Raw genomic sequence first — 57,245 nt, 5'->3', positions numbered from 1 at the left:
GTAGATCGGCAGCAGCGGCATGCCGACGACGTTCTTGTTCGTACGTCCGGGGCCCGCGAACTGCGTGTGCTTGTGGTAGAAGACCAGGATCAGATGCCCCACCAGCAGGCCCATCATGATGCCCGGCAGCAGCAGGATGTGGATCGAGTAGAAGCGGGGCACGAAGTCGGCGCCCGGGAACTCTCCGCCGAACAGGAAGAACGACAGGTAGGTGCCGACGACGGGCATCGACAGGACCGCGCCCTCCATGAACCGCACACCCGTACCGGAGAGCAGGTCGTCCGGGAGCGAGTAGCCGGTGAAGCCGGTGAACATGCCGAGCACCAGCAGCAGGAAGCCGAAGAGCCAGTTGATCTCGCGCGGCTTGCGGAACGCGCCCGTGAAGAAGACGCGCATCATGTGCACCAGCATGCCGGAGATGAAGACCAGCGCCGCCCAGTGGTGGATCTGCCGGATCAGCAGACCGCCGCGGACGTCGAAGCTGATGTCCAGCGTCGAGGAGTACGCCTCGGACATCCGGATGCCCTGCATCGGGACGTACGAGCCCTCGTACACGACCTCGTTCATGCTCGGGTGGAAGAACAGCGTCAGATACACACCCGTGAGGATGATGATGATGAAGCTGTAGAGGCAGATCTCACCCAGCATGAAGGACCAGTGGTCCGGGAAGATCTTGCGCATGTTGGCCTTGGCCAGGGAGTAGATCCCGAGCCGGCCGTCCGCCCAGTCGGCTACCCGCTCGCCGGCGGGTGCTTTCTTCGATTCCGGTGTGTTACTCATCCGCGCTCCCAGAAGGAAGGACCGACGGGCTCGTCGAAGTCGCCGAGCGCCTCGAGGTTGCCCTCCGCGTTCACGCCGATCCGCAGCTGCGGAAGGGGGTGGCCAGCAGGGCCGAAGATGACCTTGGCGCCGTCGGAGAGGTCGAAGGTGGACTGGTGGCACGGGCAGAGCACGTGGTGCGTCTGCTGCTCGTACAGGCTGACGGGGCAGCCGACATGGGTGCAGATCTTGGAGAAGGCCACGATGCCCTCGTGCGACCAGTCGAGCTCCTGCTTGTCCTTGATGTCCTTAGGCTGGAGCCGGACGATCATCAGGGCCGCCTTGGCGATCTCCTTCTGGAACTCGTGGCTGTCCTCCTCCAGGCCCTCGGGCATGGCGAAGGTCAGTGAGCCCACGGCGATGTCCTCGGGACGCAGCGGCTCGAGCGTGTTCATGTTGATGAGCTCGAGGCCCTTGCGCCACATCGTGGTGCGCAGCTTCTTCTCGGGCAGCGGGCCCAGGTCGCGCAGCAGCACCAGACCGGAGAGCGGCACCAGGGCCAGCGCGCCGAACATGGTGTTGCGGACCAGCTTGCGCCGGCCGAAGCCGGACTCCGCGGCGCCGTCCGCGAAGTCCGCCAGGACCTTGGCCCTGACCTCGGGCTCGGCGGCGATGGGGTGGCGCTCGTCGGCGATCTCCTGGTCGGACATGAGCGTCCGCGCCCAGTGGACCGCGCCCGCGCCGATGGCGAAGAGCGCGATGCCGAGCGTCGTGCCCAGCGCGAAGTTCAGCGCGCTGACATGGCCGAACGGCCAGATGTAGACGATCTCGTCGACCTTGATGGTCACGAAGGCCGCGATGAACGCGACCGTGGCCAGCATCGACAGGGTGAACAGGAAGGCGACCGTGCGCTCGGACCGCTTGGCGGCCCGCTCGTCGATGTCCTGGACGCGCGGCTTGTGGGCCGGCAGTCCCGGGTCCTTGAAGGGGTCGTCTTCGCGCGCCACCGCGCCGTGCGCGCCGTCCTGCTCTGCGGGCAGGTTCTTCTCTTCTGGAATCTCTTGGCTACTCATGACTTCTTGGCCTTAGCGGTGTGGGCCGCGACCCAGATGGCAACTGCGATCAACGCGCCCAGACCGGCGATCCAGCCGAACAGACCCTCGCTGACGGGGCCGAGGCCACCGAGCTTGAGGCCGCCGGGGCTCTCGGAGTCCCCGCTGTTCACGGTCTCGAGGTACGCGATGATGTCCTTCTTCTCCTGCTCCGGCAGCGTCGTGTCCGGGAAGGAGGGCATGTTCTGCGGGCCGGTCTGCATGGCCTCGTAGATGTGCTTCGGCGACACTCCCATAAGGTTCGGGGCGTACTTGCCGTTCGTCAGCGCGCCACCCTCTCCCGTGAAGTTGTGGCACTGGGCGCAGTTGGTGCGGAACAGGTCGCCACCACGGGCGATGTCCGCGCCCTCCGGGCTGACCTGCTTCTCGGTCGGCGTGATCGGACCGGCGCCGAGGGAGGCGACATACGCAGCAAGCTGGTCGATCTCGGCCTGCGTGTAGATGACCTTCTTCGCCGGCACCTGGGCGCCGGGCTGCTGGGCCGGCATCCGGCCGGTGCCGACCTGGAAGTCGACCGCGGCGGAGCCGACGCCGACCAGGCTCGGGCCGTCAGAGGTGCCCTGACCGCCGGTTCCGTGGCAGCTGGCGCAGCCGACGGTGTACAGCTTCTTGCCCTCCTCGATGGCGAGGGACTGGGCGGTTTCATCGGCCTGCGCCTTGTCCGCGGGCGCGAACGCGGCGTACAGCCCCCCAGTGGCCGCCAGCGCGAGGAGTAGGACGACGACCGCCGCCAGCGGATGGCGTCGTCGTGCGGAGAGCTTTTTCACGGATTACCCCGGTGTCAGGATCTTCAGCGTCGATGCTTCTGGACTGTGTCTGCTTCAGGCACTCAGTGCCTGCGCCGTTACTTGATCATGTAGATCGTGGCGAAGAGGCCGATCCAGACGACATCGACGAAGTGCCAGTAGTAGGACACGACGATGGCGGCGGTTGCCTGCTCGTGGGTGAATCTCCTGGCCGCGTACGTCCTGCCCAGGACCAGCAGGAAGGCGATGAGTCCGCCCGTCACATGCAGGCCGTGGAAGCCGGTGGTCAGGTAGAACACCGAGCCGTACGGGTTGGACGAGAGCGAGAGGCCCTCGTGCTTGACCAGTTCGGTGTACTCGAAGACCTGGCCGCCGATGAAGACCGCACCCATCACGAAGGTGATCACGAACCAGGCCCTGAGCTTCTTCACATCACCTCGCTCGGCGGCGAAGACGCCGAGCTGGCAGGTGAGGGAGGAGAGCACCAGGATCGTGGTGTTCGTCGCGGAGAACGGGAAGTTCAGGAGTTCCGCCTGAGACTTCCAGAACTCGGCGCCCGTCACCGATCGCAGGGTGAAATACATCGCGAAGAGGGCCGCGAAGAACATCAGCTCGGAACTCAGCCAGATGATGGTTCCGACGCTGGTGAGGTTCGGCCGATTGACCGACGGGTGCGCGTGCCCGGTTTCTACTGTCGTTGCTGTCGCCACGACCGACATTATGTCGGTCGCTTATCCCGCCCTCACCCCGGGGGGTGCCGTTCGGTGTGTCAGTGGCACTTGTCCAGCCCGAACGGCCCATCGAGGTGGTCGGCGAACAGCTGTTGACTGGGAGTCGGACGGAGTAGCATCCGCCGCATCGGTTCCTGATCCAACGACGCGGAGGAACAATGCAGCAGACCGCCACCGTGCTGGTCTACAGCGACGACGCCAACACCCGCGAGCAGGTGCGGCTGGCCGCAGGCCGCAGGCCGGCAGCCGACGTTCCGCCGGTGGAGTTCATCGAGTGCGCCACTCTGCCTGCGGTGCTGAAGCAGCTGGAGCAGGGCGGCGTCGACGTGTGCGTGCTGGACGGCGAGACCGTGCCGGCGGGCGGCATGGGCGTCTGCCGGCAGATCAAGGACGAGATCTTCAACTGCCCGCCCGTGCTGCTGCTGATCGGCCGCCCGCAGGACGCCTGGCTGGCCACCTGGAGCCGTGCGGAGGCCGCGGTGACGCTGCCGGTGGACCCGGTGGAGTTCGCGGACTCCCTGGCCGCTCTGCTGCGCGGCAGGTTGTCCGTGGAGGCCTGAGCACCCGCCCGAGCCCCGCCCTGAGTTCTCAGACCTGGGGCCGCAGCCTTGCCACGTCGGCAGGGTTGGTGACGTCCCCGGTCTGGGCGACTATCGCGCTGCCCTTGCGCCACTTGTCCCAGGACACGTTCCAGTCGCCGAAGCCGTTGCCGAACGGGTCCATGTCCGCGCCGGCGCTGTTGATGACGCTGACGACATCGCCCTCGCGGACGGTCTGGAAGAACCACGCAGCGTTGCCGGTCGACATCCCCGTGCAGCCGTGGCTGACGTTGGCGGACCCCTGCGAGCCGACCGACCAGGGCGCGGCGTGGACGTACTCACCGCTCCAGGTGACCCGCGTCGCGTAGTACACGGGCAGGTCGTACGAGTCGGCGCTGCCCTCCGCTATGCCGATGCTGGTGCCGCGCATCCGTACGAAGTACTCCTTGCCGAGCACGACCTTGATTCCGTTGCGGGTGGAGAAGCCGGGCTTGCCCGTGGTCACCGGAATGGTGTTGATCACTTCTCCGTTGCGCTTGACCGTCATGGAGTGCGCGGCCGCGTCGGTGATGGCTTCTATGCGGTCGCCGATGGAGATCTTCAGCCCCTTCGAGGCGCCGCCGTAGAGCTTGTTGGAGACCTTGACGCCCTGCAGGTTGCTGGTGGCGTTGACGGTCGCTCCGGCGGGCCAGTACTCCTTGGGGCGGAAGTGCAGCTTCTTGTCGTCGACCCAGTGCCATCCGCCCTCCACCGCGGGCTGGGACGAGATCTTCAGCGCGCGTTCGACGACGACTCTGGCCTCTTTGGCCTTGACCGGCATGCTGAGCTCGGCGGTGATGGGCTGGCCGACGCCGTACTTGCCCGCCTGCGGGCCGAACTTCACCGTCAGCAGCCTCTTGGCCGGGGCGGTCTCGAACTTCATCGTGCGGGAGCCCGGGGAGCCGTCCTCGTCCTCCGTGGAGACCTTGACGGTGTACTTGGCGCCGGCGGACAGCGGCGCGGTGGAGCGCCAGCGGCTGCCGTCGGCGGCGAGTTCGCCGGCCAGGAAGTGGCCGGAGTCGTCGGTGACCGTCACATCGGTTATCCGGCCGCCGTCGCCCTTGGCGACGACCTCAAGAGGCTTGTCCGGGTCCACCTTGGAGGTGTTCTTGGCGGTGTTCTTGGACGTGTTGAAGGAGACCTGCTCCGCGGCGTCGAAGGGCTTCGCGGAGAGCGGATGGCCGCTGGGACCGCCGCACGCGGTCGCGACCGCCCCGAGTGAGACGACCAGGATGGTGCAGCTGAGAACGGTGCGAAAGCGCGGCGTCTGGTTCATAAGCACACGTTATGAAGATCAGTCAGCAGCGGCGCGCTGAGTGCGTGCAAACGGACGGGCCCGGATCCCCCTCAGGAGTGAAGGGGATCCGGGCCCGGCTCGTGGCGTCTTGACGCCGCTTGACGCGGTGTTACTGGTTCTGGCTCTCACCGCGGTAGTACTCGAACACCCAGCCGAACAGGCCGACCAGGATCACCGGCAGCGAGAAGAAGAGCAGCCACCAGCCGATCGCGACCGAGAGGAAGGCGAGCGCACCGCCGATGCCGAGCGAGAGCGGCTGCCAGCTGTGCGGGGAGAAGAACCCCACCTCGCCGGCCTCGTCCGAGACATCGGCCTCCTTGTTGTCCTGGGCCATGGCGTCCACTCGCCGGGCCGTGAAGGCCAGGTAGTAGCCGATCATGATGGCCAGGCCGAAGGCCAGGAAGAGCGCGGTGGTACCGGCAGGCTCCTTCGACCACACGCCGTACAGGATCGCCACGGCGAGGATGAAGACGCTGAGCCAGAGGAACATCTTGCCCTGGATCCTCACTTGCCGGCCTCCTTGCCACCGGTGAGAGCCTGGCCTGCGCCGTGGCTCTCGAGCTGATCGAGGGCCGCGATCTCAGGGTGGTGCAGATCGAAGGCCGGGGATTCGGAACGGATCCGCGGAAGGGTGAGGAAGTTGTGCCGCGGCGGCGGGCAGGGCGTCGCCCATTCGAGCGAACGGCCGTAGCCCCACGGGTCGTCGACCTCGACCTTCTTGCCGTACTTGGCGGTCTTCCAGACGTTGTAGAAGAACGGCAGGACCGACAGACCGAGCACGAACGAGCTGATCGTGGAGATGGTGTTCAGCGCGGTGAAGCCGTCGGCCGCGAGGTAGTCCGCGTACCGGCGCGGCATGCCCTCGGCGCCCAGCCAGTGCTGCACCAGGAACGTGCCGTGGAAGCCGATGAACAGCGTCCAGAACGTCATCTTGCCGAGCCGCTCGTCCAGCATCTTGCCGGTCATCTTCGGCCACCAGAAGTGGAATCCGGCGAACATCGCGAAGACCACGGTGCCGAAGACGACGTAGTGGAAGTGCGCGACGACGAAGTACGAGTCGGAGACGTGGAAGTCCATCGGCGGCGAGGCCAGGATGACGCCGGTCAGACCACCGAAGGTGAACGTGACCAGGAAGCCGATCGTCCAGAGCATCGGTGTCTCGAAGGACAGCGATCCCTTCCACATGGTGCCGATCCAGTTGAAGAACTTCACACCGGTCGGTACCGCGATCAGGAAGGTCATGAAGGAGAAGAACGGTAGGAGCACGCCGCCTGTGACGTACATGTGGTGCGCCCACACCGTCACGGACAGACCGGCGATCGCGATCGTCGCACCCACCAGACCGATGTAACCGAACATCGGTTTGCGGGAGAAGACCGGGATGATCTCCGAGACGATGCCGAAGAACGGCAAGGCGATGATGTACACCTCTGGATGGCCGAAGAACCAGAAGAGGTGCTGCCACAGCAGCGCGCCGCCGTTGGACGAGTCGAAGATGTGGGCGCCGAACTTGCGGTCCGCCTCCAGCGCGAAGAGCGCGGCGGCCAGCACCGGGAAGGCCAGCAGCACCAGCACACCGGTGAGCAGGACGTTCCAGACGAAGATCGGCATCCGGAACATCGTCATGCCGGGCGCGCGCATGCAGATGATCGTGGTGATGAAGTTGACCGAGCCGAGGATCGTGCCGAAGCCGGAGAAGGCCAGACCCATGATCCACATGTCGGCGCCGATACCCGGCGAACGGACCGCGTCCGAGAGCGGGGAGTAGGCGAACCAGCCGAAGTCGGCCGCACCCTGCGGGGTGATAAAGCCGGCCACCGCGATCAGCGAGCCGAAGAGGTACAGCCAGTACGCGAACATGTTCAGCCGCGGGAACGCCACGTCGGGCGCGCCGATCTGCAGCGGCATGATCCAGTTCGCGAATCCGGCGAACAGCGGCGTCGCGAACATCAGCAGCATGATCGTGCCGTGCATCGTGAACGCCTGGTTGAACTGCTCGTTCGACATGATCTGCGTGCCCGGCCTGGCCAGCTCGGCGCGCATGAAGAGCGCCATGACTCCGCCGATGCAGAAGAACACGAACGACGTGACCAGGTAGAGCGTGCCGATGGTCTTGTGGTCGGTGGTGGTCAGCCACTTCACCACCACATTGCCGGGCTGCTTGCGCCGTACCGGCAGCTCGTTCTCGTACGAGTCGTCAGCTGCTGCGGCGGCACCCTGGGGTTCGTTGAGGATGCTCACAGTTGGTTCTTCTCCGCATTCCTGGCCGGGTCCGTCTGCTCAATGCCCGACGGGATGTAGCCGGTCTGCCCCTTCTCCGCCAGCTCCTTCAGGTGCTGCTGGTAGCGCTCCGGGGAGACCACCTTGACGTTGAAGAGCATCCGGGAGTGGTCGACACCGCAGAGCTCGGCGCACTTGCCCATGAAGGTGCCCTCCTGGCTCGGAGTCACCTCGAAGACGTTGGTGTGCCCGGGGATGACGTCCTGCTTGAACAGGAACGGGACCACCCAGAAGGAGTGGATGACGTCACGAGAGGTCAGGATGAACCGGACCTTCTCGCCCTTGGGCAGCCACAGGGTCGGGCCCGGGTTACCGGTCTGGGGGTTCCGGGTGCCGGGGACACCGGCGTCGTAGACGCCTCCCGCGCCGTCCAGGAAGTCCTCGCGGTACTTGTCCGGGACGGCCTCCAGTTCCTTGGCGGTCTTGGCGTTGCCCTGCACGCCTTCCACCGGCTCGACGTAGTTGAAGCCCCAGCTCCACTGGTAGCCGACCACGTTGATGGTGTGGACGGGCTTGGAGAGAGCGAGGAGCTTCGACTCGTCGCGCGCGGTGAAGTAGAAGAGCACCGACACGATGATGAGCGGGACCACGGTGTACAGGGCCTCAATGGGCATGTTGTACCGGGTCTGCGGAGGTACCTCCACCTTGGTGCGGCTGCGCCGGTGGAAGATGATGCTCCAGACGATCAGACCCCACACCAGCACGCCCGTGGCGAGCGCTGCCGCCCACGAGCCCTGCCAGAGGGAGAGGATCCGAGGGGCCTCTTCCGTTACCGGGGTGGGCATTCCGAGGCGGGGGAAGTCCTTGTATGTGCAACCAGAGGCGGTCGCCAGGACCACGCCCGCGGTCAGCACCTGGAGCAGCTTCCGCCGCATCGGGCGCCGCGACGAGCGGTCGGAGCCGTTGGGACTCACGTAGCGCCTTCCCGAGAGTCTCGGCCCGCGCGCGGATGCGGCCGTCTCGCTGGTCGGTCGCCGGCCCTGACGCGGGCAGGGGTTTGGATGTTTATGCGGACCAAACCCTACTGGACGCTATTTGGGGTCGCGCGGGGAGGGTGCCCAACGCGCCGTCCGACACCCCGAAGGGGTGGAGCGGCCCGGAGTCCCGGCCTCGGGAGGGCATCTGACGCTCCCTCCACGCACGGTGCCGGGCGGCGGAGTTAGCGTGGCCACGTGCCCTATTTCGACGTCGCGTCCTCCGCCCCGCTCCACCCGGTCGCCCGCCAGGCCCTGCAGGCCTCACTGGACGAAGGGTGGGCCGATCCCGCCCGGCTCTACCGCGAGGGGCGGCGCGCGAGGCTGCTGTTGGACGCGGCGCGGGAGGCCGCGGCGGAGGCTGTCGGGTGCCGTCCGGACGAGCTGGTGTTCACTCCTTCGGGGACACGGGCGATCCATCTGGGGATCTCGGGCGCGCTCGCGGGCCGTCGGCGTGTCGGTCGGCATGTGGTCGTGTCCGCGGTCGAGCACTCCTCCGTACTGCACGGAGTGGACGCGGACGGGCCGGACGTCACCCAGGTGCCGGTGGACCGGGCGGGTTCCGTGACTGCTGCCGCGTACGCCACGGCGCTGCGACCGGACACGGCGCTGGCCGCGCTGCAGTCGGCCAACCACGAGGTGGGCACCGAGCAGCCGGTGGCCGAGGTCGCCGACGCGTGCCGGGCGGCTGGTGTGCCGCTGCTGGTGGACGCGGCGCAGTCGCTGGCCTGGGGACCGGTGACGGGCGACTGGTCGCTGCTCGCCGCGAGCGCGCACAAATGGGGCGGGCCTTCGGGCGTCGGGCTGCTGGCGGTGCGCAAGGGGGTCCGGTTCGCGCCCCAAGGGCCCGCCGACGAGCGGGAGTCGGGCCGGTCGGCCGGGTTCGAGAACATCCCGGCGATCGTGGCCGCGGCGGCGTCGCTGCGGGCGGTACGGGCCGAGGCGGCGGACGAGGCGGGACGCCTTCGGGCGCTGGTCGACCGGATCCGGGCGCGGGTGCCGGAGCTCGTCCCGGACGTCGAGGTGGTGGGCGATCCGGTTCACCGGCTCCCCCATCTCGTCACGTTCTCCTGTCTCTATGTCGACGGAGAGACTCTGCTGCACGAGCTGGACCGGGCGGGGTTCTCCGTGTCGTCGGGCTCGTCCTGCACGAGCAGCACGCTGACACCGAGCCATGTGCTGCGGGCGATGGGGGTGCTGAGTGAGGGGAATGTGCGGGTTTCTTTGCCGCTGGGCACGTCCGGTGAGGATGTGGACCGGTTCCTGGAGGTGCTGCCGGGCGTGGTGGCCTCGGTACGGGAGCGGCTCGGCGCGCCGGTGTCCTCGCCGGGTACGGGGCTGACCTCGTCGCTCGTGGTGGACACGCTGGGCAAGCGGTGCCCGATCCCGGTGATCGAACTGGCGAAGGTGATCGGGGACGTCCCGGTGGGCGGCACGGTGACGGTGCTGTCGGACGACGAGGCGGCGCGGCTGGACATCCCGGTGTGGTGCGAGATGCGAGGGCAGGAGTACGTCGGGGAGCGGGCGGCGGAGCGGGGCTCCGCGTACGTGGTGCGGCGCCTGAGCTGAAGGTTCCGTTGCCGGCGAGGCCCCCTTGGAGCCCCGCCGGCGACGGCGGCACGGCTATGTCAGGTACTCGCGGACCTCAGCGCCCGCGTCGTGGCCGTACGCCTTGGTGAAGCGGTCCATGAAGTGCGCACGCCGCAGTGTGTACTCCTGGGTGCCGAGCGTCTCGATCACCAGAGTCGCCACCATGCAGCCGACCTGCGCCGCGCGCTCCAGGCTCACGCCCCAGGACAGGGCCGACAGGAAGCCCGCGCGGAACGCGTCGCCGACGCCGGTCGGGTCGACCTTGGCCTCCTCCTCCGGGCAGCCGACCTCGATCGCGTCCTGGCCGGCCACCTCGATGCGCACCCCGCGGGAGCCGAGCGTCGTGACCCGGTGGCCGACCCTGCCGAGGATCTCCTCGTCGCTCCAGCCGGTCTTGGACTCGATGAGCCCCTTCTCGTACTCGTTGGAGAAGAGGTAGGTCGCTCCGTCGAGGAGCGTGCGGATGTCGTCGCCGCTCATCCGCGCGATCTGCTGCGAGAAGTCCGCGGCGAACGGGATGGAGCGGGTCCGGCACTCCTCGGTGTGGCGGAGCATCGCCTCGGGGTCGTCCGCGCCGATCAGCACGAGGTCGAGTCCGCCGACCCGGTCCGCGACGGACTTGAGCTCGATCTGGCGGGCCTCGCTCATCGCGCCGGTGTAGAACGAGCCGATCTGGTTGTGGTCGGCGTCGGTGGTGCACACGAAGCGAGCCGTGTGCAGGACCTCGGAGATGCGGACGGAGTCCGTGTCCACGCCGTGCCGGTCGAGCCAGGCACGGTATTCGTCGAAGTCGGACCCGGCCGCGCCGACGAGGATCGGCTTGGAGCCGAGCTGGCCCATTCCGAAGCAGATGTTGGCGCCGACACCGCCCCGGCGTACATCGAGGTTGTCGACCAGGAAGGAAAGGGAGACCGTGTGCAGCTGTTCCGCGACCAGCTGATCGGCGAAGCGGCCGGGGAAGGTCATGAGATGGTCGGTTGCGATGGAGCCGGTGACTGCGATTCGCACGGCTATGCGCTCCTGAGGCGGGGTGGCGTTGACAGTTCACGCTACCGGGTCGAGCCACCCAGGTTGAAGTGCGGAAACTACCCGATAGTAGGTCTTTTTCGCGGACCCTCCAGGTGCGTACGGTGCGGTTATGACGAAGCCCATCGCCCCCCGCGAGTCGCGCGAGTCCGAGATTTCTCTGGCCCAGCTGCGTGGTTACTGCGCAAGGATGGCTCCGCACTGGGTCGTGCCGGCAGTCGCCGTGCCCGCGCCCGTGCCTCCGTCCCGTATCCATGGTGTCGTCGTGCCCGCCTCTTCCGCGCGACTGCTGGACAACATGTCCGAATACGGCGACTGAGAAAGTACGGCGACCCGCATCTGAGGCTTCCAAGGGCGCATACGGGAACCATGCGCGCCCCTGCTCCGTCCCATCCGTGTCCCCGTACCACGCGCGTACGGCGGGGACACGAGACAAGGGAGCGATGCGGTGAGCAGCACGGAGAACACGCACGACAGCGCACGCCGCCGGCGTTCCCCGCTCGCCGTCGCCTCGGTGGCGGCGGCGGTGCTGATCGCGGGCGGCGGGGGCGCGTACTTCGCGACGGCCGGATCCGGCGGCGACAGTGCGGATGCCAAGCGCGGTGCGCAGGCCGGTGGCAAGAACCCGCCGCCGCTCGCCCTCGACGGAGCAAGCGGCCGGGACGGCGCGGGAGGCATCGCGCCGGGCGAGCCCGACCCCACCGGCGGGACCGTCTACAAGGCCGCGGGCAAGCTGCCGGACGGCCCGGACAAGGCTGCCGTGCACCGTGCCGAGGGCGCGGTCACCGAGGCCGAGGTGACCCGGCTTGCGAAGGCGCTCGGACTCGCCGGCACGCCGCGGCTCGCCGGGCCGGCCTGGAAGATCGGCACGGAGAAGGACGGCGGCGGTCCGATGCTGCAGGTCAACAAGGACGCGCCCGGCACCTGGACGTACGCACGGTTCACTCCTTCGCCGAGTGGCGACAACTGCGTGAAGGTCGACGTCTGCCCGTCCGGCGGCGGAACGGACTCGGGCTCGGGCACCGGCGCGGCCAAGGACCTGCCGGCCGGCGGCCCCGCGGTGAGCGAGGAGGCGGCGAAGAAGGCCGCGGCTCCGGTGCTGAAGGCTCTCGGCCAGAGCGACGCCGAACTCGACGCCCGTCAGCTGATGGGCGCGGTGCGGGTGGTGAACGCGGATCCGGTGATCGGCGGGCTGCCGACATACGGCTGGTCGACCGGGATCCAGGTCGGCGCGGACGGTCAAGTGGTCGGCGGCAGCGGTCAGTTGAAGGTGCCCGAGAAGGGCGACGAGTATCCGGTGCTCTCCGCCGACGAGGCGCTGAAGCAGCTGAACAAGGACGCGAAGGGCAGCGGCCCGATCGGGATCGGCGGCTGCGCCACTCCGGTCCCGGCGGAGGGCGAGATCAAGCCGCAGGACGAGCCGAAGCCGGACGCACTGTGCGAGCCGGAGCGCAAGCCGGCCGGGCCTCAGCAGATGACGATCGGCAAGGCGGTGTTCGGACTGGCCGCGCAGTACGTGGACGGGCGGCAGGCGCTCGTACCGTCGTGGCTGTTCGAGGTGGCGCCCAAGAGCGGCGACCAGACGTTCACGATCGCCCAGACGGCGGTGGCCCCCAAATTCCTGAAGGCGCCCACGCCGCCGCAGAAGGACGTCAAGCCGACCGAGCCCCCGCAGGATCCGGTGGCGCCGTCCGACCGGCGGGTCCTGTCGTACAACGTGGACGGGCGCACACTGTCCGTGACGTTCTGGGGCGGGGTGTGCAGCGACTACGCGGCGACGGCGAGCGAGGCCGGCGGTCAGGTGAAGGTCAGGATCACCGAGACCAACCCGGACCCGGAGCGGGTCTGCATCGCCATCGCCAAGGAGCTGACGGAGCAGGTCACGCTGGACAAGCCGCTGGGCGACCGGAAGGTCGTGGACGCGGCGACGGGCCAGGCCGTGCCGCTGAAGGCGGCGAAGAAGTAGCCCGGCAGAAGCAGCTCAGCGAGTAGTTCGGCGCATGCCGAAGGCGGCGGTCCCGGTCTCGTCCGGGCCGCCGCCTTCGTATGTGGCACAGCCGTGCCGGCGCAGCCTTAGCTGAAGGAGTCGCCGCAGGCGCAGGAACCCGATGCATTCGGGTTGTCGATCGTGAAGCCCTGCTTCTCGATCGTGTCCACGAAGTCGATCGAGGCGCCGCCCAGGTACGGAGCGCTCATCCGGTCGGTGACGACCTTCACTCCGCCGAAGTCCTTGACGACATCGCCGTCGAGCGAGCGCTCGTCGAAGAAGAGCTGGTAACGCAGGCCGGAGCAGCCGCCGGGCTGAACGGCGACGCGCAGCGCCAGGTCGTCCCGGCCTTCCTGGTCCAGCAGGGCCTTGACCTTGCCAGCGGCGGCGTCGGACAGGAGGATGCCGTCGCTCACGGTGGTGGTCTCGTCCGATACGGACATCTGCTTCTCTCCCGGGTTGTACGGAGACTGCTTGCCGACAGTGCAACCGGCATGGCCGCGGATTCATTCCGGACCGAGGGCTTTTCTTGCTCTTTCATGCTCGCACACCGGCCCGGCGGGGGACACCGCCGTGTGGACAGGGGGTGCGTCACATCGACGTTATGGCCATCGTCAAAGTGACGTGAAGCAGTTATGATAGATAGCGTCAAATAGACGAGAAGGTCTTCGCGACCTGTCTTCCGACGACCTGTCTGCTGAGAAGAAAGGGTGCGTGACGTGACCACCGCCCAAGCCCGTACGGAGCTCGACGTCCAGCCGACGCCGCTCGCCCTGCTGCTGCTCGGCCGCGAGGCCGACCCCAGGAGTGAGCGCGGCGTCGAGTGCCCCGGCGACCTGCCGTCCCCGTCCGACCCGGACCTGGTGGAGCGCGCCCGTGCGGCGAAGGAGAAGCTCGGCGACAAGGTCTTCGTCCTGGGCCACCACTACCAGCGTGACGAGGTCATCCAGTTCGCGGACGTCACCGGTGACTCCTTCAAGCTGGCCAAGGACGCCGCGGCGCGCCCGGAGGCCGAGTACATCGTCTTCTGCGGCGTGCACTTCATGGCCGAGTCCGCGGACATCCTCACCTCCGACGACCAGAAGGTCGTGCTGCCGGACCTGGCCGCCGGGTGCTCGATGGCCGACATGGCTACGGCCGAACAGGTCGCGGAGTGCTGGGACGTGCTGACCGAGGCCGGCATAGCCGAGCAGGTGGTGCCCGTCTCGTACATGAACTCCTCGGCGGACATCAAGGCGTTCACCGGCAAGCACGGCGGCACGATCTGCACCTCGTCCAACGCCAAGCGCGCGCTGGACTGGGCCTTCGAGCAGGGCGAGAAGGTGCTGTTCCTGCCGGACCAGCACCTCGGACGGAACACCGCCGTACGGGAGATGGGCCTCTCCCTCGACGACTGCGTGCTGTACAACCCGCACAAGCCGAACGGCGGACTGACGGTCGAGGAGCTGCGCGCGGCGAAGATGATCCTGTGGCGCGGGCACTGCTCGGTGCACGGTCGTTTCTCGCTGGACTCGGTCAACGACGTACGCGAGCGGATTCCGGGCGTGAACGTCCTCGTCCACCCGGAGTGCAAGCACGAGGTCGTGGCGGCGGCGGACTACGTCGGCTCGACGGAGTACATCATCAAGACGCTCGAGGCGGCTCCGGCCGGTTCCAAGTGGGCGATCGGCACGGAGCTCAACCTGGTCCGCCGGGTCGCGAACGCGCACCCCGACAAGGAGGTCGTCTTCCTCGACAAGACGGTCTGCTTCTGCTCGACGATGAACCGGATCGACCTGCCGCACCTGGTGTGGGCGCTGGAGTCGCTGGCCGAGGGGAATCTGGTCAACCGGATCCAGGTCGACAAGGAGACGGAGAGCTTCGCGAAGCTGGCGCTGGAGCGGATGCTGGCGCTGCCGTAGCGCCCGGCACCCGGCGCCTACGGGGTGATCCGGTCGGCCAGTTCGGCCGGGTGGCTCAGCGCGAGGAGGTGTCCGCCGGGCACCTCCTCGACGGCGATGCCGAGCCGTTCCTCGGCGTTGCGGCGCTGGAAGTCGAGCGGGAAGAACCGGTCGTCGCGGCCCTGCAGGAAGCGGGTCGGCACGTCCGGCCACGCGGTCAGCGGCCACGGCTGGGTGAACACCGCCTCCGACGGTCCGGCTTCGCCCTGCTCCATGGCGGCGACGGTGACCTCCTGCGGTACGTCGTGGAAGAAGTCGACGAGCACGTCGAACTCGGCGTCCGGGTCGCGGCCCTGCTCCACCGCGAACGCCGCGCGCGCGTCGGCCTGGCCGGTGTTGGCCCACCAGTCGCCGGCGGTCTCGCCCGGCTTCGGGACCATGGCGTTGACCAGGATGAGCTGGTCGACCGGGAGGCGGTCGCAGACGAGCGGTGCGATGAATCCGGCGAGGGACTGGGCGACGAGCACGAGTTCGTCCGCGGGCCCGGGAGCGTCGCCGATCGCTCGTACGACAGTGTCCGTGTACTCGGCGAGACCGGCGGATTCGTCCTGCGGCAGGTCGACGGTGATGCCGTCGTGACCGCGCCGGTGCAACTCGGGCAGGACGAGATGCCAGTACCAGGCGCGGCCGTCGGCTCCGGGGATGAGTACGTACGTCGCCATGCGGCGCTCCTTACGCTCGGGAGCCCATCGTCGCGCGTGGATACGCTGGGCCGCATGCCCGCACTGTCACTTTCACCGCTCCGGTTCACGCCTGCAGAGACCGCGGAAGTGGTCGATCTGTACGCGAGCAACCCGGAGTACGCGCGTGCCGCGGGCGAACACGACCCGGAGAGCATCCTGGCGGAACTGCGGGAGGAGGCGGCCACCGACGGCTGCGAGGTGCTGCTCGCGCGCGACGAGGAGTCCGGCGGCCGGGTCAGCGCCCTGCTCTGCCTGCTGGACCGCCACCCGAAGGACGGACTCCCATGGATCGGCCTGCTGCTGGTCCACGGGGGCCTGCGCCGCAGGGGCATCGGCCGCGAACTGGTGGACGTTGTGGAGCGCCGCTTCCGCGCGGAGGGGCGGGAGGGGATCCGGCTCGCGGTCCTGGAGAACCACGCGCCGGCCCTGGCGTTCTGGACGTCTCTGGGCTGGCACGAAATCGACCGCCGCCGGGACGTGCAGCACGATCGCCCGTGCATCGTGCTGCACAAGCCCTTGGCGTGAGCGGGCTCGCCCGCCGAAGCAGAACCCGCCCGGCGCGGGCCCCTCTCGGGGACCGTGCCGGGCGGGCAGGCGTCGCTGTGCGCCTCGTTACGCGTTCGCCGGGGCAGGCTCCTGCGACTCGGCGGGCTGCGAGGGCTTGGAGTCCCCCGACTTGGCGTCCCGCTTCGCCGCCCGCTTCTTCGCGCGGCGCTCCTTGCGGAGTTCCACCATCGCGTAGAGCGTCGGCACCAGCAGCAGTGTCAGCAGCGTCGAGCTGATCAGGCCGCCGATCACCACCACCGCCAGCGGCTTGGCGATGAAGCCGCCCTCGCCCGTGATGCCCAGGGCCATCGGGAGCAGAGCGAAGATCGTCGCCAGGGCCGTCATCAGGATCGGGCGCAGCCGGTGGCGGCCGCCCTCGACGACCGCTTCGACCACGCCCAGGCCCTGAGCCCGGTACTGGTTGATCAGGTCGATCAGCACGATCGCGTTGGTGACCACGATGCCGATCAGCATCAGCATGCCGATCATCGCCGGGACACCCAGCGGCGTGCCGGTGGCCACCAGCAGACCGATCGCGCCCGTCGCCGCGAACGGGATGGAGACGAGCAGGATCAGCGGCTGGATCAGCGACTTGAAGGTGGCGACCAGCAGCATGAAGACGATGGCGATCGCCGCCAGCATCGCCAGGCCCAGCGCCGCGAACGCCTCGTCCTGGTCCTCCGAGACCCCGCCGATCGACGCGGTCGCGCCCTCCGGCAGGTCCAGCGTCTTGAGCTTGCTCTGGAGCGCGGAGCTGACCGCGCCGGTGTTGTCGCCGGTCGGCTTCGCCGAGATCGTCGCGGCCCGCGAGCCGTCGATCCGGGTCATCGACACCGGGCCCGGCACCAGCTGCACGTCCGCGATCTCGCTGAGCTTGACCCCGCCGAGGTTCAGACTGCGCAGTTCCGCAAGCGTCCTGGCCTGCTTCGCCGGCGTGATCACGACATCGCGCTCGGTGTCGTCGAGGATCGCCTTGGCCGTCGGGGTGCCGCGCACCGCCTGGCCGACGGCGAGGCCCAGCGTCGTCTCGTTGAAGCCGGCGTCCGCGGCCTTCGCGTTCGCCTTCACCGAGATGCGCGGGATGCTCTGCGCCAGGTCGCTCTGGACGTCGGTGACGTCGTCGAGCTTGGCGACCTCGGTCCGTACCGCCTCGGACGCCTTCTGCAGCGTGTCCGCGTCCGCGGCCTTGACCACGACGCTCAGATCCTGGTTGCCGAAGCCGTCGCCCGCCGCGATCGTCGTGTCGCCGATGCCGTCGAGCTTGGCGAGCTCCGCGTCGATGCGGTCACGGGTCTTCTCGTACGACGCGGCGTCCTTCAGCGTCATCTGGTACGACGCCTGGTTGGCCCCGGTGCCACCGCCGAACGCGGCCATGAAGCCGGAAGAACCGACGGTGACCTGGTAGTTCTTGATCTCGTCGAGGCCGCCGAGTACCTTCTCGACCTTCTTCGACGCGGCGTCGGCCGCCTCCAGGCTGGTGCCCGGCGGCAGCTCCTGCTTGATGGACATGACCTCCTGCTCGCCCTGGTCGAAGAAGTTGGTCTTCAGCAGTCCGGCCATGCCGAACGTGCCGAAGAGCACGACGAACGCGAGGACGACGCTGGTGATGCGGCGACGGGTGGCGAACCGCAGGACCGGGACGTACAGCCGCTGAAGCCGGCTGCGCGCCTCCTTCTCCTCCGCGATCCGGCGGGCCTCGTCCGGGTCCATGCCCCGTACGGCCTTCGGCGCGCGCAGGAACCAGAACGACAGGACGGGGACGACCGTCAGGGAGACCAGCAGCGAGGCCAGCAGGGCCGCGGTGATCGTCAGGCTGAACGAGCCGAACAGCTCGCCGACCATGCCGCCGACGAGCCCGATCGGCAGGAAGACCGCGACCGTGGTCAGCGTCGACGAGGTGACCGCGCCGGCCACCTCCTTCACGGCGGTGATGATCGCGCTCTGCCGCTCCTCGCCGTAGCCGAGGTGCCGCTTGATGTTCTCCAGGACCACGATCGAGTCGTCGACGACCCGGCCGATCGCGATGGTCAGCGCGCCGAGCGTGAGCATGTTGAGCGACAGGTCGCGGGTCCACAGCACGATCAGCGCGAGGACGACGGACAGCGGGATGGAGACCGCGGTGACCAGCGTGGAGCGGAGCGAGGCCAGGAAGACCAGGATCACGATGACCGCGAAAACCAGGCCGAGCGCGCCTTCGGTGGTCAGGCCGGAGATCGACTTGGAGACGGCCGGGCCCTGGTCGGAGACGACGGTGAGCTCGGCGCCGGCGCCGAGGTCCTTGCGCAGCTCGGGCAGCTTGTCCTCGACCGCGTTGGAGATGGCGACGGCGCTGCCGTCGTTGTCCATGGTGACCATGACGGCGAGGCTCGGCCTGCCGTTGGTACGGGTCAGCGAGACCGGGGTCGACTCGGTCTGCTTGACCGTGGCGATGTCACCGAGGCGTACGGGCTTGCCCTTCGCCGGCGGCGCCGCGGTGATCCGCAGCTCCTCGATCTGCTTCAGCGTGGTGAAGCCGCCGCCCACCTGGACCGTACGGCTCTTGCCCGCCTCGCTGAAGGAACCGGCCGGCAGCGTCGCGCCGCCCGCCTTCAGCGCCTCGCCGAGCGCCATGGTGTTCAGGCCCGCCGCGGCGAGCTTGCTGTCGTCGGGCGTGACGGACACCTGGAGGTCGCGCACACCGTCGACGGTGACCTGGCCGACGCCGTCGATGTCCTCGATCGCCGGGACGACGGTGCGGTCCAGCTGGTCGGCCAGCGCCTGCTGGTCCTTGTCGGAGGTGACGGCGAGCACGACGGTCGGGATGTCGTCGGTCGAACCGGCGACGACCTGCGGGTCGACATCGTCGGGCAGCTGCGTACGGGCCCGGTTCACGGCCTGCTGGACGTCGGCGACGAGCTGCTTGGTGCCGTCCCCGTACTCGAAGCTGGCCATGATCACGGCGTTGCCCTCGCTCGCCGTGGAGGTGATGCCCTTGATGCCGTCGACGGCCTTGAGGGTGGACTCGAGCGGTTCGACGACCTGCTTCTCGACCACATCGGGGGACGCGCCCTGGTACGGGGCGAGCACCGACACCATGGGCAGTTCGATGGAGGGCAGCAGCTGCTGCTTGAGCTGCGGTATGGCGATCGCTCCGAAGGCGATCGCGATGATCGACATCAGACCGACAAGGGCCCTTTGTGACAGGCTGAATCTGGACAGCCAGGACATGGGGTCTCTCTTCTGTGGCGTGCGAGGCGGGAAGTACGCAGAGCGGAACAAGCGGGCATGGTCGGAAGCCCACTCATACGATCAGGCATTCGAGAGGGCCCGACCGTCGACCCCAGGTCCAGTTCCTTATCTCGCGCATACCGCAGCTGGAGTAGGCGCAGACCCCGTCTCACTCCACCCTTGGACGTACCAGGCCCGATTCGTAGGCAATGACCACCAATTGAGCCCGGTCGCGGGCGCCCAGTTTCGCCATCGCGCGGTTCACATGGGTTTTGACGGTGAGCGGGCTGACGACCAGACGCTCGGCGATCTCGTCGTTGGAGTGGCCGCCGGCGACCAGGACGAGGACCTCGCGTTCGCGGCTGGTCAGCGCGGTGAGCCGCTCGGAGTACGCCTCCGACTCCGGGTCGTCCTCCGAAGTGCCGCCCTGCGCGAGGAACTTGGCGATCAGGCCCTTGGTCGCGACCGGCGAGAGCAGCGCCTCGCCCGCGGCGGCGATACGGATGGCATTGAGCAGTTCTTCCGGTTCCGCGCCCTTGCCGAGGAAGCCGGAGGCGCCGGCCCGCAGCGACTGCACGACGTACTCGTCCACCTCGAAGGTGGTGAGCATGACCACGCGTACGTTCACCAGCTCGGGATCAGCGCTGATCATGCGGGTCGCGGCGAGACCGTCCGTGCCGGGCATGCGGATGTCCATCAGGACCACATCGGCCTTCTCGGAGCGGGCGAGAGCGACCGCCTCCGCGCCGTCCGCCGCCTCGCCGACGACCTGCATGTCGGGTTCGGAGTCCACCAGCACCCGGAACGCGCTGCGCAGCAGCGTCTGGTCGTCGGCGAGCAGCACCCTGATCGTCATCTGTCCTCCCCCGCACCGGCCTTGAGGGGAAGTATCGCCTGGACGCGGAAGCCGCCGCCGTAGCGGGGCCGCGCGCTGAGCGTGCCACCGAGCGCGGTGACCCTCTCGCGCATGCCGAGCAGGCCGTGCCCGCCGCCGTCCTTCGGGCCGTCCGGCTCGGTGCCGTTGTCCAGCACGGTGACCTCCAGCGTGCGGCCGACCGTGATCACGCTGACCTCGGCCTTCGCGTCCGGGCCCGCATGCTTCTGCACATTGGTCAGCGCCTCCTGGATGATCCGGTACGCGGCGAGGTCGACGGCCGCGGGCAGCCGTACGCCGTCGTCGGCGCGGGCCACCTCGACCGGCAGGCCCGCCTGCCGGAAGGTGGTGACCAGCTCGTCGAGCACGGCGAGGCCGGGAGCCGGTTCGGTCGGGGCCTCCGGGTCGCCGGACTGGCGCAGCAGTCCGACCGTGGCGCGCAGTTCGTTGAGCGCGGAGCGGCTGGCCTCGCGCACATGGGCGAGGGCCTCCTTGGCCTGGTCCGGCCGTTTGTCCATGACATGGGCGGCGACTCCGGCCTGCACATTGACCAGCGCGATGTGGTGGGCCACCACATCGTGCAGATCGCGCGCGATCCGCAGCCGCTCCTCGGCAACCCGGCGGCGGGCCTCCTCGTCGCGGGTCTGCTCGGCGCGCTCGGCCCGTTCCCGTATGGCGTCCACGAAGGCGCGACGGCTCCGTACGGCATCGCCTGCGGCACCGGCAAGACCGGCCCAGGCGAAGATGCCGAGATTCTCCTGGGTGTACCAGGGGTTCGAGCCGAAGGCCATCGCGGCGGCGGTCAGCACCGCCATGGTGAGCAGGCCGACCCGCCAGGTGGTGGGGCGGTCGGTCCGCGAGGCGACCGTGTAGAGCGCGATCACGGCGCTCATCGCCACCGGCGCGGGCTGGGGGCTGACAACCAGCTCGATGACGGAGAGCGCGGTGGTGAACACCAGCACGCCCATCGGCCTGCGGCGGCGGAACACCAGGGCCGCCGAGACCAGGACCATCAGCAGGATGCTGCGCAGCTCCGGCGTGCGGCCGCCGAAGTCGGGTCCGTGCCGGCCGTTCGGGTCGGCGAAGGAGCCGATGACCATGCAGATCAGCGCGCCCACCGCCAGGGCGCCGTCGAACGCCAGCGGATGCGCGCGCAGCCAGCTCTGGGTGCGGGCGAACCCGGTGGCGAGTGAGGTCACGTCAGGCAACGTTACGGCGTGTCCCGGCGGCCGCGTACCTCCGCGACCGCAGCGGAAGACAGCAGAATGCCCCGCTCCGGATCGAACCGGAGCGGGGCACAGGTGCTGTTGGAGTGGGAATGTCAGCCCGGGATGAGGCCGTCGTCGCGGAGCAGTGCTCGTACGTCCTCAAGGGTCGCGTCGGGGGCCGGCAGGATCAGCTCGGACGGCTCCAGGGCGTCGTCCGGCAGGGGCTCGCCAAGCTCGCGCACCTTCTCCAGGAGCGCGTGGAAGGTCGTGCGGAAACCCGGCCCGTCCCCGTTCTCCATCTCGGCGAGCAGTTCGTCGTCGAGCTTGTTGAGCTCGGTGAGGTGGCTGTCCGCCACTTCCACCTGGCCCTCCCCCATGATCCGTACGATCATGACGAGTCCCTACTGCTAGGCCCTGCTGCTGGTCACTGCTTGTCGAACTTCGGTGTGCTCTGCTGCGGGGCGGCCTCCTGCTTGCCGTTGCCACCCTCGATGGCCTGCTGCGACGAGCTCGAGCCGCCCGCCAGCTCGGCCTTCATGCGCTGGAGCTCCAGCTCTACATCCGTACCACCGGAGATGCGGTCCAGCTCGGCGGCGATGTCGTCCTTCGCCATCCCGGACTGGTCGTCCAGGGCGCCGGAGGCGAGCAGCTCGTCGATCGCGCCCGCCCTGGCCTGCAGCTGCGCGGTCTTGTCCTCGGCCCGCTGGATCGCCAGACCGACGTCACCCATCTCCTCCGAGATGCCGGAGAAGGCCTCGCCGATCCGGGTCTGCGCCTGGGCCGCGGTGTAGGTGGCCTTGATCGTCTCCTTCTTGGTGCGGAAGGCATCGACCTTGGCCTGCAGGCGCTGGGCGGCAAGCGTGAGCTTCTCCTCCTCGCCCTGCAGGGTCTGGTGCTGCGACTCCAGGTCGGTGACCTGCTGCTGGAGCGAGGCACGGCGGGACAGCGCCTCGCGCGCCAGGTCCTCACGGCCGAGCGCCAGCGCCTTGCGGCCCTGGTCCTCCAGCTTGGTCGACTGTCCCTGCAGCTGGTTCAGCTGCAGTTCGAGGCGCTTGCGGGAGGTCGCAACGTCGGCAACTCCGCGGCGCACCTTCTGCAGCAGCTCGAGCTGCTTCTGGTACGAGTAATCGAGGGTCTCGCGCGGATCCTCGGCCCTGTCGAGGGCCTTGTTTGCCTTCGCGCGGAAGATCATCCCCATACGCTTCATGACACCGCTCATGGGCTTCGCGCGCCCCCTTCTGACGGACTCAGCTTCAGCACTCCAACAGAACCCACAGTACGGGCCCTGCATCCATTACCGCACTGTTCGAGCGCGGATGCGCTCATCCCCAAGGACGACTGCTTTCGGCTCCGATCCGGCGGAAGGAGTAGGTGACCGTCAGGGGAACCTGGGGCGACGTCCGCTCTGTCCGGCTTGGGGCCGGCTTCTGTCACCTAGGGACGCACGGTGTTGCGGGATCGTTCCCCCGGAGGGTGGGGCAGCAGCCCCGCACCACGTACCCTTGGGTTTTGTGTTCCGTAGCCGTGCCAATGAAGAGAAGGTCCGCACCGACAAGGTGACGATCGACCTCTCCAAGCAGACCCGCGACCCAGAGGCCCCGAAGGGCCGCCCCACGCCGAAGCGCAGTGAGGCCCAGACGCAGCGCCGCCGTGCCTCCTCGGGAGCGCCGGCGGACCGCAAGGAGGCCGCCAAGCGCCAGCGGGAGGCCCGGCGGACCGATCTCGCCAAGCAGCGTGAGGCGCTCGCCAGTGGCGACGAGCGGTATCTGCCTGCCCGTGACAAGGGACCGGTGCGCCGGTTCGTCCGTGACTTCGTGGACTCGCGCTTCTGCGTCGCGGAGTTCTTCCTGCCGCTCGCCGTGGTGATCCTGGTCATGAGCATGGTCCGGGTCGGCCAGCTGCAGAACATCGCGCTGCTGATCTGGCTCGGCGTGATCGTCATGATCATCGTGGACTCGATCGGTCTGGTGATCCGCATGCGGAAGCAGCTCAACGAGCGCTTCCCGAACGAGCCCCGGCGCGGCGCGGTCGCGTACGGCCTGATGCGTACGCTCCAGCTGCGCCGACTGCGTCTGCCCAAGCCGCAGGTCAAGCGCGGAGAGCGGCCCTGAGCACGACCGGTTTCGAAGGTGGTGCGGCCGCCTGGCTGAAAGGCCTCGGCGGGCTGCGCAACACCGTCCGGCAGGAACTAGTCGCACGCCAGCTCGACGAGCAGATAGCCGCCCGGTTCCCGGTCGGCCGACGGCTGCGGATCCTGGACGTCGGAATGGGCCAGGGCACGCAGGCGCTGCGGCTGGCGCGGGCCGGCCACTCGGTGACGGGACTCGAGTCCGACCCGGAGATGGTGCGTGCGGCGCGGCAGTCGCTGACGACCGAGCCGGAGGGCATCCGGGAGCGGTTCAAGCTGATCGAGGGCGACGGCCGCGACACCGGGGTGCACTTCCTTCCGGGCTCGTTCGACGTGGTGCTCTGCCACGGTGTGCTGATGTACGTAGAGGATCCCGACGCCGTGCTCGCGGGTCTCGCCCGGATGCTGGCTCCGGGCGGGCTGCTCTCGCTGCTGGTGCGCAACGGCGACGCGCTGGCCATGCGGCCGGGTCTCGCCGGTGACTGGTCCGATGCGCTGGAAGCCTTCACTTCGGACTCGTACACCAACCGCCTCGGGCTGCCGGGCCGCGCGGATCGCCTCGAAGCCCTGACGGCGACGCTGGCGGGAATCGCGGCACCACTGCATGCCTGGTACGGAGTGCGGGTGTTCACCGACGGCGTGCCGAACGACGCCGAGCTGCCGGCCGACGACGAGCTGGAGCGGCTGCTGGCCGCCGAGGACCGGGCGGGACGTACGGAGCCGTACCGGCGGGTGGCGGCGCTGCTGCACCTGTGTGGCGTGCGGGGCTGAACCGGCCTACGTGCGCTGACCGGTTGACTTCGCGTCAGCAGGTGTCAGGAACGTCGGCCCGGTCAGGTACCGCGGGCATTTCTGCGTCCTCACTCAAGTGACCATCGCAGAAGCCACGGAAAGTCCTGCCCGGAAGCAAGCCGAAAAGCCCGCCGAGAAGGCGGTCGAGAAGCCGGTCGTCAAACTGCCCGCCCGTGAGACCTGGCGGGCGCTTTACACGCACTTCCGCCCGCACCGCTGGGCCGTCGCGCTCGGCGCCGGGCTGACCCTGATCGGCACGGTCACCGGCCTGGCCCAGCCGCTCGCCGCCAAGACGCTGGTCGACCGGCTCGGCGACGACGAATCGATCACCGGTGTGCTGGTGCTGCTCACCGCACTGGTGGTGCTGGGCACGGCGATCGAGGCGGTCGGCGCGTACATCCTGGAACGCACCGCCGAGTCCGTGGTGCTGGCCGCCCGCCGCACGCTGATCGGGCGGCTGCTCCGGCTGCGGCTGCCGGAGGTCGAGCGGACCCAGCCCGGCGATCTGATGTCCCGGGTCACCTCGGACACGACGCTGCTGCGGGCGGTGACCACGCAGTCGATCGTCTCGGCGGCGACCGGCGGCCTCGCCTTCATCGCCACGATCGTGATGATGGGCCTGATGGACCCGGTACTGCTCGGCGTCACGCTCGGGGTGATCGTGCTGATCGGCGGCTGTGTCGGGCTGCTCATGCCGAAGATCGCGCAGGCGACCCAGCGTTCGCAGGAGGCCGTCGGCGAGATATCCACCGTGCTGGAGCGGGCCTTCGGGGCGTTCCGCACGCTCAAGGCCTCAGGCGCGGAGGAGCGCGAGACGGCGGTCGTGGCGAAGGCGGCGCGTGAGGCGTGGCGGCACGGCCTGCGGTCGGCGAAGTGGCAGTCCGCGGCCTGGTCTTCGGTGGGTCTCGCGGTGCAGGTGTCGTTCCTGGCGGTGCTCGGCATCGGCGGCGCGCGAGTGGCGTCCGGCGCGATCTCCATCTCGACGCTGGTCGCCTTTCTGCTCTTTCTCTTCTATCTGATCGACCCGGTCTCGAGGCTGGTCGAGGCCGCCTCGCAGTACCAGGTCGGTTCGGCGGCGATCGCGCGGATCGTGGAGGCGGAGCGGCTGGAGACGGAGGACCTGGACGGTCCGGCACCGGCCGTGGGTCCGGGCGGTGCCGCGTCGGTCGTCTTCGAGGACGTCACCTTCCGCTACCGGGACGATCTTCCGTACGTCCATCACGGCGTCACCTTCGAGGTCCCCGGGGCCGGGATGACCGCCTTCGTGGGCCCTTCGGGGGCCGGCAAGACGACCGTCTTCGGCCTGATCGAGCGGTTCTACGAGGCGGGCGGCGGGCGGATCACCGTCGACGGCAGGGACGTACGCGACTGGCCGCTGGCCGAACTGCGGGCCGCCATCGGCTATGTCGAGCAGGACGCGCCCGTACTGGCCGGAACGCTGCGCGAGAACCTTGTCTTCGCCGCGCCGGACGCGACCGAGGAGCAGATCCGGGACGTGCTCGTACGCTCGCGCCTCGACGCGCTCGTGGACCGGCTGCCGGACGGCCTGGAGACGGTGGTCGGGCACCGCGGCTCCAAGCTGTCGGGCGGTGAGCGGCAGCGCGTGGCGATCGCGCGTGCGCTGCTGCGCCGGCCACGGCTGCTCCTCCTCGACGAGGCGACCTCGCAGCTGGACGCCGTCAATGAGATGGCGCTGCGCGATGTGGTCGCGGAGGTGTCCCGGGAGGTGACGGTCCTGGTGGTGGCGCACCGGCTGTCGACGGTGACGCTGGCGGACCGGATCGTGGTGATGGACGCGGGCCGGGTGCGGGCGGTGGGCACGCACGCCGAACTGGTGGCGGGAGACCGGTTGTACGGGGAGCTGGCGGCGACTCAGTTCCTGGCGTCGGCACCTTCAGCCGCCTGATCGGCGACCGCCGGGCCCGGGGCCTGGGGCTCGGGGCGGCGCGGCGACGGCATCGGCTTCGGCTTCGCGAGCCGGCCGTCGGGAGTGGCGTGGGGTGCGTGCGGGGCGGTGACCCGGCGACGGCAGAGGTGACGCTCGGTGAGATCCGGAGATGGAGAGCGTGGGGGCGCGCGGGCCCCCACGCCCTAAGTCACTCCGCCGCCGCGTTGAGGCTCATCGGGCCGTAGATCTTGGTCGTGTCCTCCGAGAGGGTTACCTGCTCCACCCCGCCCTCCAGGAGTTCCTTCCAGTACTCACCGATCCAGGACTCGGCGTCGCCCTGCGTGGTGAACTCCTCCGGCTGCACGGCCGGCTGGACCTCCGTCCCGTCGGACTTCTCGAACCGCCACGTCCATGCCATGTCCGCCTCCCAGGGCCCACCAGTGATCTCTTTCCTGCCCGCAGCGTAGCCGGGCGCGCACGGGCCGCGGCGACGCGGGAGGATCAGTGGCGTGGAACTCACTCTGCTCGGCACCGGCGCGCCCGCCGGACTCCCCCGGCCCGACTGCCCGTGCGCCGTGTGCGCCGTCGCACGCGGTGCGCAGGCGCGTGCCGCCACCGCACTGCTGGTGGACGGCGCCCTGCTGCTCGATCTCACGCCCGGCGCCGCTCTCGCCGCCGCACGGGCCGGGCAGTCGCTCGCCGGCGTACGGCAGGTGCTGCTGACGCATCCGCACAACGGGCCCGCCGTGGATCTGCCCGCCGGGCTGCCGGCTGCCGGACGGGTGCCGGACGGGCGGGAGTTGACGCTGATCAGCGGCCACCGGGTGCGGGCCGTGCCGATGGACCATCCGGGTACGGGGTACGAGGTGACCTCGCCGGAGGGTGAGCGGCTGCTGTATCTCCCGCCGGCGGGCGCGCCCGCCGGTCTTGCGGAGGGTCTGGCGGCGTACGACATGGTGGTCGCCGATGTCGTCGGGCGGCCGGACGCCGTCGCGCGGCTGCGGGCGTCCGGCGCGGTCGGCGCGACCACGGACGTGGTCGCCGTCCATATCGACCACGATGTGCCCGGCGGCGGGCCCGAGCTGGCCCGGCGGCTCGCGGCGGCGGGTGCGCGGGTGGTGCCGGACGGGACGACGCTGATCGTCGGCGAGTACCACGCCGTGCCGGACGTCCCGCGCCGCACGCTGGTCACCGGCGGCGCCCGGTCCGGGAAGTCGCTGGAGGCCGAGCGCCGGCTGGAGACCTTCCCCGAGGTGCTGTACGTCGCCACCGGCGGACTGCGCGACGGCGACTCCGAGTGGGCGGCCCGTGTCGCTGCGCACCGGGAGCGCCGGCCCGGCTCATGGCGGACCGTCGAGACCTGCGATCTCGTGCCGCTGCTCGCCGACGAGGGGCCGCCGCTGCTGATCGACTGCCTCTCCCTGTGGCTCACCGACGCCATGGACAGGGTCGGGGCGTGGGACGACGCGCAGTGGGCGGCGGACGGCGAGCGCGCGCTGCACGGGCGGGTCGCCGAACTGGTCGCGGCCGTACGGGAAACACGGCGCACCGTCGTCGCGGTGACCAATGAGGTGGGATCCGGCGTGGTGCCGGCGACCGCGTCGGGCCGGCGTTTCCGCGACGAATTGGGCCGCCTGAACGCCGCCTTCGCCGCCGAGTGCGAGCAGCTGCTGCTCGTCGTCGCGGGCCAGGCGATGGTGCTCCGCAGCTGACGGGTGCCGCCGTTGCCGTACACACGTGCAGGTACTGTCTCGCGCATGAGCAGGCTGAATCTCGACGACTTCTCCGATCTGATCGAGCGCCCCGACAGCGGCATCCGGCGCGACGCCGAGGACCGCAGGGAGCGGCTGATCGTGCCGGCCGGCGCGCTCGGGCGTCTCGACGAACTGGGCGACTGGCTCTCCGCCGCGCAGGCTTCCGTACCGGTCAGGGCCATCGGTCAGCCGCGCGTCGTCCTGTTCGCCGGCGATCATGGAGTGGCCGAACTCGGCGTCTCCGGCCGGGAGTCGGGCTCCGCGCACGAACTGGTGCGGGCGACGCTGGAGGGTGCGACCCCGCTCGCCGTGCTGGCGCGCACGATGGGCGTGCCGGTGCGGATCGTCGACGCCGGTCTCGACAGCGACCCGGAGCTGCTGCCCGACGAGGTCGTACGCCGCCGGGTGCGGCGCGGCAGCGGACGGATCGACGTCGAGGACGCGCTGACGATCGAGGAGGCCGAGCAGGCCGTACGCCTCGGGATGGCGATCGCGGACGAGGAGGCGGACTCCGGAACCGATCTGGTGGTGCTCGGCGATCTGAGCGTCGGCGGCACCACGCCCGCCGCCACACTGATCGCCGCGCTGTGCGGCACGGACGCCTCGGTGGTCACCGGCCGCGGTGGCGCAGGCATCGACGATCTGGCCTGGATGCGCAAGTGCGCGGCGATCCGGGACGCGTTGCGGCGCGCACGGCCGGTGCTCGGCGACCAGCTGGAGATGCTGGCCGCGGTCGGCGGCGCGGATCTGGCGGCGACGACCGGGTTCCTGCTGCAGAGCGCGGTGCGGCGGATGCCGGTGATCCTCGACGGAGTGGTCTCGGCGGCTTGTGCGCTGGTCGGGCAGCGTGCTGCGTTCCGCGCGCCGGACTGGTGGATCGCGGGCCAGGTGAGCGGCGAGCCGGCGCAGTCGAAGGCGCTCGACCGGATGGCACTCAACCCGCTGCTGGACCATGGCGTCACTGTGGGGGAAGGAACCGGGGCATTGCTCGCACTCCCCCTCGTACAGGCGGCGGCCGCGCTCGCGGCCGAACTGCCGGAACGTACAGAGCCGGTGGATCCCGCGGAGCCGGTGGACGCGGTGGACCCGGTGGTGCCGGTGGAGAGCGACACGGACTGACGCGTGGGCACGGCCGCCACTGACCGGGCGGCTGTGCCCTCGCCCGCCATGACACGCGATGCCCCATATCATCGCGTTTCATGGGAGAGGTCCGTTTGTCCAGCGAAGAGGCGAGCCGAGGCACGACAGGCCCCAGCCCCCGCAACGTACGCTCACGGCGCAGTGCGGCGTTCGCCGTCTGGTATCTGCGGGCGGTCACGTTCATCAACTTCCTGAGCGCCGTATGGGTCTCGCTCGGCCAGGACCTGCGCCGGCACAACGTCGACGACTACTTCACTCCCTATCTGCTGACCGCGGGCTTCGCCTCCGGCGTCTTCACGCTCTTCCTGGCCGTCACCATGCGCCGCCGCAAGCGGGCGGCCTGGATCCTCAACTCCGTACTGGCCTGGCTGTTTCTGCTGCTCTTCGCGCTCGCGATCGCCGTCGCCCCGGGCATCCGCGCGCATGCGCAGAACTGGGTCTCGCTGGCCCTCACCGCCGCCTTCGCGCTCGCGCTGGTCCTCGGGCGAGAGGAGTTCTACGCGAAGGGCGACCGCGCCAACCCCCGGCTCGCCGCGGCGGTCGCGGTCGGCGGACTGCTGGTCACCTCGCTGCTGGCGGCGATACTCGTCACGGTCACCAACACCTCGTCCGGCCACGCCACTTTCCTGGAGCGCTGGCGGTACGGCCTGATGCGGCTGGTCTCGCTCGCCGCGGACGACTCGCGTTTCCCCGGCATCGCCACGCCCGGCTGGGTCGACGTCACCATCAACGTGCTGTCCACACTGCTGCTGCTCGCCGTGCTGTACGCGGCCTTCCGCTCCCGCCGCGCCGTCGACCCCCTCACCGAGGACGACGACGAGCGGCTGCGCGTACTGCTCCAGCGCCACGGCGACCGCGACTCGCTCGGCTACTTCGCGCTGCGCCGCGAGAAGAGCGTCGTCTGGTCGCCGACCGGCAAGGCCGCCGTCGCCTACCGGGTGGTCGGCGGCGTGTCACTGGCGTCCGGCGACCCGCTCGGCGATCCCGAGGCATGGCCCGGCGCGATCGGCCCCTGGCTCGCGCAGGCACGTGAACACGGCTGGATTCCGGCGGTGATGGGAGCGAGCGAGGAGGCCGGCACGATCTACGCCCGGCACGGCCTGGACGCGCTGGAACTCGGCGACGAGGCGATTGTCGAGACCGACCGGTTCACGCTGGACGGCCGCGCGATGCGCACGGTGCGCCAGGCGTACAACCGCGTCAAGCGTGCCGGTTACCAGGTGCGGATCCGCCGGCACGAGGAGATCCCGGCCGGCGAGATGGACGTGCTGCTCGGCCGCGCCGACGACTGGCGCGACGGAGCCACCGAGCGCGGCTTCTCGATGGCGCTCGGGCGGCTCGGCGATCCCGGCGACGGCCGCTGCGTGATGCTCGAATGCCGGGACGGCGACGGCCGGTTGCGCGCGGTGCTCAGCTTTGTGCCGTGGGGCCCGAAGGGGCTCTCGCTCGATCTGATGCGACGTGACCGGGATTCCGAGAACGGCCTGATGGAGTTCATGGTCATCGAACTCCTCCAGCGCGCAAGGGAGATCGGTATCACGCAGGTGTCCCTGAACTTCGCGATGTTCAGGTCGGTCTTCGAACGCGGCTCGAAGCTCGGCGCGGGACCGGTGCTGAGGCTGTGGCGCTCACTGCTCAGTTTCTTCTCCCGCTGGTGGCAGATCGAGTCGCTGTACCGCGCCAACGCCAAGTACCGGCCCGTCTGGGAGCCCCGTTTCCTGCTCTTCGAGAAGAGCGCCGACCTGCTGCGCATCGGAATCGCGGCAGGCCGCGCCGAGGGCTTTCTGGAGGCGCCCGGGCTGCCCGGCTGGATGCACCGCAGACATCTGGAGACCAGGCGTTGAACACGGTGAGCGCGTTCGCGCACCGCGAGTGGGGGCCGCTGTACGCGACCGTGCGGAAGGCGCTCGTCACCGAGAAGTGGCGGGCCGTTCCGATGACGCTCGGGGCCGTCTGCCTCACGGCGCTCTTCCAGCTGGTGCAGAACCAGTCCTGGGGCATCGGCCCGGTCCGCACCATCGGCTTCGTCCAGGCCGAGGACCCGCTGTGGGTGGCGCTGCTGCGCACGCCGTTGTCGCTGTTCGTGCCGGCGCTGGATCTGCCGGTGTGGGGTGCGCTGGCGCAGGTGCTGCTGGTGTTCGGCATCGCGGAGATCTGCCTGGGCCGCTGGCGGACGCTGGTGATCGCGTATGTCTCCACGCTGGCCGGGACGACCTACGCGCGGATCGGCATCGCGGTCGGGCCCGAGGGCTTCTTGGGGCTGCCCGCGTCGGACGCCGAGGTCGTCGACACCGGTCCGTCGGCGGCGGTCGTCGGCCTCGCGGTCTTCGTCTGCTGGTGCTACCGGGCCTGGTTCACGGCGGCGCTGGTGATCGTGGCGATGATCGTCGAGGTGATGGTCCAGGACAACCTGGCGGGCAAGGAGCATCTGGCGGCCATCGCCGCGGTGCTGGTGGTGTGTGCGCTCTCGTCGCTGCTGCTGCGGCGCGGGCGTCAGCGCTCGACCGCGGGCGGCGGCCGGTCGGGCGCGCCGCCGATGAGGTCCTGAAACTTGTGTCGCAGCCCGCCCCAGCGGCGGTCGTGGCGGTAGGAGCGCAGCCGGGATTTCGCACGGGCCTTGGGCCGTTTGCGGTAGAAGCGCTTGGACCAGAACGAGCCGGGCCGGGCCAGCCGGACGGCCCCGAAGATCGCCACGAACGGGATCAGCACGCTGAGCAGCGCCATCCGCGCTTTGCCCTTGAACAGCGTGATCAGCACCAGCAGGAAGTTGATCGCCACGGTCGTGACCAGCGTGACGCGGTTCTGCTGCTCGTCCGGTGACTGGTCGTTGACGCCGAGCGGCGAGAACCCGCCGAGCACCAGCAGCGCCAGGGCCGCGGCAAGCACCACCACCTCGACGCTCTGTCTGCCCTGCTCGGTCCAGTAGACGTCGTCGAGATGGAGGATCAGCGCGAACTCGTCGAGCACGAGGCCCGCGCCCATCCCGAAGATGATCGCGCAGAAGGCCGCGGCCACGCCGTGCCGGGCGCTGCCGACCGCGCCGAATCCGCCGATGACGGTGAGGATCACGCCCGGCACCACGTGGTGGATGTGCATGCCGCCGGGAGTGACGTTCTTGAACGGCCCCCGGCCTGCCCTGATCAGCCGGACGATCGTGCGGGTGATCAGGAAGGTGAGGATGAAGGAGGTCAGCGCGAGCAGCATCGGGAGCTTTCCGGGCTCGATGACGTTGCGGTTGAACCAGTCGAACATGCCCACCTGCTCCCGATTTGTACGTGATGCGCAATTTACCGGCAGAAGGGCCGGGCTACCCTTCGCCGGTGATCCCTCTGGCCGGTATACGTTTCGCCTTCGGCACCCTGACCGTGCTGCCCGTCCGCGTCACCCGCTGGGACCGGGACGCGGCGCGCGCCGGAATGCTGAGCGCGCCGCTCGCCGGGCTGGTCGTGGGCCTGTGCGCGGCTGCGGCCGGCGGCCTGCTGACGCTCCTCGGCTCCGGTCCGCTGCTTGCCGCGACGGCCACGGTCGCCGTCCCGGCGGTCCTCACCCGAGGCCTCCATCTGGACGGCCTCGCCGACACGGCGGACGGCCTCGGGAGCGGCAAACCGGCCGAGGACGCGCTCCGGATCATGAAGCAGTCGGACATCGGCCCATTCGGGGTCATCACGCTGCTGTTCGTCCTGCTGGCGCAGATCGCGGCCGTGTACGAGCTGTACGGCGAGGGCTGGGCGTACGGCGCGCTCGCCGCGACGGCCTCAGCCCTCACCGCCCGTCTCGCCCTCACCCTGGCCGCCCGCCCGGGCATCCCGGCGGCCCGCCCCGAGGGCCTGGGCGCGGCGGTGGCGGAGGTCGTTCCCGTACGGGCCGGACTGGCGGCTGCGGCACTGGTCACGGCGGGATGCGCGGGTGCGGGCGCCCTGCTGGACGGGTTCGGCCCGCTGCGTTACGGCTTGGGCGTACTGGCCGGACTCGGCGCGGCGCACCTGTTGTTGAGGCACTGCGTGCGCCGCTTCGGCGGAGTGACGGGCGACGTGTTCGGCGCGCTTGCGGAGACGGCGGCGACGGCAGCGCTGCTCGTGCTGACGCTGGGTTAGCAGTCCTGTCAGCAGTCCTCGCGCCAGACGCCCAGGTCCCACTTCTTCAGCATCGAGCTCAGCCGGAGCCGGTTCGCCTCGGGGCAGAACTCGTCCGTCTTCAGCTCGTACTCGACGTGGAACACCGCCTTCCCGGCCCGGACGAACGGCGTGAGGCGGTCGCACTCGTCGTGCTCCGCGCACTGTTCGTTGACCGCGAAGTCGAAGTCCGGCACCAGCTGCGGAATCTGGTCGAGGTCGTTCTTGAGGCCCACCGCCATGCCGCGGTCGTGGGCGAGGCGGGCGATCAGCCGGTTGTAGCGGAGCTGGTCGGCGGCGGTGAGGGGGAAGCCGGAGGGGTTGGCGTACGCGTCCATGTTGTCGGGCTCAACCGCGTCGAAGCCCTTGTCGCGGCACATGTCCATGCGCTTCGCCATCAGCGGTTCGAGGACGTCGGTACGGCGGATGTCGAGCCAGCGCTCGCCCTCCCAGCCGTTGCCGCGGCCGAGTACGGACTTCGGGAACTTCGCGGCGTCCGGGCGGAAGTCCTCCCACGCGCCGGTGGAGAGATAGCAGATCACCTTGACGCCCCGGCGGTGCAGATCGGTGACCGCGGACTTCGGGTGGTTGAAACCGTCGATGTCGTACACCGGCACATCGACGGTCGGGTCCAGCTTTCCGGTGAGCTGCCACTGCCAGTCCAGGCCGGGCTTCGGCTGCCACCGCGCGGCGGCCGGCTTCCCGGCGGGCGTCTTCTCCGCGGGCGCCTGCTCCGCGGGCGTCTCCGACTCCTGCTCCTGCTGCTCCCGCTCATCCGGCTCGTCCCCTGCCGCCGTGCAGCCGGCCAGGACGAGTACGAGCAGCGTGAGCAGCACGGGTAGGCGTTTCACCGGGCGGTCTCCAGTTCGCATGGCAGCGGTGATCCATTCGACCATGCCGACCCCGGTGAAACACACGCCACGCAGGAGTGAACTGCCGCCGCCGTGAGCGCGCCATGTGACCGCGCGTAGGCTCTTGCCCGGCGTGGGATGTCGACCCATCCCCTCTACGGCCCCGGAACTCAACGGAAGCGAGATTTCACCACCGTGACTGCTCTCACTCTCAGCACTTCAGGCGCTACGACGCTGCGCGCCGACGTCCTCGTCGTCGGCGTGGCGAAGGGCGCCAAGGGCCCGGTGGTGGCGCCGGGCGCCGAGGCCGTGGACAAGGCGTTCGGCGGAAAGCTCGCCTCCGTGCTCGACACTCTCGGGGCCACCGGCGCCGAGGGCGAGGTGACCAAGCTCCCCGCCCCGTCCGGCATCAAGACCCCGGTCGTCCTCGCGGTCGGCCTCGGTGCCGTCCCGGAGAAGGACGAGGCCTACCCGGCCGAGACGCTGCGCCGCGCTGCCGGCACCGCCGCCCGCGCGCTGAACGGCACGAAGAAGGCCGCCTTCGCGCTGCCCATCGAGGCCTCCGAGGACGCCGAGGCGATCGCCGAGGGCGCGTTGCTCGGCGCGTACGCCTTCACCGCGTACCAGGGCACGCAGGGCAACGACAAGGACGTCAAGAGCGGCAACGGCCCGAAGCTGCCGCTCGCCGAGGTCGCCCTGCTCGGTGCGAAGCCGCGCGACAAGGCGCACAAGGCCGCGGCCGAGCGCGCCATCGCGCTGACCGAGGAGATCAACCGCGCCCGCGACCTGGTCAACACCCCGCCGAACGACCTCTACCCCGAGTCGTTCGCCGCGGTCGCCACCGCCGCCGGCAAGGAGCACGGCATCAAGGTGCAGGTGTTCGACGAGAAGGCGCTCGACAAGGGCGGCTTCGGCGGCATCCTCGGTGTCGGGAAGGGCTCGGCGCACGGCCCGCGTCTGGTGAAGCTCTCCTACACCCACTCCAAGGCTGCGAAGACGCTCGCGCTGGTCGGCAAGGGCATCACCTACGACTCGGGCGGCATCTCGCTCAAGCCGGCCGGCCACAACGAGACGATGAAGTGCGACATGAGCGGCGCCGCCGCGGTCTTCGCCGCCGTCGTCACGGCCGCCCGCCTCGGCCTCGCGGTCAATGTCACCGGCTGGCTCGCGCTCGCCGAGAACATGCCGTCGGGCACGGCCACCCGCCCCGGCGACGTGCTGCGCATGTACAGCGGCAAGACGGTCGAGGTGCTCAACACCGACGCCGAGGGCCGGCTGGTGCTGGCCGACGCGCTGTGGAAGGCCTCCGAGGAGAAGCCGGACGCGATCGTCGACGTGGCGACGCTGACCGGCGCGATGGTGCTCGCGCTCGGCAACCGCACCTTCGGGATCATGTCCAACGACGACGCCTTCCGTACCTCCATCCACGAGGTCGCCGAGGAGGTCGGCGAGCAGTCCTGGCCGATGCCGCTCCCCGCCGAGCTGCGCAAGGGCATGGACTCGCCGACCGCCGACATCGCCAACATGGGTGAGCGGATGGGCGGCGGGCTGGTCGCCGGTCTGTTCCTGAAGGAGTTCGTGGGCGAGGGCATCACCTGGGCGCACCTGGACATCGCGGGTCCGGCGTTCCACGAGGGCGCGCCGTTCGGCTACACGCCCAAGGGCGGCACCGGCTCGTCGGTGCGCACGCTGGTGAAGCTGGCGGAGCGGGTCGCCGACGGCGACCTGGGCTGAGGACGGCTCAGTACAGCTGACGTGAGCTGACGCCCAGCTGACGCACAGTGCCGGGGCACTGGGGTCCGGGTGGGCGGGTCGGAGGGTGAGCTACCCGACCCGCCCCCGGGTCCCGCCGTGCGGCAACAAGTGCGAAGATGGGTTCTCGGCAGGACAGGGCCCCCACCACAGGGCCGAAAAAACAGCGGCCGAACACCAGCCGACCGGCCGGCCGTCCCCCGGGAAGGGGACCCGGCGACCGGCGCACATGCATGGAGGACGTGACGTGGCGAACGACGCCAGCACCGTTTTCGACCTAGTGATCCTCGGCGGCGGTAGCGGCGGTTACGCTGCGGCGCTGCGTGGGGCTCAGCTGGGCCTGGACGTCGCCCTGATCGAGAAGGGCAAGGTCGGCGGTACCTGCCTGCACAACGGATGCATCCCCACCAAGGCTCTGCTGCACGCCGGCGAGATCGCCGACCAGGCTCGCGAAGCGGGCCAGTTCGGCGTCCTGGCGAGCTTCCAGGGCATCGACATCGCGGCCGTGCACAAGTACAAGGACGACGTGATCTCGGGCCTGTACAAGGGTCTGCAGGGTCTCATCGCCTCGCGCAAGGTCACCTACATCGAGGGTGAGGGCCGACTGTCCTCCCCCACCTCCGTCGACGTCAACGGCCAGCGTGTGCAGGGCCGCCACGTCCTCCTCGCGACCGGCTCCGTGCCGAAGTCGCTGCCGGGCCTGGAGATCGACGGCAACCGCATCATCTCCTCGGACCACGCGCTGAAGCTGGACCGCGTCCCGCAGTCCGCGATCGTGCTGGGCGGCGGCGTCATCGGCGTCGAGTTCGCCTCGGCGTGGAAGTCCTTCGGCACCGAGGTCACCGTCATCGAGGGCCTCAAGCACCTGGTCCCGGTCGAGGACGAGAACAGCTCGAAGCTTCTTGAGCGCGCCTTCCGCAAGCGCGGCATCAAGTTCAACCTGGGCACCTTCTTCGAGAAGGCCGAGTACACCCAGGACGGCGTCCGCGTGACCCTCGCGGACGGCAAGACCTTCGACGCCGAGGTACTGCTCGTCGCCGTCGGCCGCGGCCCGGTCTCCGCCGGTCTCGGCTACGACGAGCAGGGCGTCGCGATGGACCGCGGCTATGTCCTCGTCGACGAGTACATGCGGACGAATGTGCCCACGATCTCGGCGGTCGGCGACCTGGTCCCGACCCTCCAGCTCGCGCACGTCGGCTTCGCCGAGGGCATCCTGGTGGCAGAGCGGCTGGCCGGTCTGAAGACCGTTCCGATCGACTACGACGGTGTGCCCCGGGTGACGTACTGCCACCCCGAGGTCGCCTCCGTCGGCATCACCGAGGAAAAGGCCAAGGAGATCTACGGTGCGGACAAGGTCGTCGCGCTGAAGTACAGCCTCGCGGGCAACGGCAAGAGCAAGATCCTCAAGACCGGCGGCGAGATCAAGCTCGTCCAGGTCAAGGACGGTGCTGTGGTCGGCGTCCACATGGTCGGTGACCGTATGGGCGAGCAGGTCGGCGAGGCGCAGCTGATCTACAACTGGGAGGCTCTGCCGGCCGAGGTCGCGCAGCTCATTCACGCGCACCCGACCCAGTCCGAGGCCCTCGGCGAGGCCCACCTGGCTCTCGCCGGCAAGCCGCTGCACGCCCACGACTAACTCTCCCTCGGGCGCGACGACACTTCCGCACTTCCCCTCGCTTGGCGCTCCGCGCAAGCTGGGGAGACCCCATCGTAAGGAGCAACTGAAACCATGTCGGTTTCCGTAACCCTTCCGGCGCTCGGCGAGAGCGTCACCGAGGGCACTGTCACCCGCTGGCTGAAAGCCGAGGGCGAGCGCGTCGAGGCCGACGAGCCGCTGCTCGAGGTGTCGACCGACAAGGTCGACACCGAGATCCCCGCCCCGGCCGCCGGCATCCTGGCGTCCATCAAGGTCGCCGAGGACGAGACCGTCGAGGTCGGCGCCGAGCTCGCCATCATCGACGACGGCTCGGGCGCCGCGGCTGCCGCTCCGGCTCCGGCCGCTGCCGAGGCCCCCGCCGCGGCTCCGGCTCCCGCAGCCGCGCCCGCCGCTCCCGCCCCGGTCGCCGAGGCTCCGGCCCCGGCTGCCGCGCCCGCTCCGGCTGCTGCCCCCGCGGGCGGCGCCACCGGCACGGACGTCGTTCTCCCGGCGCTCGGCGAGAGCGTCACCGAGGGCACCGTCACCCGCTGGCTCAAGCAGGTCGGCGAGTCCGTCGAGGCCGACGAGCCGCTGCTCGAGGTCTCCACGGACAAGGTCGACACCGAGATCCCCGCTCCCGCCTCCGGCGTGCTGCTGGAGATCGTGGTCGCCGAGGACGAGACCGCCGAGGTCGGCGCGAAGCTGGCCGTGATCGGTGCCGCGGGTGCCGCTCCGGCCGCCGCGCCCGCTCCGGCGGCCCCGGCCCCCGTCGCGGCTCCCGCACCGGTGGCTCCCGCGGCCCCGGCCGCGCCTGCCGCTCCGGCTGCTCCGGCGCCCGCACCGGTTGCGGCTCCCGCACCGGTCGCCGCTCCGGCTCCGACTCCGGCTCCTGTCACCCCGGCTCCTGCGGCTCCGGCCGCTCCCGCCGCCGAGGCGAGCGACGCGTACGTGACCCCCCTGGTCCGTAAGCTCGCCGCCGAGAACGGCGTGGACCTGGCCGCGGTCAAGGGCACCGGCGTCGGCGGCCGTATCCGCAAGCAGGACGTCATCGCCGCCGCGGAGGCCGCCAGGGCCGCCGCGGCCGCTCCGGCTCCTGCCGCCGCCGCTCCTGCCGCCGCGTCGAAGGCCCCCGCCCTGGAGGTCTCCCCGCTGCGTGGCCAGACGGTCAAGATGACCCGCATGCGCAAGGTCATCGGCGACAACATGATGAAGGCGCTGCACTCGCAGGCGCAGCTGTCCTCGGTCGTCGAGGTCGACATCACCCGCCTGATGAAGCTGCGCAACCTGGCGAAGGATTCCTTCGCCGCCCGCGAGGGCGTCAAGCTCTCCCCGATGCCGTTCTTCGTGAAGGCGGCGGCCCAGGCGCTGAAGGCCCACCCGGTCATCAACGCCCGGATCAACGAGGACGAAGGCACCATCACGTACTTCGACTCGGAGAACATCGGCATCGCCGTGGACTCCGAGAAGGGTCTGATGACGCCGGTCATCAAGGGCGCGGGCGACCTGAACATCGCCGGCATCTCGAAGGCCACGGCCGACCTGGCGAGCAAGGTCCGGGCCAGCAAGATCACGCCGGACGAGCTGTCCGGTGCGACCTTCACGATCAGCAACACCGGTTCGCGCGGTGCGCTGTTCGACACGATCATCGTGCCGCCGAACCAGGTCGCGATCCTGGGCATCGGCGCGACGGTCAAGCGTCCGGCCGTCATCGAGACGGCCGAGGGCACGGTCATCGGCGTCCGCGACATGACGTACCTGACGCTGTCCTACGACCACCGTCTGGTGGACGGCGCGGACGCCGCCCGTTACCTGACCGCGGTCAAGGCGATCCTTGAGGCGGGCGAGTTCGAGGTCGAACTCGGTCTGTAAGGGTCATGTGAGTACGGCAGCGCCCCGCTCGGTCCTCCGGGCGGGGCGCTGCCGTGTCCGGCGGCCGTTCTCCCGTATTCGCCAGCGGTCCAACGCCCTTGCCGGGCATGCTGGTTGACCGGCATCCGGGTCCGGTCCGTACAAGGGGAGAGCCGTCCGCATGGAGATCCAGCTCAGCGTTCCGGGCGACAGTGCCGCCGTCATCCATCTCCATGACTGGCTCAGGCGCGACGAACGCACCCGCGGTCTCGGCCCCCGGCTCCACCGGCCCGCCACCCCTCCGGGCGCATCCGGCGGACCCATGGGCGGGCTCGAGTTGGTGAATGTGATCCTGAGCAACAGCATCGCGTTCACCTCGCTCGCCGTGACGCTGGCGAGTTGGCGTACGGCACGCCGGTCCGCGCCTTCGGCGACCGAGGTACGGGTCACCAGCGGCACGACGACGGTGACGATCACCGACGCGTCGGCCGAACAGATCGAGCAGATCCTCCGCTCGCTCACGGCGCCCGGTACGGGGCCGGTCGCCGGCACGGGTGCGAGTACAGGACCAGGTGCAGGCACAGGACCCGGAGACGACCGCGAGGGCGCCTCGTCGTGACCCGGCCCGACCCAGGGGCCTCCCGTGCCGTCCTGATCGGCGCCCATGAGTTCGCCGACACCACGCTGGGCGCGCTCCCCGGCGTCAAGAACAACATCGAGGAGTTACGCCGGCTGCTCACCGACCCCGGCCTCCTCGGTCTCGACGACGCGCACTGCGCGGCCCATCTGGATCCGGACAGCCCGGTGGATGTCCTGGCCCGGCTGCACCGGGCCGCCGACGACGCGACCGACACGCTGATCGTCTACTACGCGGGCCACGGCCTCATCGATCCCGGCGACGAGCGTCAGCTCTACCTGGCCACTCCCGGGACGCGCGCGAACGGCCAGTGGTTTCTCAGCCTGCGCTACGCGGACATCCGCTCGTCGGTCCGGCAGTCGCCCGCCCGCCGGAAGGTGGTGATCCTCGACTGCTGCTTCAGCGCGGTGGCGATCGCCGGCGGCATGTCGGGCTCGTCCGCCGTCGCACCGCAGCCCGAGGACCTGGAGGCCGAAGGCGTCTGTGTGCTGACGGCCGCATCCGAGACGGCGACGGCGCTCTGCCCGCCCGGCGAGACGTACAGCGCGTTCACCGGTGAGCTCGTCGATCTGCTGGAGCACGGCATCGCGCAGGAGCGCAGCGAGCTGCTGACCGTGGGCGCGCTCTACCGGCAGCTGCACAGCAGGCTCTCCGCCAAGAACCGGCCGCTCCCCCAGCTCGGCACCCGGAACACGGGCAGCGACATCGTCCTCGCCAGAAACCGTGCGTACGTCCCCGTCCCGGCCGCCGTCTCCGTCGCCGAGCCCGTCGCCGAGCCCGTCACGGCGCCCGACGCTGCCACCACCGCACCGCGTCCCGCCGGGCCCGACACCCTGGCCGCGCCCGACGCGACATTCGTCGGGCGGGAGCAGGAGCTGGCCCGGATCGGGCGGCTCGCCGAGCGGACACTGGCCGGAGGGCGCCCGATGGTCTGTCTCGTGCACGGCATGGGCGGTGTCGGGAAGACGCAGATCCTGCGCAGGGCGGCGGCGACCTGGGCGGACCGGTTCCAGGACGGCCGCTTCGAGGTCAACCTCCGTGGTTTCGCGCCGGGTCCCGCGCCGGGCGACGGGCGTCGGGCCGAGGAGGCGCGCGACCCGTACGAGGTACTGGAGAGCCTGCTGAGGCAGGCGGGACGCACCGACATCCCGGCCGACCGCAGCGAGCGGGAGGAGCGCTGGCGGGACTGGCTGTCCGGCCGCCGGGTGCTTCTGCTGCTCGACAACGCGCATGATGCCGCGCAGATCCGGCCGTTGCTGCCGGGGCCGAACGCCATGTGCCTCACGCTGGTGTCGAGCCGCGAACAGCAGATGCCGGCCGACGAGTCGGTGCCGGCGGAACTGCTGCCGCCGGCGGATGCGGTGGAACTGCTGCGGAGTGTCGCCGGGGCAGCCGAAACGGCCTTCGACGACAGCGCGTTGGAGGCACTCGCCGAACGGTGCGGGCGGCTTCCGGTCGCGCTGCGGCCGATCGGCTGGTCCCTGCGGCACACACCGGTGTCCGATCTGCTGGCCACGATGGACGCCTCGCATCCGCTGCGCGAACTGCCCGACGCGGACGGTCCGGTACAGGCGGCCTTCCTCGCCTCGTACCTGCGGCTGCCGGCCGCGCTGCAGCTCACGCTGCGACACTGCGCGATGCATCCGGGACCCGACTTCGCGGGCGACACGATCGCCGCGATGATGGGCGTCCCGCCCGCCACGGCGGGTCTGCGTCTCGGACAGCTGCGGCGGCGTCACGTACTGCTGGGCGCGCACGGGCGGTTCACCTTCCACGGGCTCTTCCGGCACTACGCGACGGCGGTCGCCGAGGCGGATCCGGAGCTGCGCGGGCCGGAAGTGCGCCACGGTCTGTACGCGCATCTGCTCGGCTCCCTGGCGCACGGTCTGACCGCCCTGACCGGCGCCGCCGGCGGCCGTGAGCACGCCGACGGAGCCGAGTTCCCCTCGGCCGACGAGGCACGCAAGTGGCTGACCTCGCACTCCGCCGAGTTGGAGCTGGCCGCGGCCGCGGCGGCCGACGACGGCTGGGAGCACGCGGCCCGGCTGGCCAGCGGCGCCGGCTACTGGCTGTATCTCAACGAGCGTTACGGGAGCGCCCGTTCGCACTACGAGCGCGCTCTCCAGCTGGCCCGTACCGCCGGCGACCGGGCGTCCCAGGCCTATGCGCTGAACGGCATCGCCGAGACCCACCGCCTGCAGTTCCACTTCGCGGACGCGCGCGAGAACTACGGGCAGGCGCTCGCTCTGTCGGCCGCCGATCGCACGGCCCGTTCGGAGTCGCTGAACGGCATCGCACTCTCGTACATCGTCGAACAGCGGTACGCCGACGCCCGCGCCTCCTACGAGGAGGCGCTCGAACTCGCCCGTCGGGCGGCCGATCCGGTCGCCGAGGTGTATGCGCTGACCGGCATCGGCGACACGCATCGGTACGAGTTCCGGGACGACGAGAGCGTGGCGTGGTTCGAGGAGGCGGCGAGGCTCGCCGGGCGGACCGGCAACCGCAGCGCGCAGGCGTACGCGCTGACCTGCATCGGCCATGCGCACCGCAACCAGCGCCGGTACGACGAGGCGCACGAGTGCTACAACCGGGCGATCGAGCTCGCCGTCGCGGCCGGCGACAGGATGGCCCAGGCCCAGGCGCACGACGGCATCGCGCGCACATACGCCTTCCAGGGCCGCTACAAGCAGGCACGTGACCAGTGCGTGCTCGCGATGTGGACCTTCGACGCTCTCGGAGTCCAGGACTGGGTCGATCAGTGTGTGGAGTTGCTGCGCGACCTCAAGGCCGACGAGCGGCGGCAATAATGGCAGCGTCCGTGCGCTGCCCTCTTCAGGAGCTTCCATGACCCCGCCCGTCGTCCACTCGCTGCGCGAACAGATCCGCGAGCACATCGTGGAGGGGATCGTCAGCGGCCGCTGGAAGCCGGGCGAGCGGATCGTGGAGCGGCGGATCGCGACGGAGCTCCAGGTCTCCCAGACGCCGGTGCGCGAGGCGCTGCGCGAGCTGGAGAGCCTGCGGCTGATCGAGTCCGCGCCCAACAAGGGCGTACGCGTGCGGAATCTGACCGCCGCCGATCTCGAGGAGAGCTATCCGGTACGGGCCGGCCTCGAGCAGATCGCGGCCGAGCTGGCGGCGTCCCGGCTGGCCGACGACTGCTCGGCGCTGGAGCCGCATGTGGCCGCGCTCTACGAGGCGGACCGCGCGGGCGATTCGGCGGCCCAGGTGCGTCACACGGTCGCCTTCCACCGCGAACTGGTCCGCGCGGCGAAGAACGCGGTGCTGCTGCACACGTGGGAGGGCCTGGGCATCGAGGTCTTCACAGCGCTGTCGATCCGCTGGCTGGGCACGGTCCAGAAGTCGTACGCGGAGGAGCACGAGGCGCTGGTCGATGCCTTCAAGCGCCGCGACCCCGAGATCGGCCCCTTGGTCAAGGCCCACGTCCTCGGCTGCGCGCCCCGCGCCTGAACCTGAGCCCGGAGCTCCCCGAGCCTGATCCCGAGCCACGGGAGCTGCCCGCGCCCGACCGGTCACGGGGAGCTCCTGAGGCCCATGAAAACCACGGCACCGGGTGCCCTATTTCGCGGCACGGAATGCCAATTTCGGCCTACGGACTAGTTTTATCCCGGATCGCTTTGATCGATCATCGATCAGAGGCTTACAGTCGACTCCGGGTTCACCAACCCGCAGCCCTGTCCTGCCAGACAAGGCCTCATTTCTCCACACCCCCTCCCAGTCCGGAAGGCGGCGATCATGACCGACCCCGTAGGCAAGCTTCCGAGCGAGCTCGACCAGCTCCCGGACCGTGACGCCGAGGAGACCGCCGAGTGGGCGGCCTCCCTGGATGCCGTTGCCGAGCACGCCGGCCCGCACCGCGCCGCGTACCTGATGCGCCGCACCCTGCAGCACGCCGAGTCCGCGGGCGTGCCCGTGCCCCGGCTGCTGGAGACGGACTACGTCAACACCATCCCCACCCCCGCCGAGCCCGCCTTCGACGGCGACGAGGCACTGGAAGCCCGGATCACCGCCTGGAACCGCTGGAACGCGGCCGCCATGGTCACCCGCGGCTCGAAACACGGCGTCGGCGGCCATATCGCCACCTTCGCCTCCGCAGCCTGGCTCTACGAGACCGGCTTCAACCACTTCTTCCGCGGCAAGGAGGGCGACGGCAGCGGCGACCAGCTCTACATCCAGGGCCACGCGTCGCCCGGCATCTACGCCCGCGCTTTCCTCGACGGCCGCCTCACCGAGGCGCACCTCGACAACTTCCGGCAGGAGGCCGCCGGCAACGGACTGCCGTCCTACCCGCACCCCCGCCGGCTGCCCTGGCTCTGGGAGTTCCCGACCGTCTCCATGGGCCTCGGCCCGCTCTCCGCGATCTACCAGGCGCGGTTCAACCGCTACCTTCAGGGCCGCGGGATCAAGGACACCTCGCACTCCCACGTCTGGGCCTTCCTGGGCGACGGCGAGATGGACGAGCCCGAGTCGACCGCCGCCCTCGCCCTCGCGGCCCGTGAGCGGCTCGACAACCTGACCTTCGTCATCAACTGCAATCTGCAGCGCCTCGACGGCCCGGTCCGCGCCAACTTCAAGATCGTGCAGGAGCTGGAGGCCCAGTTCCGCGGCGCCGGCTGGAATGTCGTCAAGTCGCTCTGGGGATCCGCCTGGGACGAGCTGTTCCAGCTCGATGTCACCGGCGCCCTGGTGCGGCGGCTGCGCGAGGTGCCGGACGCCCAGTTCCAGACGTACGCCACCCGCGATGTCGCGTACATCCGCGACCACTTCTTCGGCGCCGAGCCCGCGCTCGTCGAGCTGTCGAAGCTGCTGACCGACGCGAAGATCGCCGAGTGTTTCCACACCTCCCGCGGCGGCCACGAGTCCCGCAAGGTGTACGCGGCGTACCGCGCGGCCGTCGAGCACAAGGGCGCGCCGACCGTGATCCTGGCGCAGACGGTGAAGGGCTACACGCTCGGCAAGGGCTTCGAGTCCAAGAACGCCAACCACCAGATGAAGAAGCTGACCGTCGACGAGTTCAAGGGCATGCGCGATCTGCTCGGACTCCCGATCCCGGACAGCGCGTTCGCCGACGGCCAGGTGCCGTACGGCCACCCCGGCGCCGACTCGCCCGAGGTGCGCTACCTCCAGGAGCGCCGCGCCGCTCTCGGCGGCCCCGCCCCGGCCCGCCGGGTGCACGCCGTCGCACTGCCCGAGCCGGACGCACGCGGCTTCAAGGCGCTCGAAAAGGGCTCCGGCAAGCAGGAGATGGCCACCACCATGGCGTTCGTACGCCTGGTGAAGGACCTGATGCGGGACAAGGAGACCGGCAGGCGCTGGGTCCCGATCGTCCCGGACGAGGCCCGTACCTTCGGCATGGAGTCGCTGTTCCCGTCCGCGGGCATCTACTCGCCGCTGGGCCAGACGTACGAGCCGGTCGACCGCGACCAGTTGATGTACTACAAGGAGGCCACGGACGGCCAGATCCTCAACGAGGGGATCACCGAGGCCGGTGCCATGGCGGACTTCATCGCCGCGTCGACGTCGTACGCGACGCACGGCGAGCCGATGATCCCGTTCTACATCTTCTACTCGATGTTCGGCTGGCAGCGCACGGCCGACCAGATGTGGCAGCTCGCCGACCAGCTCGGCAAGGGCTTCATCGTGGGTGCCACCGCCGGTCGTACGACCCTGACCGGCGAGGGACTTCAGCACGCGGACGGCCACTCGCACCTGATCGCGTCCACGAACCCGGCGTCGCTCAACTACGACCCGGCGTTCGCGTACGAGATCGCGGTGATCGTCAAGGACGGTCTGCGCCGGATGTACGGTCCGGACGCGGAGAACGTCTTCTACTACCTGACGGTCTACAACGAGCCGAAGCCGCAGCCCGCGATGCCCGAGGGTGTCGAGGAAGGCATCGTGCGCGGGCTCTACCGCTTCAAGGAAGGCGTCGCGCCGGCTCAGGACGCACCGCGGCTGCAGCTGCTGGCGTCCGGCACCGCGATCCACTGGGCCCTTCAGGCGCAGGAACTGCTCGCCGGCGACTGGGGCGTTGCCGCCGACGTGTGGTCCGCGACGTCCTGGGGCGAGCTGCGCCGTGACGCGCTGGAGGCCGACGCGGCCCTCCTGCGCGGCGAGCAGCGCACCCCGTACGTGACGCAGGCGCTGGACGGCGCTCCGGGCCCGGTCCTGGCGGTCTCCGACTGGATGCGCCAGGTCCCGGACCAGATCAGCCAGTGGGTCGAGCAGGACTACTCCTCGCTCGGCACCGACGGCTTCGGCCTCTCGGACACCCGCGAGGCGGCCCGCCGCCACTTCGGCGTGGACCCGCAGTCGATCGTGGTCGCCGCGCTCGCCCAACTGGCCAAGCGCGGCGAGGTCCCGGCCTCGGCCGTGAAGGAGGCGCGCGAGCGCTACGGCCTCTGAGGTCTGCTGTACACACGAACCCCCGGCGGCCCGACGGCCGCCGGGGGTTCGGCGTGTCTGCTGCGGGCCGCCCACGTCATCATGGGTGCATGCGCGCTGCCCGGCTGATCAAGATGGTGCTGCTTCTCCAGGCCAGGCCCTCCATGACCGGGGCCGAGCTGGCCCGTGAACTGGAAGTGTCGGAGCGGACCATCACCCGGGACGCGCTCGCGCTGTCGGAGGCCGGAGTGCCGGTCTACGCGGACCGGGGGCGGGCCGGCGGCTACCGGCTGGTCGGGGGCTACCGGACCCGGCTGACCGGGCTCGGCCGCAGTGAGGCCGAGGCACTGTTCCTGTCCGGGCTGCCGGGCGCGCTGCGCGAGATGGGTCTTGAGGACGCGGCGTCCGCGGCGCGGCTGAAGGTGTCGGCGGCCCTGCTGCCCTCGCTCAGCGACGCCTCGCAGAGCGCGGCGCAGCGCTTCCATCTCGACGCCCCCGGCTGGTACCAGGAACCGCAGACGCCCGAGCTGCTGCCCGTGGTCGCGGAGGCGGTGTGGGAGGACCGGCGGATCCGGGCGGTGTACCGGCGTCAGGACGCCGAGGTGGAGCGGAAGCTGGAGCCGTACGGCCTCGTGCTGAAGGCGGGCGTCTGGTACCTGTGCGCCCGTGCGGACGGCACGTTCCGGGTGTACCGGATCGACCGGATCACGGCCGTGGAGCAGGACGGTGGACTCTTCGAGCGCGACGAGGAGTTCGACCTGCCCGGGTTCTGGGCGGAGCGCGCGGCACAGTTCGCGCGCTCCATCCTGCGTGCCGAGGTGGTGCTCAGGCTCACCGAGGACGGCGCGCGCCGGCTGCCGTACGTCACGGACCGGGTGGCGGCCCGGGAAGCGCTCGCGGCGGCCGGCCCGGCGGACGAGGAGGGGCGGGTGACACTCACGCTGCCCGTCGAGTCCCATCAGGTCGCGTTCTCGCAGCTGTTCGCGCTGGGGGCGCATGTGGAGGTGCTGGAGCCGGCCGCGCTGCGCGAGCAGTTCGCGGATTCGGCGGAACAGACCGCCCGGCTCTACCGGTAGTCCTCCATCGGCGGCCTGTGCCCCTCCTCGGCCTCCCCCTCCGCCTTCAGATAGCCCCACACGTCCGGGCGGCTGCCGTCCGCGTCCGTGAAGCCGTACTCCCTCGCCAGCTGCCCGCTGTCGAGCGACCGGCCGTTCCAGCGCGTCTGCCCGGGGTCCGTCGCGAGCGCCGCGACCGCGCGGCCGACGTAGACGGGCGACTCGGACAGCGCCCAGTGCGCTTGCTTGTCGATGCCGTCGCGCCAGTTCTCCTCGGTGAGGCCGAAGATGTCGAGCATCTCCTCGGAGCGGATGAAGCCCGGCGTGACAGCGACCGCCGTGCCGCCCACGCTCTTCAGTTCCTCGCCCAGGATGAAGGCCATCCGGATCGGCGCGTTCTTGGCGAGGTCGTAGTAGAAGTTCTCGCGGAACCCCTTGTTGGACTCGGCCGTGCCGTCGGTGACCTCGATGACCAGTCCGCCGGTCCTGCGCACCAGCAGAGGCAGTGCGACGCTGCTGGTGATGATGTGGCTCTTCACGCCGAGGTCGAGCATCCGCAGCCCGCGGTCCAGGTCGACGTCCCACATCTTGGTCTGGAAGTCGAGCAGCTGGTTTCCGCCCCAGAGATCATTGACCAGGATGTCGAGGCGGCCGTGGCCGGCGTCGATGCGTTCGACCAGGGCCCGCACCCGCTCCGGCTCCAGATGGTCGGTCGGCACGGCGATGCCTTCGCCGCCGGCGGCCGTGACCAGTTCCGCCGTCTCCTCGATGGTCTCCGCGGCCCGGCCCATCTCGCTGAGGTGCTCGCGCGTGGTGCGTCCGGTCGCATAAACCGTCGCTCCCGCGCGGCCGAGCTCCACGGCGATGGCGCGGCCCGCGCCTCGTGTGGCGCCCGCGACCAGTGCGACCTTCCCTTTGAGGGGTGTCTTCGTCGTCATACGCCGACCGTCGCACGGATACCAGACATCTTCTGTCTGCCATTCGAAAGAGTCAGCATTTCGGCGGCTCCGCGTGCGCCGCCCCCCGCCAACCACGATGCTGGACCCGTGATGGACGAGACGGAGTTCTGGGAGATCGTCGACAGCACCCGAGAAGCAGCCGAGGGCGACCCCGAGGACCATGCCGATCTGCTGGTCGAGCGCCTGCTGCAGCTCGACCCCGACTCCGTGCTGGACTTCGCCCGGCATTTCGAGGCCCGCTACAACCGCGCGTACACCTGGGACCTGTGGGGCGCGGCCGCCGTGCTGCTCGGCGGGGCCAGCGACGACGCCTTCGACTACTTCCGCTGCTGGCTGATCGGCCAGGGCCGGGAGGTCTTCGAGGGCGCGCTGCACGATCCGGACTCGCTCGCCGAGCTCCTCGACGAGTTCGACGAGGACATCGACGGCGACGGCGAGGAGCTCGGGTACGCGGCGGACGAGGCGTACGAGCAGCTCACGGGCGTGGTCGCGCCGGACCTCGGACTGCCTCCGCAGACGGCGGAGCCGGTCGGCACGCCGTTCGACTTCGACGACGACGCGGCGCTCGCGCGGCGCTTTCCGAAGCTGTGGGAGCGCTTCGGCGAGCCCTGACAACTCCCGCCCGCCGCCGGTCCGTTGCTCACACCTACAGGCTGCGGCCCATCAGCACGTCGTCGGCGTACCGGCCGTCCAGCCAGAACTCGCCCGGCAGCACGCCTTCGACCGCGAAGCCCTCCGACTCGTACAGCGCACGGGCCGGCTTGTTGTGGCCGAGCACCCGCAGCGTGATGCGCACCGCGCCCTGCCGCCGCGCCTCCCGGCAGGCGGCCCGCACGAGCGCCCGTCCGGTCCCCCGGCCGCGCGCCGACCCGGACACGGCGAGGCCCTGTATCTGGCGCACATGCTGGTGGCAGGCGAGCGGCGACGGCGGGACCAGCCGGATGTAGCCGACGATCGAGCCGTCGGCGTCCTCGGCGACCAGGATGTCGTCGGGCCGGTGGTTGGAGTCGAAGAACGGGTCGAACGGTGGCTCCTGCCTCGGCTGTACGGAGTGCAGCGGCGACCAGGTCTCCCGGTCGAGCCGGCCGAGGGCCGCGTCGTCGGTGCTCAGTGCGGGGCGTATGTGCGACTCGGACATGGGGGCCACTGTGCCATGACACTCGTTGGCCCCTTCCGCCCCTCGGACCCTCCCGCCGGGGCAGGATGAACCCATGCGGATCGCGGTCACCGGCTCCACCGGACTCATCGGTACGGCACTTGTGCGCTCGCTGCGCTCGGACGGGCACGAGGTGGTGCGCCTGGTGCGGCGTCCCGCGCGGGCCGGGGACGAGGTGGAGTGGGACCCGCACCGGCAGTACGTCGATGTCGCGGGCCTCGCGGGCTGCGAAGGCGTGGTCCATCTCGCGGCGGCCGGGGTCGGCGAACGGCGCTGGAACGACGCCTACCGCAAGGAGATCCGGGACAGCCGGGTGCTCGGCACGGCGGCGATCGCCGAGGCCGTCGCCGCGCTGGAAGTACCTCCTCGGGTGCTGGTGAGCGGCAGCGCGGTCGGCTACTACGGCGACACCGGTGACCGCACGGTGGACGAGAGCGCCCCGCCGGGGAGTGGTTTTCTGCCGAATCTGTGCGTGGAGTGGGAGGAGGCGGCGGCTCCGGCGCAGGAGGCGGGCGTCCGGACCGCCTTCGCCAGGACCGGTCTTGTGGTGGCCCGCAAGGGCGGCGCGTGGGGCCGGATGTTCCCCATTTTCAAGGCGGGCATCGGCGGCAGGCTCGGCAACGGCCGGCAGTACTGGAGCTTCATCTCGCTGCACGACGAGGTGGCGGCGCTGCGGCACATCCTCGACACCGAGTCGCTCTCCGGCCCGGTGAACTGCACGGCCCCGGACCCGGTCACCAACCGCGAGGTCACGGCGGCGATGGCCCGCGCACTGCACCGGCCCGCGGTCTTCGCGGTCCCCGAAGTCGCGCTGCGGATCGTGCTGGGCGAGCTGTCGAAGGACGTGCTGAGCAGCCAGCGGGCGGTGCCGAGGAAGCTGCTGGAGTCGGGCTTCTCGTTCGCCTTCCCGGGCGTCGACGAGGCGATCGGGGCAGCGCTCCGGTAGCCGGAGCCGGAGCCGCGTGCCTGGGCCCGGGGTTGTGCGCCCCCGCGCACCGGTGCTCCGCACCGTGCGCGCGACACCGTTCGGCCACCCCCGCCTACTCTCGTGCGAACTCGGGCATTCCGGGGGCCTGTTGGGGGCATGAGCCTCCCACCAGCCGCGCCGACCTCGGGGAGGGGCACGTGCTCAGCAGCACAGCTCATCATGCGGACGTCGTCATCGTCGGAGCCGGCGTCGCCGGACTCTCGGCGGCTCATCTACTCCACAGCGCGGGCCTCAGCGTCAGCGTGCTGGAGTCCGCCGCCGGGGTCGGCGGCCGGATGGCCACCGAGGAGATCGACGGCTTCCGGCTCGACCGCATCGGCCAGTTGCTCAACACCTCGTATCCCGAACTCCACCGCACGGCGGGGCTCGGGGACGTGGTCCTGCGGCCGTTCTCGCCCGGTGTGCTCGTGCACAGCGGCGGACGGCTGCAGCGGACCGGAGAGACCGTACGGCGGTCCGGCGAAGCAGGCGGATCGCCTCGGGGCGTAGGGGGCGCATTCACGGTCGCGCGCGCCCTCGCAAGCGCCCCCAGGCCGCTCGACGAGGCCCGCCTCGGCGCGTCCCTCGCGCGACTCGCGGGCACCTCCGTGGAGCGGCTGCTCGCCCGCCCGGAGCGGGCCACCGCGGGCTCACTGGTCGCCCGCGGCCTGCCGGCCCGTACGGTGCACGGCTTTGTGCGCCCGCTGCTGTCCGCGCTGCTCTGCGACCCGGCGCTGATCACCTCCAGCCGGGTCGCGGATCTGACGCTGCGCGGCTTCGCGCGCGGCCGGATGTGCGTGCCCGCGGGCGGCGCCGCGACCCTGCCCCGGCAACTGGCGGCCGCGCTGCCGCCGGGCACCGTACGCACCGGCGTACGGGTCAAGGAGGCCTCCATCAACCGCGTCATGACCGAGGAGTACGGCGAACTCTCCTGCCGCGCCCTGGTGCTGGCGACCGGCGCCCGCGAGGCCGCGGAACTGCTGCCGGGCCTGCGGGTGCCGCCGTTCCACCCGGTGACGGTGGTTCACCACACCGCGCCGAAGGCCCCGACCACGGGCCCGGCCCTGGTGCTCGACGCGGACCGTGACGGACCGGTCTCCCACACCGCGGTGATGAGCGAGGTCGACCCGTCGCGCGCGCCGGACGGCCGCGTGCTGATCTCCTCGACCGTGCTCGGCACACCGCCGCCCAGTCTCGACCGCAGCGTCCGGGCACAGCTGTCCCGGCTGTACGGGACGCCCACGGACGACTGGGAGCTGCTGGCGGTCCACCACGACCCGGAGGCGGTCCCGGCGATGCCGCCACCGCACGATCTGCGCCGTCCGGTGCGGCTGCTTGCGGGGCTGTACGTGTGCGGCGACCACCGGGACACGAGCACGGTCCAGGGGGCGCTGTTCTCGGGCCGCAGGGCGGCGGACGCGATCCTGCGCGACTTCGGCGTCCACCGGTCCCAGGAGTCACCGCCACTGTCGGCTGTGGCCTAGGGCCTTGTGGGCCCTGTCGTTCAGCCGAGCGCCGCCACGCGGTCGCGGTAGTTGCGGACCGCCGCCGCATCGCGGTACGGCTCCAGACGGCGCTCGAACTCCCGGACGTACTCCACCGCCCGCGCCGACCGCATCTCCGAGGCCTGGAGCGCCGCCTCCGCCCCCAGCGCGCACGCCTGGTCCAGCTCCCCCAGGCCGAGCCGGGCGGAGGCCAGCACCACCCGGCAGAACAGGCGGCTGCGCGCGAAGGCCGGTGCGCGCAGCTGGAGCGAGCGCTCCGCATGCTGCGCCGCCGAACGGTACTGCTGCAGATCCCGGTGGCAGTGCCCGAACTCGTCGGCCAGCTGCGCCTCGTCGAAGAAGCGCGCCCAGTGCGGCACATCGTCACCGGGCCGCGCCGTCTCCAGCGCCCGCTCCGCCCGAAGCAGTGCGCCGGTGCACGCCCGCACGTCGCCCAGCACGCCGTGCCCGCGCGCCTCGACGGAGTGCAGCAGCGCCTGCACCACCGGCGGCGCCGCCGGACCGACGCCCTGCTGGGCCACGCGCGTGAGCTGCACGGCCTCCCGCCCGTGGCTCAGATACACCGCCTGCCGGGCCATGGTGACGAGTACGTACGACCCGTACGCCCGGTCACCCGCGGCCTGTGCGAGCCGCAGCGCCTGAACGAAGTAGCGCTGCGCGAGGCCGTGGGCCGCGATGTCGTACGAGGTCCAGCCGGCCAGCCGGGTCAGATCGGCGACCGCGGCGAACAGTCTCCGCCCGGTCACCTCCCCGTAGGTGCCGCGCAGCATCGGCTCGGCCTCGTGCTCCAGATAGCGCACCAGCGCCTGGCGGGCGTGCCCGCCGCCGTAGGCGTGGTCGAGCGAGCGGAACAGCTCGCCGACCGAGCGCAGCGCAGCGATGTCGCCGCTGGAGACCCGCTGCCCGGGCCCCCGGTCGGTGCCGCGCTGCCGGGGCACGGCCGCGCCGCCCTGGACCGGGACCCTGATGCCGCCGTGCGGTGCCGCCTCCCCGCGGCTGACCCGTTCGTCGGCCCGCCCGATCAGCCAGTCCCGGCTGGGCACCACGAGACCGGCCGGCGTGAAGGCGATCTTGCGCAGCTCCGCATGGCTGCCGGAGTCCTTGCGCCACAGCCCGCCGACGATGTCGACGGCCTCCTCGGGCGTGGCCGCGAACTCCAGGCCCGCGTAGACCGGGGCACAGGCGTCCAGGCCCAGGTCCTGGGCCGACAGACGGCGGCCGAGCCGCCGGGTGAACACCTCGGCGATCAGCGCCGGGGTCGTACCGCGCGGCTGCTGACCGCGCAGCCAGCGAGTCACGGACGTCTTGTCGTAGCGCAGGTCCAGGCCGTGCTCGAGGCCGAGCTGATCCACTCGGCGGGCAAGGCCTGCATTGGAGAATCCGGCTTCTGCGATGAGCGCGGCGAGCTGGCGGTTGGGGATGCGCTGCGAGGGTCGTTCCGTCATCAGCTGTGCGGTCTCCTGCCTCCCGGGCCGGAAGCCAGCCCTCATGGAACGGCGTGAATTTAGCGGCCCCTACTGACCGGACCGCCACCTTCGCCCCACATTCATCCGATCGTGTGAGGGATCGTGTGAAGATTGTGAGGATTGAGGGCGGCGCTGACGGGATGCACCTGACAGTTCTGCCTTTCGTGGGCGGCCGTACAGTGGCTGGGATGCGTTGAGTGCAGGGTGAAGGTTCTGCATCGTGAAGGTTGTAGGGAGGCAGTGCCGTGAGTGAGCTTCGGTTCGTCCGTCTGGGGTTCGGCGAGGAAGCCGTCGAGTACCAGGAGGCGTGGCAGAAGCAGCGCGAGGTCCACTCCGCCCGGTTCGAGGACGCGATCGCGGACACCTGCCTGCTGCTGGAGCACCCGCCGGTCTACACCGCGGGACGGCGCACCCAGGACAGCGAGCGCCCGCTGGACGGCACTCCGGTCGTCGACGTGGACCGTGGCGGAAAGATCACCTGGCACGGCCCGGGCCAGCTGGTCGGCTATCCGATCCTGAAGCTGCCGCGCCCGGTGGACGTCGTCGCGCACGTCCGCAGGCTCGAGGACGCGCTGATCCGCGCCTGCGCGGAGTTCGGCGTGGAGACGAGCCGGGTCGAGGGCCGCAGCGGTGTCTGGGTGCTGGGTGACCCGGTCGAGGACCGCCCGGCGATCGGCGGTCTGTCGCTCGACTTCGACCCGAGGCTGCAGGACGAGGAGTTCGACCCGAGGCTCAACGGCCCCGAGTACGCCCCGTCCAACGCCGGCCAGCGCCGCGAGGACCGCAAGCTCGCCGCCATCGGCATCCGTATCGCCAAGGGCGTCTCGATGCACGGCTTCGCGCTCAATGTGAACCCGGACAACACCTGGTTCGACCGGATCGTGCCGTGCGGGATCCGGGACGCGGGCGTGACGTCGCTCTCGTACGAACTGGGCCGCGAGGTCACGATCGCGGAGGTGCTCCCGGTCGTCGAGAAGCACCTGCGGGACGTGCTGGAGAACGCGGAACTGCGGCCACGCGCCGTAGAGCCGGTGGTCGAGGCGGCAGTCGAGGCCGCCGTCTAGGGGATGCGCCCCGCTGGGGAATGCGCCCCTCTGGCCAGAGGTTGGCCAGACGTAAGGTCGCACAAATAACGGGCGTACCCTGGTGTTCGCCGAAGAATCGAAGTCGTAGGGAGCCGGACGTGTCCGCAGTCGCACCCGACGGACGCAAGATGCTGCGCCTTGAGGTCCGGAACAGCCAGACCCCCATCGAGCGCAAGCCCGAGTGGATCAAGACCCGGGCGAAGATGGGCCCCGAGTACACGCAGATGCAGAAACTCGTGAAGAGCGAGGGACTGCACACCGTGTGCCAGGAGGCGGGCTGTCCGAACATCTACGAATGCTGGGAGGACCGCGAGGCGACCTTCCTCATCGGCGGCGACCAGTGCACGCGGCGCTGTGACTTCTGCCAGATCGACACCGGCAAGCCGCAGGCCCTGGACCGCGACGAACCGCGCCGGGTCGGCGAGTCGGTCGTCACGATGGACCTGAACTACGCCACCATCACCGGCGTCGCGCGCGACGACCTGGAGGACGGCGGCGCCTGGCTGTACGCGGAGACCGTGCGCCAGATCCACGCGATGACGGCGGAGCGCGAGGGCGGCCACACCAAGGTCGAGCTGCTCATCCCCGACTTCAACGCGGTGCCCGAGCAGCTTGCCGAGGTCTTCTCCGCGCGTCCCGAGGTGCTGGCGCACAACGTCGAGACCGTGCCGCGGATCTTCAAGCGGATCCGGCCCGGCTTCCGTTACGAGCGCTCGCTCGAGGTCATCACGCGCGCCCGTGAGGCGGGCCTGGTCACCAAGTCGAACCTGATCCTGGGCATGGGCGAGGAGCGCGCGGAGGTCAGCGAGGCGCTGCGCCATCTGCACGACGCGGGCTGCGAGCTGATCACGATCACGCAGTACCTCCGTCCTTCCGTGCGCCACCACCCGGTCGAGCGCTGGGTGAAGCCGCACGAGTTCGTGGAGCTGAAGGAGGAGGCCGAGGAGATCGGCTTCTCCGGTGTGATGTCGGGTCCGCTGGTGCGTTCCTCGTACCGGGCGGGCCGGCTGTTCCAGCAGGCGATGGAGCGGCGGAGCCGAGCTGCAGCATAGGTTGGGGGTCCGCCCGAGGGACGAGGGCGGGCACCCGGCCGCAGCGGAAGCGAGGCGGAGCGCGACCAGCAGCACAGAGCGGCGGGGCGCGGCGGTCGCGCCCTGACGCAGACTGTGTGAATTCACGCACAAGCAACTACCGCCGAGTATCGGCACGTTGAACGCGGCTCGTACGCTCCCCGCAGGTCCGGGGCGGTGTACGGGCCGCGTCAGCGTTTCCGGGCTTTGCGTAAAGGTTTCATCGGTGTTTGACCGGTCGGTCACGCCCTGGTAACACCAATCAGTGAGCCTGGGTTTACCCACCGCACACGCCGCAAGCGCAAAGCCCCCCGCACCCGCACTGTCCTACGCCACGTCGGCTCTCGCCCCGAGGGAGACCATCACCATGCAGGCCGCGCCGCTACACCCCGTACGCGCAAACGCCATCCCGTCCGTCACCGACGCCCTGCGCGCCATGGAGTCTCTGCTCCTCGGCGGCGGGCAGCGCACCGCCCGACGCAACGCGTGGACGGCGGTCCTCGAAGACCGGCGCCGGGCCAAGGACCGCGTCGAGGCTCAGCACGTACTGGAGGCCGTGGCCGGTCGCACTTCCTAGGCCACGTAAACTTCCAGTTATGGCGAGGAAGGCAAACTCAGACAGCGCTGACACCGCTGCGAACACCGGGCGACTCAAGCAGATCGCCCTGACGTACAAGATGACCCGGAAGGCCGACCCGAAGGTCGGTCTTGTCGTCGCGGCTGTGGGAATCGTCACCTTCGGTGTCTTCCTGGCGATCGGTTTCTTGATCGACCACCCCATCTATCTCGGGATCCTGGGCTTCCTGCTCGCCTTCCTGGCGATGGCGATCATCTTCGGACGCCGTGCCGAGAAGGCCGCCTTCGGCCAGATGGAGGGGCAGCCGGGCGCTGCGGCCGCAGTGCTGCAGAACGTGGGCCGCGGCTGGACCACGACCCCGGCGGTCGCGATGAACCGCAGCCAGGACGTGGTGCACCGGGCGGTCGGCAAGGCGGGCATCGTGCTGGTGGCCGAGGGCAACCCGAACCGGCTCAAGCCGCTGCTGGCGGCGGAGAAGAAGCGGATGGCGCGGGTCGTGCTGGACGTGCCGGTGCACGACATCATCGTGGGTGACGGCGACGGCCAGGTGCCGCTGAAGAAGGTGCGCACGACGATGCTGAAGCTGCCGCGCGTGCTGTCGGGACCGCAGGTCACGGCGGCGAACGACCGGCTGCGGGCGCTGGGTGACCTGATGAGCAACATGCCGCTGCCGAAGGGTCCGATGCCGAAGGGCATGCGGATGCCGCGAGGCGGCGGGAAGATGCGCTGACGGTCTTGGGCTGAGTGTTTTCCGGCCGAGTGTTTTCGGCTGCGTGTTTTTGGCTGTGTGTTTTTGAACGAGAGGAGGGGGGGGGGCGGGCGGGCCGCCCGCCCCCCCCCCCCAGGCGGGGGGGGTTAAGAAAAGTCGCAAAAGGCTGGGGGGCGGGGGGGGGGGGGTCGAGCGCCCCCGCCGGGGGGCGCGTGTTT

Annotated in this window: 51 protein-coding genes (1 of these 51 running past the window's edge); 29 read left to right on the top strand and 22 right to left on the bottom strand. The window is 70.2% G+C overall.

Annotated features, from left to right (window positions below; genetic code table 11):
• From ACH4YL_RS29555 to ACH4YL_RS29540, 4 genes are all read right to left on the bottom strand, one after another.
• Positions 1-780: the 5' end (the start) of a cytochrome bc complex cytochrome b subunit gene (locus ACH4YL_RS29555; protein ID WP_398510502.1), read on the bottom strand. The gene continues 843 nt to the left of window position 1, outside the view; the window shows 780 of its 1,623 coding nt (coding positions 1-780); the start codon lies at positions 778-780; its stop codon lies off the left edge, out of view.
• Positions 777-1,832, bottom strand: a complete 1,056-nt coding sequence (locus ACH4YL_RS29550) for a Rieske 2Fe-2S domain-containing protein (protein WP_398510501.1) — start codon at positions 1,830-1,832, stop codon at positions 777-779. The genes ACH4YL_RS29555 and ACH4YL_RS29550 overlap by 4 nt, the downstream gene beginning before the upstream one ends.
• Entirely contained in the window at positions 1,829-2,638 is an 810-nt protein-coding gene (locus tag ACH4YL_RS29545) for a c-type cytochrome (RefSeq protein WP_398510500.1), read from the bottom strand. Before ACH4YL_RS29545 ends, ACH4YL_RS29550 begins: the two co-directional genes overlap by 4 nt.
• Positions 2,639-2,715: 77 nt before the next feature.
• A complete protein-coding gene (locus ACH4YL_RS29540; protein WP_398510499.1) occupies positions 2,716-3,336 on the bottom strand; it encodes a heme-copper oxidase subunit III in 621 nt (206 codons plus the stop codon).
• Positions 3,337-3,506: 170 nt separating this feature from the next.
• Between ACH4YL_RS29540 and ACH4YL_RS29535 the strand changes: the two genes are divergently transcribed.
• Positions 3,507-3,908, top strand: coding sequence for a hypothetical protein (locus ACH4YL_RS29535; protein ID WP_398510498.1), 402 nt, complete (start codon positions 3,507-3,509; stop codon positions 3,906-3,908).
• A 28-nt stretch (positions 3,909-3,936) separates the two neighbouring features.
• Here ACH4YL_RS29535 and ACH4YL_RS29530 read toward each other — a convergent pair whose 3' ends face one another.
• The 4 genes from ACH4YL_RS29530 to coxB all read right to left on the bottom strand — a co-directional run bounded on the left by ACH4YL_RS29530 (position 3,937) and on the right by coxB (position 8,417).
• The gene (locus ACH4YL_RS29530; protein ID WP_398510497.1) at positions 3,937-5,202 is read right to left on the bottom strand and encodes an Ig-like domain-containing protein; all 1,266 of its coding nucleotides are present in this window, start codon (positions 5,200-5,202) and stop codon (positions 3,937-3,939) included.
• Positions 5,203-5,332: 130 nt separating this feature from the next.
• Complete coding sequence (locus tag ACH4YL_RS29525) at positions 5,333-5,731, bottom strand: cytochrome c oxidase subunit 4 (protein WP_398510496.1); 399 nt, start codon at positions 5,729-5,731, stop codon at positions 5,333-5,335.
• Entirely contained in the window at positions 5,728-7,464 is a 1,737-nt protein-coding gene (ctaD, locus tag ACH4YL_RS29520; RefSeq protein WP_398510495.1) for a cytochrome c oxidase subunit I, read from the bottom strand. The genes ACH4YL_RS29525 and ctaD overlap by 4 nt, the downstream gene beginning before the upstream one ends.
• Positions 7,461-8,417: a cytochrome c oxidase subunit II gene (gene coxB / locus ACH4YL_RS29515; RefSeq protein ID WP_398510494.1), complete on the bottom strand. Its 957-nt coding sequence runs from the start codon at positions 8,415-8,417 to the stop codon at positions 7,461-7,463. Before coxB ends, ctaD begins: the two co-directional genes overlap by 4 nt.
• A gap of 258 nt (positions 8,418-8,675) precedes the next feature.
• Between coxB and ACH4YL_RS29510 the strand changes: the two genes are divergently transcribed.
• A complete protein-coding gene (locus tag ACH4YL_RS29510) occupies positions 8,676-10,046 on the top strand; it encodes a cysteine desulfurase/sulfurtransferase TusA family protein (protein ID WP_398510493.1) in 1,371 nt (456 codons plus the stop codon).
• Between the two features lie 54 nt (positions 10,047-10,100).
• Here ACH4YL_RS29510 and ACH4YL_RS29505 read toward each other — a convergent pair whose 3' ends face one another.
• Positions 10,101-11,075 carry a carbohydrate kinase family protein gene (locus tag ACH4YL_RS29505; RefSeq protein WP_398510492.1) on the bottom strand — a complete coding sequence of 325 codons (975 nt, stop codon included), beginning with the start codon at positions 11,073-11,075 and terminating at the stop codon, positions 10,101-10,103.
• Positions 11,076-11,205: 130 nt separating this feature from the next.
• Here ACH4YL_RS29505 and ACH4YL_RS29500 point away from each other — a divergent pair, with 130 nt between their 5' ends.
• Both ACH4YL_RS29500 and ACH4YL_RS29495 read left to right on the top strand, forming a co-directional pair.
• The gene (locus tag ACH4YL_RS29500) at positions 11,206-11,412 is read left to right on the top strand and encodes a hypothetical protein (protein WP_398510491.1); all 207 of its coding nucleotides are present in this window, start codon (positions 11,206-11,208) and stop codon (positions 11,410-11,412) included.
• A gap of 129 nt (positions 11,413-11,541) precedes the next feature.
• Complete coding sequence (locus ACH4YL_RS29495; RefSeq protein WP_398510490.1) at positions 11,542-13,059, top strand: hypothetical protein; 1,518 nt, start codon at positions 11,542-11,544, stop codon at positions 13,057-13,059.
• 107 nt (positions 13,060-13,166) lie between these two features.
• On the opposite strand, the gene ACH4YL_RS29490 is transcribed toward ACH4YL_RS29495, so the two are convergent.
• Positions 13,167-13,523: an iron-sulfur cluster assembly accessory protein gene (locus ACH4YL_RS29490; RefSeq protein WP_023542295.1), complete on the bottom strand. Its 357-nt coding sequence runs from the start codon at positions 13,521-13,523 to the stop codon at positions 13,167-13,169.
• A gap of 267 nt (positions 13,524-13,790) precedes the next feature.
• Here ACH4YL_RS29490 and nadA point away from each other — a divergent pair, with 267 nt between their 5' ends.
• Positions 13,791-14,981 (top strand): quinolinate synthase NadA, encoded by a 1,191-nt coding sequence (gene nadA / locus ACH4YL_RS29485; RefSeq protein WP_398510489.1) that lies wholly within the window; start codon positions 13,791-13,793, stop codon positions 14,979-14,981.
• A 17-nt stretch (positions 14,982-14,998) separates the two neighbouring features.
• On the opposite strand, the gene ACH4YL_RS29480 is transcribed toward nadA, so the two are convergent.
• The gene (locus ACH4YL_RS29480; RefSeq protein ID WP_398510488.1) at positions 14,999-15,682 is read right to left on the bottom strand and encodes an alpha/beta fold hydrolase; all 684 of its coding nucleotides are present in this window, start codon (positions 15,680-15,682) and stop codon (positions 14,999-15,001) included.
• A gap of 54 nt (positions 15,683-15,736) precedes the next feature.
• On the opposite strand from ACH4YL_RS29480, the gene ACH4YL_RS29475 reads away from it, so the two are divergent.
• Entirely contained in the window at positions 15,737-16,228 is a 492-nt protein-coding gene (locus tag ACH4YL_RS29475) for a GNAT family N-acetyltransferase (RefSeq protein WP_398510487.1), read from the top strand.
• Between the two features lie 87 nt (positions 16,229-16,315).
• Here ACH4YL_RS29475 and ACH4YL_RS29470 read toward each other — a convergent pair whose 3' ends face one another.
• The 5 genes from ACH4YL_RS29470 to ACH4YL_RS29450 form a co-directional block, all read right to left on the bottom strand.
• Entirely contained in the window at positions 16,316-19,456 is a 3,141-nt protein-coding gene (locus tag ACH4YL_RS29470) for an efflux RND transporter permease subunit (protein ID WP_398510486.1), read from the bottom strand.
• Positions 19,457-19,625: 169 nt separating this feature from the next.
• Positions 19,626-20,312: a response regulator gene (locus ACH4YL_RS29465; protein WP_398510485.1), complete on the bottom strand. Its 687-nt coding sequence runs from the start codon at positions 20,310-20,312 to the stop codon at positions 19,626-19,628.
• Positions 20,309-21,529, bottom strand: coding sequence for a sensor histidine kinase (locus ACH4YL_RS29460; RefSeq protein ID WP_398510484.1), 1,221 nt, complete (start codon positions 21,527-21,529; stop codon positions 20,309-20,311). The genes ACH4YL_RS29465 and ACH4YL_RS29460 overlap by 4 nt, the downstream gene beginning before the upstream one ends.
• Positions 21,530-21,651: 122 nt before the next feature.
• The gene (locus tag ACH4YL_RS29455) at positions 21,652-21,930 is read right to left on the bottom strand and encodes a hypothetical protein (protein ID WP_398510483.1); all 279 of its coding nucleotides are present in this window, start codon (positions 21,928-21,930) and stop codon (positions 21,652-21,654) included.
• A 32-nt stretch (positions 21,931-21,962) separates the two neighbouring features.
• Positions 21,963-22,757 carry a PspA/IM30 family protein gene (locus ACH4YL_RS29450; RefSeq protein WP_398510482.1) on the bottom strand — a complete coding sequence of 265 codons (795 nt, stop codon included), beginning with the start codon at positions 22,755-22,757 and terminating at the stop codon, positions 21,963-21,965.
• A 292-nt stretch (positions 22,758-23,049) separates the two neighbouring features.
• Here ACH4YL_RS29450 and ACH4YL_RS29445 point away from each other — a divergent pair, with 292 nt between their 5' ends.
• From ACH4YL_RS29445 to ACH4YL_RS29435, 3 genes are all read left to right on the top strand, one after another.
• The gene (locus ACH4YL_RS29445; protein ID WP_398510481.1) at positions 23,050-23,649 is read left to right on the top strand and encodes a DUF3043 domain-containing protein; all 600 of its coding nucleotides are present in this window, start codon (positions 23,050-23,052) and stop codon (positions 23,647-23,649) included.
• Positions 23,650-23,684: 35 nt separating this feature from the next.
• On the top strand, positions 23,685-24,437 hold the full coding sequence (locus ACH4YL_RS29440; RefSeq protein WP_398510650.1) for a class I SAM-dependent methyltransferase: 753 nt from the start codon (positions 23,685-23,687) through the stop codon (positions 24,435-24,437).
• Between the two features lie 184 nt (positions 24,438-24,621).
• The gene (locus ACH4YL_RS29435; protein WP_398510649.1) at positions 24,622-26,364 is read left to right on the top strand and encodes an ABC transporter ATP-binding protein; all 1,743 of its coding nucleotides are present in this window, start codon (positions 24,622-24,624) and stop codon (positions 26,362-26,364) included.
• Between the two features lie 190 nt (positions 26,365-26,554).
• On the opposite strand, the gene ACH4YL_RS29430 is transcribed toward ACH4YL_RS29435, so the two are convergent.
• Positions 26,555-26,764 (bottom strand): hypothetical protein, encoded by a 210-nt coding sequence (locus ACH4YL_RS29430; protein ID WP_398510480.1) that lies wholly within the window; start codon positions 26,762-26,764, stop codon positions 26,555-26,557.
• Positions 26,765-26,855: 91 nt separating this feature from the next.
• Here ACH4YL_RS29430 and ACH4YL_RS29425 point away from each other — a divergent pair, with 91 nt between their 5' ends.
• From ACH4YL_RS29425 to ACH4YL_RS29410, 4 genes are all read left to right on the top strand, one after another.
• Complete coding sequence (locus tag ACH4YL_RS29425) at positions 26,856-28,058, top strand: bifunctional adenosylcobinamide kinase/adenosylcobinamide-phosphate guanylyltransferase (protein WP_398510479.1); 1,203 nt, start codon at positions 26,856-26,858, stop codon at positions 28,056-28,058.
• Positions 28,059-28,112: 54 nt separating this feature from the next.
• Entirely contained in the window at positions 28,113-29,219 is a 1,107-nt protein-coding gene (gene cobT / locus ACH4YL_RS29420; protein WP_398510648.1) for a nicotinate-nucleotide--dimethylbenzimidazole phosphoribosyltransferase, read from the top strand.
• Positions 29,220-29,299: 80 nt separating this feature from the next.
• Entirely contained in the window at positions 29,300-31,084 is a 1,785-nt protein-coding gene (locus ACH4YL_RS29415; protein WP_398510478.1) for a phosphatidylglycerol lysyltransferase domain-containing protein, read from the top strand.
• Positions 31,081-31,788, top strand: a complete 708-nt coding sequence (locus tag ACH4YL_RS29410; RefSeq protein ID WP_398510477.1) for a hypothetical protein — start codon at positions 31,081-31,083, stop codon at positions 31,786-31,788. The genes ACH4YL_RS29415 and ACH4YL_RS29410 overlap by 4 nt, the downstream gene beginning before the upstream one ends.
• Here ACH4YL_RS29410 and ACH4YL_RS29405 read toward each other — a convergent pair.
• Entirely contained in the window at positions 31,734-32,492 is a 759-nt protein-coding gene (locus tag ACH4YL_RS29405) for a hypothetical protein (RefSeq protein ID WP_398510476.1), read from the bottom strand. The two genes, ACH4YL_RS29410 and ACH4YL_RS29405, sit on opposite strands and share 55 nt — an antisense overlap.
• A 26-nt stretch (positions 32,493-32,518) precedes the next feature.
• On the opposite strand from ACH4YL_RS29405, the gene ACH4YL_RS29400 reads away from it, so the two are divergent.
• On the top strand, positions 32,519-33,334 hold the full coding sequence (locus tag ACH4YL_RS29400) for an adenosylcobinamide-GDP ribazoletransferase (protein ID WP_398510475.1): 816 nt from the start codon (positions 32,519-32,521) through the stop codon (positions 33,332-33,334).
• 8 nt (positions 33,335-33,342) lie between these two features.
• Here the strand turns inward: ACH4YL_RS29400 and ACH4YL_RS29395 are convergent, their stop codons facing one another.
• Positions 33,343-34,203, bottom strand: a complete 861-nt coding sequence (locus ACH4YL_RS29395; protein WP_398510474.1) for an endo alpha-1,4 polygalactosaminidase — start codon at positions 34,201-34,203, stop codon at positions 33,343-33,345.
• A 195-nt stretch (positions 34,204-34,398) separates the two neighbouring features.
• Between ACH4YL_RS29395 and ACH4YL_RS29390 the strand changes: the two genes are divergently transcribed.
• From ACH4YL_RS29390 to ACH4YL_RS29355, 8 genes are all read left to right on the top strand, one after another.
• Positions 34,399-35,937, top strand: coding sequence for a leucyl aminopeptidase (locus ACH4YL_RS29390; RefSeq protein ID WP_398510473.1), 1,539 nt, complete (start codon positions 34,399-34,401; stop codon positions 35,935-35,937).
• 265 nt (positions 35,938-36,202) lie between these two features.
• Entirely contained in the window at positions 36,203-37,591 is a 1,389-nt protein-coding gene (gene lpdA, locus ACH4YL_RS29385; RefSeq protein WP_398510472.1) for a dihydrolipoyl dehydrogenase, read from the top strand.
• 93 nt (positions 37,592-37,684) lie between these two features.
• Positions 37,685-39,460 carry a 2-oxoglutarate dehydrogenase, E2 component, dihydrolipoamide succinyltransferase gene (sucB, locus tag ACH4YL_RS29380; RefSeq protein ID WP_398510471.1) on the top strand — a complete coding sequence of 592 codons (1,776 nt, stop codon included), beginning with the start codon at positions 37,685-37,687 and terminating at the stop codon, positions 39,458-39,460.
• 160 nt (positions 39,461-39,620) lie between these two features.
• Entirely contained in the window at positions 39,621-40,058 is a 438-nt protein-coding gene (locus ACH4YL_RS29375) for a hypothetical protein (protein ID WP_398510470.1), read from the top strand.
• Positions 40,055-42,883, top strand: coding sequence for a tetratricopeptide repeat protein (locus ACH4YL_RS29370; protein WP_398510469.1), 2,829 nt, complete (start codon positions 40,055-40,057; stop codon positions 42,881-42,883). Before ACH4YL_RS29375 ends, ACH4YL_RS29370 begins: the two co-directional genes overlap by 4 nt.
• A 37-nt stretch (positions 42,884-42,920) precedes the next feature.
• Complete coding sequence (locus ACH4YL_RS29365; RefSeq protein WP_398510468.1) at positions 42,921-43,544, top strand: GntR family transcriptional regulator; 624 nt, start codon at positions 42,921-42,923, stop codon at positions 43,542-43,544.
• Between the two features lie 285 nt (positions 43,545-43,829).
• Entirely contained in the window at positions 43,830-46,499 is a 2,670-nt protein-coding gene (aceE, locus tag ACH4YL_RS29360) for a pyruvate dehydrogenase (acetyl-transferring), homodimeric type (protein ID WP_398510467.1), read from the top strand.
• Positions 46,500-46,588: 89 nt separating this feature from the next.
• Positions 46,589-47,554 carry a helix-turn-helix transcriptional regulator gene (locus tag ACH4YL_RS29355; RefSeq protein WP_398510466.1) on the top strand — a complete coding sequence of 322 codons (966 nt, stop codon included), beginning with the start codon at positions 46,589-46,591 and terminating at the stop codon, positions 47,552-47,554.
• On the opposite strand, the gene ACH4YL_RS29350 is transcribed toward ACH4YL_RS29355, so the two are convergent.
• Positions 47,545-48,471 (bottom strand): SDR family oxidoreductase, encoded by a 927-nt coding sequence (locus ACH4YL_RS29350; protein ID WP_398510465.1) that lies wholly within the window; start codon positions 48,469-48,471, stop codon positions 47,545-47,547. The genes ACH4YL_RS29355 and ACH4YL_RS29350 overlap by 10 nt on opposite strands.
• A gap of 111 nt (positions 48,472-48,582) precedes the next feature.
• Here ACH4YL_RS29350 and ACH4YL_RS29345 point away from each other — a divergent pair, with 111 nt between their 5' ends.
• Positions 48,583-49,104, top strand: coding sequence for a DUF4240 domain-containing protein (locus ACH4YL_RS29345; protein WP_398510647.1), 522 nt, complete (start codon positions 48,583-48,585; stop codon positions 49,102-49,104).
• A gap of 34 nt (positions 49,105-49,138) precedes the next feature.
• Here the strand turns inward: ACH4YL_RS29345 and ACH4YL_RS29340 are convergent, their stop codons facing one another.
• Positions 49,139-49,630, bottom strand: coding sequence for a GNAT family N-acetyltransferase (locus tag ACH4YL_RS29340; RefSeq protein ID WP_398510464.1), 492 nt, complete (start codon positions 49,628-49,630; stop codon positions 49,139-49,141).
• Between the two features lie 73 nt (positions 49,631-49,703).
• Between ACH4YL_RS29340 and ACH4YL_RS29335 the strand changes: the two genes are divergently transcribed.
• Together ACH4YL_RS29335 and ACH4YL_RS29330 are read left to right on the top strand one after the other, a co-directional pair.
• Positions 49,704-50,594, top strand: a complete 891-nt coding sequence (locus ACH4YL_RS29335) for a TIGR01777 family oxidoreductase (RefSeq protein ID WP_398510463.1) — start codon at positions 49,704-49,706, stop codon at positions 50,592-50,594.
• A 179-nt stretch (positions 50,595-50,773) separates the two neighbouring features.
• The gene (locus ACH4YL_RS29330) at positions 50,774-52,099 is read left to right on the top strand and encodes an NAD(P)/FAD-dependent oxidoreductase (RefSeq protein ID WP_398510462.1); all 1,326 of its coding nucleotides are present in this window, start codon (positions 50,774-50,776) and stop codon (positions 52,097-52,099) included.
• Between the two features lie 20 nt (positions 52,100-52,119).
• Here ACH4YL_RS29330 and ACH4YL_RS29325 read toward each other — a convergent pair whose 3' ends face one another.
• Positions 52,120-53,565 (bottom strand): regulator, encoded by a 1,446-nt coding sequence (locus ACH4YL_RS29325; protein ID WP_398510461.1) that lies wholly within the window; start codon positions 53,563-53,565, stop codon positions 52,120-52,122.
• A gap of 266 nt (positions 53,566-53,831) precedes the next feature.
• On the opposite strand from ACH4YL_RS29325, the gene lipB reads away from it, so the two are divergent.
• From lipB to ACH4YL_RS29305, 4 genes are all read left to right on the top strand, one after another.
• Positions 53,832-54,650: a lipoyl(octanoyl) transferase LipB gene (gene lipB, locus ACH4YL_RS29320; RefSeq protein ID WP_398510460.1), complete on the top strand. Its 819-nt coding sequence runs from the start codon at positions 53,832-53,834 to the stop codon at positions 54,648-54,650.
• A gap of 119 nt (positions 54,651-54,769) precedes the next feature.
• Entirely contained in the window at positions 54,770-55,723 is a 954-nt protein-coding gene (gene lipA / locus ACH4YL_RS29315; RefSeq protein ID WP_398510459.1) for a lipoyl synthase, read from the top strand.
• 385 nt (positions 55,724-56,108) lie between these two features.
• Positions 56,109-56,318: a hypothetical protein gene (locus ACH4YL_RS29310; RefSeq protein ID WP_398510458.1), complete on the top strand. Its 210-nt coding sequence runs from the start codon at positions 56,109-56,111 to the stop codon at positions 56,316-56,318.
• Positions 56,319-56,337: 19 nt separating this feature from the next.
• On the top strand, positions 56,338-57,048 hold the full coding sequence (locus tag ACH4YL_RS29305; protein ID WP_398510457.1) for a DUF4191 domain-containing protein: 711 nt from the start codon (positions 56,338-56,340) through the stop codon (positions 57,046-57,048).
• Positions 57,049-57,245 lie beyond the last annotated feature (197 nt).

Source organism: Streptomyces sp. NPDC020681, assembly GCF_044334895.1.
Taxonomy (GTDB): Bacteria; Actinomycetota; Actinomycetes; order Streptomycetales; family Streptomycetaceae; genus Streptomyces.
The sequence above is the reverse complement of the archived record's forward strand: the minus strand, read 5'-3'. Positions and strand labels throughout refer to the sequence as shown.

Excerpts from the sequence above, each read along its gene's own strand:
- ACH4YL_RS29550 (WP_398510501.1), bottom strand. The coding sequence starts at position 1,832 with ATGAGTAGCCAAGAGATTCCAGAAGAGAAGAACCTGCCCGCAGAGCAG.
- ACH4YL_RS29540 (WP_398510499.1), bottom strand. The coding sequence starts at position 3,336 with ATGTCGGTCGTGGCGACAGCAACGACAGTAGAAACCGGGCACGCGCAC.
- ACH4YL_RS29535 (WP_398510498.1), top strand. The coding sequence starts at position 3,507 with ATGCAGCAGACCGCCACCGTGCTGGTCTACAGCGACGACGCCAACACC.
- ACH4YL_RS29530 (WP_398510497.1), bottom strand. The coding sequence starts at position 5,202 with ATGAACCAGACGCCGCGCTTTCGCACCGTTCTCAGCTGCACCATCCTG.
- ACH4YL_RS29500 (WP_398510491.1), top strand. The coding sequence starts at position 11,206 with ATGACGAAGCCCATCGCCCCCCGCGAGTCGCGCGAGTCCGAGATTTCT.
- ACH4YL_RS29490 (WP_023542295.1), bottom strand. The coding sequence starts at position 13,523 with ATGTCCGTATCGGACGAGACCACCACCGTGAGCGACGGCATCCTCCTG.
- ACH4YL_RS29480 (WP_398510488.1), bottom strand. The coding sequence starts at position 15,682 with ATGGCGACGTACGTACTCATCCCCGGAGCCGACGGCCGCGCCTGGTAC.
- ACH4YL_RS29475 (WP_398510487.1), top strand. The coding sequence starts at position 15,737 with ATGCCCGCACTGTCACTTTCACCGCTCCGGTTCACGCCTGCAGAGACC.
- ACH4YL_RS29470 (WP_398510486.1), bottom strand. The coding sequence starts at position 19,456 with ATGTCCTGGCTGTCCAGATTCAGCCTGTCACAAAGGGCCCTTGTCGGT.
- ACH4YL_RS29465 (WP_398510485.1), bottom strand. The coding sequence starts at position 20,312 with ATGACGATCAGGGTGCTGCTCGCCGACGACCAGACGCTGCTGCGCAGC.
- ACH4YL_RS29455 (WP_398510483.1), bottom strand. The coding sequence starts at position 21,930 with ATGATCGTACGGATCATGGGGGAGGGCCAGGTGGAAGTGGCGGACAGC.
- ACH4YL_RS29450 (WP_398510482.1), bottom strand. The coding sequence starts at position 22,757 with ATGAGCGGTGTCATGAAGCGTATGGGGATGATCTTCCGCGCGAAGGCA.
- ACH4YL_RS29430 (WP_398510480.1), bottom strand. The coding sequence starts at position 26,764 with ATGGCATGGACGTGGCGGTTCGAGAAGTCCGACGGGACGGAGGTCCAG.
- ACH4YL_RS29415 (WP_398510478.1), top strand. The coding sequence starts at position 29,300 with ATGGGAGAGGTCCGTTTGTCCAGCGAAGAGGCGAGCCGAGGCACGACA.
- ACH4YL_RS29405 (WP_398510476.1), bottom strand. The coding sequence starts at position 32,492 with ATGTTCGACTGGTTCAACCGCAACGTCATCGAGCCCGGAAAGCTCCCG.
- ACH4YL_RS29400 (WP_398510475.1), top strand. The coding sequence starts at position 32,519 with ATGCGCAATTTACCGGCAGAAGGGCCGGGCTACCCTTCGCCGGTGATC.
- sucB (WP_398510471.1), top strand. The coding sequence starts at position 37,685 with ATGTCGGTTTCCGTAACCCTTCCGGCGCTCGGCGAGAGCGTCACCGAG.
- ACH4YL_RS29375 (WP_398510470.1), top strand. The coding sequence starts at position 39,621 with ATGGAGATCCAGCTCAGCGTTCCGGGCGACAGTGCCGCCGTCATCCAT.
- ACH4YL_RS29365 (WP_398510468.1), top strand. The coding sequence starts at position 42,921 with ATGACCCCGCCCGTCGTCCACTCGCTGCGCGAACAGATCCGCGAGCAC.
- aceE (WP_398510467.1), top strand. The coding sequence starts at position 43,830 with ATGACCGACCCCGTAGGCAAGCTTCCGAGCGAGCTCGACCAGCTCCCG.
- ACH4YL_RS29355 (WP_398510466.1), top strand. The coding sequence starts at position 46,589 with ATGCGCGCTGCCCGGCTGATCAAGATGGTGCTGCTTCTCCAGGCCAGG.
- ACH4YL_RS29350 (WP_398510465.1), bottom strand. The coding sequence starts at position 48,471 with ATGACGACGAAGACACCCCTCAAAGGGAAGGTCGCACTGGTCGCGGGC.
- ACH4YL_RS29345 (WP_398510647.1), top strand. The coding sequence starts at position 48,583 with ATGGACGAGACGGAGTTCTGGGAGATCGTCGACAGCACCCGAGAAGCA.
- ACH4YL_RS29340 (WP_398510464.1), bottom strand. The coding sequence starts at position 49,630 with ATGTCCGAGTCGCACATACGCCCCGCACTGAGCACCGACGACGCGGCC.
- ACH4YL_RS29335 (WP_398510463.1), top strand. The coding sequence starts at position 49,704 with ATGCGGATCGCGGTCACCGGCTCCACCGGACTCATCGGTACGGCACTT.
- ACH4YL_RS29325 (WP_398510461.1), bottom strand. The coding sequence starts at position 53,565 with ATGACGGAACGACCCTCGCAGCGCATCCCCAACCGCCAGCTCGCCGCG.
- ACH4YL_RS29310 (WP_398510458.1), top strand. The coding sequence starts at position 56,109 with ATGCAGGCCGCGCCGCTACACCCCGTACGCGCAAACGCCATCCCGTCC.
- ACH4YL_RS29305 (WP_398510457.1), top strand. The coding sequence starts at position 56,338 with ATGGCGAGGAAGGCAAACTCAGACAGCGCTGACACCGCTGCGAACACC.